The organism is Ramlibacter sp. (assembly GCF_028291745.1).
GTDB lineage: Bacteria > Pseudomonadota > Gammaproteobacteria > Burkholderiales > Burkholderiaceae_C > Ramlibacter.
The window spans coordinates 1-51,579 of record NZ_JAQGNQ010000024.1 but is presented as its reverse complement, the minus strand read 5'-3'; the positions used below and the strand labels follow the sequence as shown (position 1 = coordinate 51,579).

General features: G+C 67.9%; 50 protein-coding genes and 1 pseudogene. 22 read left to right on the top strand and 29 right to left on the bottom strand.

Translation table 11 applies throughout. The features are described from left to right. Positions 1–1,400, bottom strand: a 1,400-nt coding sequence (gene ilvA, locus JWP60_RS03935; RefSeq protein WP_299786586.1) for a threonine ammonia-lyase, biosynthetic, incomplete at its 3' end; no start/stop codon positions are given. Positions 1,401–1,705: 305 nt separating this feature from the next. On the opposite strand from ilvA, the gene JWP60_RS03930 reads away from it, so the two are divergent. Then, a complete protein-coding gene (locus tag JWP60_RS03930) occupies positions 1,706–2,170 on the top strand; it encodes an OsmC family protein (RefSeq protein WP_299786584.1) in 465 nt (154 codons plus the stop codon). Here JWP60_RS03930 and coq7 read toward each other — a convergent pair. Further along, the gene (coq7, locus tag JWP60_RS03925; protein WP_299786582.1) at positions 2,167–2,784 is read right to left on the bottom strand and encodes a 2-polyprenyl-3-methyl-6-methoxy-1,4-benzoquinone monooxygenase; all 618 of its coding nucleotides are present in this window, start codon (positions 2,782–2,784) and stop codon (positions 2,167–2,169) included. The two genes, JWP60_RS03930 and coq7, sit on opposite strands and share 4 nt — an antisense overlap. Before the next feature lie 315 nt (positions 2,785–3,099). Between coq7 and JWP60_RS03920 the strand changes: the two genes are divergently transcribed. The 8 genes from JWP60_RS03920 to JWP60_RS03885 all read left to right on the top strand — a co-directional run bounded on the left by JWP60_RS03920 (position 3,100) and on the right by JWP60_RS03885 (position 12,187). Then, positions 3,100–4,278: a porin gene (locus tag JWP60_RS03920; RefSeq protein WP_299786580.1), complete on the top strand. Its 1,179-nt coding sequence runs from the start codon at positions 3,100–3,102 to the stop codon at positions 4,276–4,278. 84 nt (positions 4,279–4,362) lie between these two features. Beyond that, complete coding sequence (locus JWP60_RS03915; RefSeq protein ID WP_299786578.1) at positions 4,363–5,115, top strand: DUF3047 domain-containing protein; 753 nt, start codon at positions 4,363–4,365, stop codon at positions 5,113–5,115. Between the two features lie 118 nt (positions 5,116–5,233). Further along, on the top strand, positions 5,234–6,214 hold the full coding sequence (locus JWP60_RS03910) for an ABC transporter permease (protein ID WP_299786576.1): 981 nt from the start codon (positions 5,234–5,236) through the stop codon (positions 6,212–6,214). Then, positions 6,214–7,437, top strand: coding sequence for a M20 aminoacylase family protein (locus tag JWP60_RS03905; RefSeq protein WP_299786574.1), 1,224 nt, complete (start codon positions 6,214–6,216; stop codon positions 7,435–7,437). The genes JWP60_RS03910 and JWP60_RS03905 overlap by 1 nt, the downstream gene beginning before the upstream one ends. Positions 7,438–7,488: 51 nt before the next feature. Next, the gene (locus JWP60_RS03900) at positions 7,489–9,072 is read left to right on the top strand and encodes an ABC transporter substrate-binding protein (RefSeq protein ID WP_299786572.1); all 1,584 of its coding nucleotides are present in this window, start codon (positions 7,489–7,491) and stop codon (positions 9,070–9,072) included. A 115-nt stretch (positions 9,073–9,187) separates the two neighbouring features. Next, complete coding sequence (locus tag JWP60_RS03895) at positions 9,188–10,099, top strand: ABC transporter permease (RefSeq protein WP_299786570.1); 912 nt, start codon at positions 9,188–9,190, stop codon at positions 10,097–10,099. A 7-nt stretch (positions 10,100–10,106) separates the two neighbouring features. After that, positions 10,107–11,084 carry an ABC transporter ATP-binding protein gene (locus JWP60_RS03890; protein WP_299786568.1) on the top strand — a complete coding sequence of 326 codons (978 nt, stop codon included), beginning with the start codon at positions 10,107–10,109 and terminating at the stop codon, positions 11,082–11,084. Between the two features lie 122 nt (positions 11,085–11,206). After that, positions 11,207–12,187: a dipeptide ABC transporter ATP-binding protein gene (locus tag JWP60_RS03885; RefSeq protein WP_299786566.1), complete on the top strand. Its 981-nt coding sequence runs from the start codon at positions 11,207–11,209 to the stop codon at positions 12,185–12,187. Positions 12,188–12,320: 133 nt separating this feature from the next. Here the strand turns inward: JWP60_RS03885 and JWP60_RS03880 are convergent, their stop codons facing one another. Further along, positions 12,321–13,169: an SIS domain-containing protein gene (locus tag JWP60_RS03880; protein WP_299786564.1), complete on the bottom strand. Its 849-nt coding sequence runs from the start codon at positions 13,167–13,169 to the stop codon at positions 12,321–12,323. After that, positions 13,163–14,617 carry a glucose-6-phosphate dehydrogenase gene (zwf, locus tag JWP60_RS03875; RefSeq protein ID WP_299786562.1) on the bottom strand — a complete coding sequence of 485 codons (1,455 nt, stop codon included), beginning with the start codon at positions 14,615–14,617 and terminating at the stop codon, positions 13,163–13,165. The genes JWP60_RS03880 and zwf overlap by 7 nt, the downstream gene beginning before the upstream one ends. Positions 14,618–14,825: 208 nt before the next feature. Here zwf and tal point away from each other — a divergent pair, with 208 nt between their 5' ends. Together tal and pgi are read left to right on the top strand one after the other, a co-directional pair. Further along, the gene (gene tal, locus JWP60_RS03870) at positions 14,826–15,773 is read left to right on the top strand and encodes a transaldolase (RefSeq protein WP_299786560.1); all 948 of its coding nucleotides are present in this window, start codon (positions 14,826–14,828) and stop codon (positions 15,771–15,773) included. A gap of 4 nt (positions 15,774–15,777) precedes the next feature. Further along, a complete protein-coding gene (pgi, locus tag JWP60_RS03865; RefSeq protein WP_299786558.1) occupies positions 15,778–17,322 on the top strand; it encodes a glucose-6-phosphate isomerase in 1,545 nt (514 codons plus the stop codon). 136 nt (positions 17,323–17,458) lie between these two features. Here pgi and JWP60_RS03860 read toward each other — a convergent pair whose 3' ends face one another. The 10 genes from JWP60_RS03860 to JWP60_RS03815 all read right to left on the bottom strand — a co-directional run bounded on the left by JWP60_RS03860 (position 17,459) and on the right by JWP60_RS03815 (position 26,125). Continuing rightward, complete coding sequence (locus tag JWP60_RS03860) at positions 17,459–18,793, bottom strand: ATP-binding protein (protein ID WP_299786556.1); 1,335 nt, start codon at positions 18,791–18,793, stop codon at positions 17,459–17,461. Next, entirely contained in the window at positions 18,790–19,461 is a 672-nt protein-coding gene (locus JWP60_RS03855; RefSeq protein ID WP_299786554.1) for a response regulator transcription factor, read from the bottom strand. Before JWP60_RS03855 ends, JWP60_RS03860 begins: the two co-directional genes overlap by 4 nt. Before the next feature lie 19 nt (positions 19,462–19,480). After that, entirely contained in the window at positions 19,481–19,717 is a 237-nt protein-coding gene (locus tag JWP60_RS03850) for a PepSY domain-containing protein (RefSeq protein WP_299786552.1), read from the bottom strand. Between the two features lie 21 nt (positions 19,718–19,738). Continuing rightward, positions 19,739–20,278 carry a glycine zipper 2TM domain-containing protein gene (locus JWP60_RS03845; protein ID WP_299786550.1) on the bottom strand — a complete coding sequence of 180 codons (540 nt, stop codon included), beginning with the start codon at positions 20,276–20,278 and terminating at the stop codon, positions 19,739–19,741. A gap of 107 nt (positions 20,279–20,385) precedes the next feature. After that, positions 20,386–21,117 carry a hypothetical protein gene (locus JWP60_RS03840; RefSeq protein WP_299786548.1) on the bottom strand — a complete coding sequence of 244 codons (732 nt, stop codon included), beginning with the start codon at positions 21,115–21,117 and terminating at the stop codon, positions 20,386–20,388. A 113-nt stretch (positions 21,118–21,230) separates the two neighbouring features. After that, positions 21,231–22,106, bottom strand: coding sequence for a spore coat protein U domain-containing protein (locus tag JWP60_RS03835; protein ID WP_299786546.1), 876 nt, complete (start codon positions 22,104–22,106; stop codon positions 21,231–21,233). After that, positions 22,103–24,400, bottom strand: a complete 2,298-nt coding sequence (locus JWP60_RS03830; protein WP_299786544.1) for a fimbria/pilus outer membrane usher protein — start codon at positions 24,398–24,400, stop codon at positions 22,103–22,105. Before JWP60_RS03830 ends, JWP60_RS03835 begins: the two co-directional genes overlap by 4 nt. A gap of 37 nt (positions 24,401–24,437) precedes the next feature. Beyond that, the gene (locus tag JWP60_RS03825; RefSeq protein ID WP_299786542.1) at positions 24,438–25,187 is read right to left on the bottom strand and encodes a fimbria/pilus periplasmic chaperone; all 750 of its coding nucleotides are present in this window, start codon (positions 25,185–25,187) and stop codon (positions 24,438–24,440) included. A 1-nt stretch (position 25,188) separates the two neighbouring features. Further along, complete coding sequence (locus tag JWP60_RS03820) at positions 25,189–25,587, bottom strand: hypothetical protein (protein WP_299786540.1); 399 nt, start codon at positions 25,585–25,587, stop codon at positions 25,189–25,191. A gap of 40 nt (positions 25,588–25,627) precedes the next feature. Continuing rightward, positions 25,628–26,125, bottom strand: a complete 498-nt coding sequence (locus JWP60_RS03815) for a spore coat protein U domain-containing protein (protein ID WP_299786538.1) — start codon at positions 26,123–26,125, stop codon at positions 25,628–25,630. Between the two features lie 332 nt (positions 26,126–26,457). Here JWP60_RS03815 and JWP60_RS03810 point away from each other — a divergent pair, with 332 nt between their 5' ends. The 3 genes from JWP60_RS03810 to JWP60_RS03800 are packed head-to-tail and all read left to right on the top strand — an operon-like array spanning position 26,458 to position 28,399. After that, the gene (locus JWP60_RS03810) at positions 26,458–26,787 is read left to right on the top strand and encodes a cupredoxin domain-containing protein (RefSeq protein WP_299786536.1); all 330 of its coding nucleotides are present in this window, start codon (positions 26,458–26,460) and stop codon (positions 26,785–26,787) included. 7 nt (positions 26,788–26,794) lie between these two features. Beyond that, positions 26,795–27,610, top strand: a complete 816-nt coding sequence (locus JWP60_RS03805) for an FTR1 family protein (RefSeq protein WP_299786535.1) — start codon at positions 26,795–26,797, stop codon at positions 27,608–27,610. Positions 27,611–27,649: 39 nt separating this feature from the next. Then, positions 27,650–28,399, top strand: coding sequence for a hypothetical protein (locus JWP60_RS03800; RefSeq protein WP_299786533.1), 750 nt, complete (start codon positions 27,650–27,652; stop codon positions 28,397–28,399). Between the two features lie 21 nt (positions 28,400–28,420). Here JWP60_RS03800 and JWP60_RS03795 read toward each other — a convergent pair whose 3' ends face one another. Further along, positions 28,421–28,615: a hypothetical protein gene (locus JWP60_RS03795; RefSeq protein ID WP_299786531.1), complete on the bottom strand. Its 195-nt coding sequence runs from the start codon at positions 28,613–28,615 to the stop codon at positions 28,421–28,423. 161 nt (positions 28,616–28,776) lie between these two features. Between JWP60_RS03795 and htpG the strand changes: the two genes are divergently transcribed. After that, the gene (gene htpG, locus JWP60_RS03790; RefSeq protein WP_299786529.1) at positions 28,777–30,687 is read left to right on the top strand and encodes a molecular chaperone HtpG; all 1,911 of its coding nucleotides are present in this window, start codon (positions 28,777–28,779) and stop codon (positions 30,685–30,687) included. Between the two features lie 157 nt (positions 30,688–30,844). Here htpG and JWP60_RS03785 read toward each other — a convergent pair whose 3' ends face one another. The 3 genes from JWP60_RS03785 to JWP60_RS03775 are packed head-to-tail and all read right to left on the bottom strand — an operon-like array spanning position 30,845 to position 33,501. Continuing rightward, entirely contained in the window at positions 30,845–31,540 is a 696-nt protein-coding gene (locus JWP60_RS03785; protein ID WP_299786527.1) for a substrate-binding domain-containing protein, read from the bottom strand. Further along, positions 31,541–32,521 (bottom strand): tripartite tricarboxylate transporter substrate binding protein, encoded by a 981-nt coding sequence (locus JWP60_RS03780; RefSeq protein WP_299786525.1) that lies wholly within the window; start codon positions 32,519–32,521, stop codon positions 31,541–31,543. Positions 32,522–32,535: 14 nt separating this feature from the next. Then, positions 32,536–33,501 carry a tripartite tricarboxylate transporter substrate binding protein gene (locus JWP60_RS03775; protein ID WP_299786523.1) on the bottom strand — a complete coding sequence of 322 codons (966 nt, stop codon included), beginning with the start codon at positions 33,499–33,501 and terminating at the stop codon, positions 32,536–32,538. A gap of 74 nt (positions 33,502–33,575) precedes the next feature. Here JWP60_RS03775 and JWP60_RS03770 point away from each other — a divergent pair, with 74 nt between their 5' ends. Beyond that, the gene (locus tag JWP60_RS03770; protein ID WP_299786521.1) at positions 33,576–34,451 is read left to right on the top strand and encodes a fumarylacetoacetate hydrolase family protein; all 876 of its coding nucleotides are present in this window, start codon (positions 33,576–33,578) and stop codon (positions 34,449–34,451) included. Between the two features lie 94 nt (positions 34,452–34,545). On the opposite strand, the gene JWP60_RS03765 is transcribed toward JWP60_RS03770, so the two are convergent. Then, complete coding sequence (locus JWP60_RS03765; protein WP_299786519.1) at positions 34,546–35,553, bottom strand: serine/threonine protein kinase; 1,008 nt, start codon at positions 35,551–35,553, stop codon at positions 34,546–34,548. Between the two features lie 21 nt (positions 35,554–35,574). Continuing rightward, on the bottom strand, positions 35,575–35,994 hold the full coding sequence (locus JWP60_RS03760; protein WP_299786517.1) for an organic hydroperoxide resistance protein: 420 nt from the start codon (positions 35,992–35,994) through the stop codon (positions 35,575–35,577). 144 nt (positions 35,995–36,138) lie between these two features. On the opposite strand from JWP60_RS03760, the gene JWP60_RS03755 reads away from it, so the two are divergent. After that, entirely contained in the window at positions 36,139–37,797 is a 1,659-nt protein-coding gene (locus JWP60_RS03755) for a choline dehydrogenase (protein WP_299786515.1), read from the top strand. Here JWP60_RS03755 and JWP60_RS03750 read toward each other — a convergent pair whose 3' ends face one another. Together JWP60_RS03750 and JWP60_RS03745 are read right to left on the bottom strand one after the other, a co-directional pair. Further along, positions 37,798–38,601 carry an ABC transporter permease gene (locus JWP60_RS03750; RefSeq protein WP_299786590.1) on the bottom strand — a complete coding sequence of 268 codons (804 nt, stop codon included), beginning with the start codon at positions 38,599–38,601 and terminating at the stop codon, positions 37,798–37,800. It lies immediately after the preceding gene. Beyond that, entirely contained in the window at positions 38,601–39,527 is a 927-nt protein-coding gene (locus tag JWP60_RS03745) for an ATP-binding cassette domain-containing protein (RefSeq protein ID WP_299786513.1), read from the bottom strand. The genes JWP60_RS03750 and JWP60_RS03745 overlap by 1 nt, the downstream gene beginning before the upstream one ends. Before the next feature lie 94 nt (positions 39,528–39,621). On the opposite strand from JWP60_RS03745, the gene asd reads away from it, so the two are divergent. Beyond that, positions 39,622–40,485: an archaetidylserine decarboxylase gene (gene asd, locus JWP60_RS03740; RefSeq protein ID WP_299786588.1), complete on the top strand. Its 864-nt coding sequence runs from the start codon at positions 39,622–39,624 to the stop codon at positions 40,483–40,485. A 19-nt stretch (positions 40,486–40,504) separates the two neighbouring features. On the opposite strand, the gene JWP60_RS03735 is transcribed toward asd, so the two are convergent. Continuing rightward, complete coding sequence (locus JWP60_RS03735; protein WP_299786511.1) at positions 40,505–41,998, bottom strand: AMP nucleosidase; 1,494 nt, start codon at positions 41,996–41,998, stop codon at positions 40,505–40,507. A 175-nt stretch (positions 41,999–42,173) separates the two neighbouring features. Here JWP60_RS03735 and JWP60_RS03730 point away from each other — a divergent pair, with 175 nt between their 5' ends. Then, positions 42,174–42,428 (top strand): hypothetical protein, encoded by a 255-nt coding sequence (locus tag JWP60_RS03730; RefSeq protein ID WP_299786509.1) that lies wholly within the window; start codon positions 42,174–42,176, stop codon positions 42,426–42,428. Here JWP60_RS03730 and JWP60_RS03725 read toward each other — a convergent pair. Both JWP60_RS03725 and gorA read right to left on the bottom strand, forming a co-directional pair. Continuing rightward, positions 42,421–44,208, bottom strand: coding sequence for a hypothetical protein (locus JWP60_RS03725; protein ID WP_299786507.1), 1,788 nt, complete (start codon positions 44,206–44,208; stop codon positions 42,421–42,423). The two genes, JWP60_RS03730 and JWP60_RS03725, sit on opposite strands and share 8 nt — an antisense overlap. Positions 44,209–44,332: 124 nt before the next feature. Further along, positions 44,333–45,700 carry a glutathione-disulfide reductase gene (gorA, locus tag JWP60_RS03720; protein ID WP_299786505.1) on the bottom strand — a complete coding sequence of 456 codons (1,368 nt, stop codon included), beginning with the start codon at positions 45,698–45,700 and terminating at the stop codon, positions 44,333–44,335. A gap of 126 nt (positions 45,701–45,826) precedes the next feature. Here gorA and JWP60_RS03715 point away from each other — a divergent pair, with 126 nt between their 5' ends. Genes JWP60_RS03715 through JWP60_RS03705 form a run of 3 tightly spaced genes read left to right on the top strand, consistent with a single transcriptional unit; the run spans position 45,827 to position 48,343 of the window. Then, positions 45,827–46,627 (top strand): ABC transporter permease, encoded by an 801-nt coding sequence (locus JWP60_RS03715; RefSeq protein ID WP_299786503.1) that lies wholly within the window; start codon positions 45,827–45,829, stop codon positions 46,625–46,627. 1 nt (position 46,628) lies between these two features. Beyond that, positions 46,629–47,681 (top strand): MlaD family protein, encoded by a 1,053-nt coding sequence (locus JWP60_RS03710; protein ID WP_299786501.1) that lies wholly within the window; start codon positions 46,629–46,631, stop codon positions 47,679–47,681. A 23-nt stretch (positions 47,682–47,704) separates the two neighbouring features. Beyond that, the gene (locus tag JWP60_RS03705) at positions 47,705–48,343 is read left to right on the top strand and encodes a hypothetical protein (RefSeq protein WP_299786499.1); all 639 of its coding nucleotides are present in this window, start codon (positions 47,705–47,707) and stop codon (positions 48,341–48,343) included. Between the two features lie 58 nt (positions 48,344–48,401). Here JWP60_RS03705 and JWP60_RS03700 read toward each other — a convergent pair whose 3' ends face one another. From JWP60_RS03700 to JWP60_RS03685, 4 genes and pseudogenes are all read right to left on the bottom strand, one after another. Continuing rightward, positions 48,402–48,992, bottom strand: a complete 591-nt coding sequence (locus JWP60_RS03700) for an alpha-ketoglutarate-dependent dioxygenase AlkB (protein ID WP_299786497.1) — start codon at positions 48,990–48,992, stop codon at positions 48,402–48,404. A gap of 104 nt (positions 48,993–49,096) precedes the next feature. Then, positions 49,097–49,696 carry a histone H1-like DNA-binding protein gene (locus JWP60_RS03695; protein WP_299786495.1) on the bottom strand — a complete coding sequence of 200 codons (600 nt, stop codon included), beginning with the start codon at positions 49,694–49,696 and terminating at the stop codon, positions 49,097–49,099. Between the two features lie 188 nt (positions 49,697–49,884). Next, positions 49,885–51,114, bottom strand: coding sequence for a ribonucleotide-diphosphate reductase subunit beta (locus JWP60_RS03690; protein ID WP_299786493.1), 1,230 nt, complete (start codon positions 51,112–51,114; stop codon positions 49,885–49,887). Between the two features lie 135 nt (positions 51,115–51,249). Next, positions 51,250–51,579: pseudogene (locus JWP60_RS03685) on the bottom strand (ribonucleoside-diphosphate reductase subunit alpha); the annotation flags it as partial.

The following is a 51,579-nucleotide window of genomic DNA, read 5'->3' as shown; positions in this document are numbered from 1 at the left end:
CCCACGTCCCCGCCCTGGTTCCGGTAATGGAACAGCGAGATATTCCAGTTCGGCGCCATGCTGTCGAGGAAGCGCATCAGCGCGCCGGGCCGCTCGGGAAACTCGAAACGATACAGCAGCTCGTCGTGCGCGAGCGCGCTCTTGCCGCCGACCAGGTGGCGGATGTGCAGCTTGGCCAGCTCGTCGTGGGTCAGGTCGAGGGTTTTGAAATCGTGCTCTTCGAACGCGCGCGCCAGCAGGCCCGACTCGCCGCGGCTGGCGATCTGGATGCCGACGAACACATGCGCTTCGCGCTCGTCGCTGACGCGGTAGTTAAATTCAGTGACGTTGCGCGGGCCGATCAACTGGCAGAAGCGCTTGAAGCTGCCGCGTTGCTCGGGAATCGTCACGGCGAACACCGCCTCGCGCGATTCGCCCAGTTCGGCGCGCTCGGCGACGAAGCGCAGGCGGTCGAAGTTCATGTTGGCGCCGCACAGGATTGCGGCATAGGTGGCGCCCCGGGTCTTGTGCTGCGCGACGTACTGCTTGATCGCGGCGACCGCCAGCGCGCCTGCCGGCTCCACGATGCTGCGGGTGTCGACGAACACGTCCTTGATCGCGGCGCACACGGCGTCGGTGTCGACCAGCATGAATTCGTCGACCAGCTCGCGCGTGATGCGGAAGGTCTCCTCGCCCACCAGCTTCACCGCAGTGCCGTCGGAGAACAGGCCGACGTCGGCCAGGGTCAGGCGCTCCTTGGCGGCGACCGAACGCATCATGGCGTCGGAGTCGCGCATCTGCACGCCGATCACCTTGATCTCGGGGCGCACGGCCTTGATGTAGCTGGCCACGCCGGAGATCAGGCCGCCGCCGCCGATGGCCACGAACACCGCATCGAGCGGCCCCTGGTGCTGGCGCAGGATTTCCATCGCGATCGTGCCCTGGCCGGCGATCACGTCCGGGTCGTCGAAGGGATGCACGAAGGTCAGCCGGTCGCGCTCGCACAGCTCGGTCGCGTGCGTGGCGGCATCGGAATAGCTGTCGCCGTGCAGCACGACCTCACCGCCCAGCGCCTTGACCGCCTCGATCTTCAGCTGCGGCGTGGTCACCGGCATCACGATCACCGCGCGCGCGCCCATCCGGTTCGCAGCCAGGGCGACGCCCTGCGCGTGGTTGCCGGCGGAGGCGCAGATCACGCCGCGCTGCAGCTGCTCGGGCGTGAGGTGCGCCATCTTGTTGTAGGCGCCGCGCAGCTTGAAGCTGAAGACCGCCTGCTGGTCCTCGCGCTTGAGGAGCACCTTGTTGTGCAGCCGCCGGCTGAGGTTGCGCGCGAGCTCGAGCGGCGATTCCACCGCGACGTCGTAGACGCGCGCGGTGAGGATCTTCTTGAGGTAATCCTGGGGCTTCAGCTCTTGGTTCATGACGGGCAAATCATAAGAGCCGCCACGCGCTGTACCCGGCCGCAAGAAAAAAGCCTCCGGACCTTGCGATCCAGAGGCTAAATCCACCAAAGGAGGAGGTGGAGGAGACAACCTTCAGGCCGGTTGGCAGGCGCCGGAAGCGGGCTTCCGGGGGGCTGCTTCGCCAGGCGGGCTTAGCGGAATCGCTATGCTGTGGGGGCAGTATAGCCCGCATTTTGCTGCAATGCACAAGGGGTGCGTTGCGTGCGTGCCGCAAGGGCGTCAATCAGGGGGTGCTGCAAGCCTTCAGCAAGGAAAGACAAACGATGGAATGCACGGTAACGTGGACGGGCGCGACGGACGCCCGCTCGGGAATGGGGTTCCTGGCGGAGACGGGCAGCGGCCACACGCTGATGATGGATGGCGCCCCCGACGAGGCGCGGCCGGAGAACGGCGGCCGCAATCTGGCGCCGCGGCCGATGGAGACGGTGCTGGCGGGCACCGGTGGCTGCACCGCCTACGACGTCGTGCTGATCCTCAGGCGCGGGCGCCACGACGTGCGCGGCTGCTCGGTCAAGCTCAGCGCTGAGCGCGCGCCGACGGATCCCAAGGTGTTTACCAAGATCCACATGCACTTCACCGTGCGCGGCCGCAAGCTGCCGTCGACCGCGGTGGAGCGCGCGATCGCGATGAGCCACGAGAAGTACTGCTCTGCCAGCGCGATGCTCGCGAAGACCGCGGAGATGACGACCAGCTTCGAGCTGCTGGAAGACGAGGCGGCTGGGGTCTAGATGTAGTGCGCGGTGGTGGTCATGACCTTGGCCGCCGCGCGCATGGCGAGCTTCACCGCGGCCGGCAGTTCGGCCGCGCCTGCGCCTTGCGCCTGCAGGGCATGCGCGGCTTCGTCGTCCTTCATCTGGGCGACGATCGCGCGGGAGGCATGGTCGGCCGCCGGCAGTTTCTGCAAGTGGCCCTGCAGGTGGGCCTCGACCTGCCGCTCGGTTTCGACGATGAAGCCGAGGCTCACGCCGTCGCCCGCGCGCCCTGCGATCAGGCCCAGGCCGAAGGCGCCCGCATACCAGAGCGGGTTGAGCAGCGAGGGACGCGCGCCGAGGTCGTCGAGCCGCGCCTGCGTCCACGCCAGGTGGTCGGTTTCTTCGCGCGCTGCGCGTTCCAGTTGCTCGCGCAGCGCGGAGTTGCGCGTGGCCATGGCCTGCGCCGTGTAGAGCGCCTGCGCGCACACCTCGCCCACGTGATTGACGCGCATGAGCGCGGCGGCATGCTTGCGCTCCTGCTCGCCCAGATGCGTGGCGTCGGCCGGCACCATGGGGCAGGGACGGCTGCTGCGCGGCTTGGCAAAGAGGGTGCGCAAGGCCTGGTCGACGGCCCCGAGGAAGCGATCCATGCGGACAAGTGTACGAGCGCAGTGCCCGCGCAGTTGCAGGACGGGTTCTCCATCGAAAATGGGGGATATTTCGGGATGCGGAAGCGGCGTCTTCTCTGTTGCGCGAGGCTCACTCGACCGTTGCCTTCCTGTTGTCGGTCAACAACGAAAGAGGCTCTCGCGGGCTAAATACTTTGCGTGCGAAATGGCCGTCTGGTGGAATAGCAACAACTTCCCAAAAGGAGGTTGGCCCGGGGACCGGTGGGAACGCGAGCGTGCCTGCATTCGAAGACCCATGCGCACCGGTGCCCTATGTTTAACCTTGGAGAAACTTGCATGAAAAAGTCACTGATTGCGCTGGCCGTGATGGCAGCTGCTGGCGCGGCTTCCGCCCAGTCGTCCGTCACGCTGTTCGGTATCGTCGACGCCACCATTTCGCACTACAACGCTGGCGGCCAGCACAACACGATCCTGACCAACTCGGGCTACAACAGTTCGCGTCTGGGCTTCCGTGGCACCGAAGACCTCGGCGGCGGACTGGCTGCTTCGTTCTGGCTGGAAGCGGGCTTGAACAACGACAACGGTTCGAACGGCACCACCAACACCAATAACACCCTGGGCGGTTCCACCGGCGGCGGCGGCCTGACCTTTGGTCGTCGTTCGACGGTCAGCCTGTCCGGCGGCTGGGGTGAAGTGCGCCTGGGCCGTGACTATGTCCCGACCTTCTGGAACACCACCCTGTTCGATCCGTTCGGCACCAACGGTGTCGGCACGACCATCGTCCAGAAGGCCAAGACGACCACGCTGGCCACCACGCTGGTTCCGTTCGCCACGCTGGCTGCCCCGACCCAGATTGCTGCGCAAGACCCGAATGCGGTTCGCGCCAGCAACATGATCCAGTACTTCCTGCCCGCGAACCTGGGTGGCATCTACGGCCAAGCCAGCTACGCTCCCTCCGAAGTGGCGAACGGCGGCAGGGCCGGCCGCTTTGCCGGCGCCCGCCTGGGCTACGGCGCTGGCCCGTTCAACGTGGCGGCCGCCTACGGCCGCACGTCGGGCTCCGGCGCCCTGCTGGCTGGTGCCGCTGCGCTGCAAACCATGCCGGACGTCAGCGACTGGAACATCGGTGGCCAGTGGGACTTCGGCATGGCTCGCCTGATGGCCGAGTATGACCGCACGAAGTTCAGCAACGGCTTCGGCATCACGCCCAATTCCAGCCTGAAGGGCTGGCTGATCGGCGCCTCCGTGCCGGTTGGCCCGGGTGAAATCCGCGCTTCCTACAGCCGCGAGAAGCAAGATGTCGCCGCCTTCTCCCCCCGTTCCAGCCAGTGGGCCGTGGGTTACGTGCACAACCTGTCCAAGCGTACCGCCCTGTACGCCACGTACGCTCGCCTGAACAACCGCGGTGGCGCGGACCTGGCGATCGACGCGTCGCTGCCCCAAGCCACTGCCGTCAACGGTGGCGTGAACGGCAACAGCTCCGGTCTCGACCTGGGCATTCGCCACAGCTTCTGATTTTCGAACCGGCCGCAAGGCCGGCGCAGAGAACAAGAAACTTGAAAAGCCGCCTTCGGGCGGCTTTTTTTCGCCTGGAAGAACATGAACACGTTGGGAATCGGGCGCCTTGCCGCCATCGCCGCTGTCCTCCTGCTGGCTGGCTGCGCCACTGTGCCGCGCGACAGCGACATAGCGGCTTCGCGCTGGGCGCAGCAATCGGGAGCCACGCATGCGGCCTGCCAGCCGTGGGTGCATCGCAGCTTTCCGGGCAAGAAGCCCAATCACTTCGCCTATGCCCGCATTGACGGGCGCGACACCATCGCCGTGCAGGCGGATTCGTCGGTGAGCATGCTGCACCAGGCGCTGCGCATCGAGCCGCGCGAGCTCGGACACGTGCGCTTCTCGTGGAAAGTCCCCGCGCTCATCGCGCAAGCCGACCTCGCGCTGCGCGAGCAGGACGACGCGCCCGTGCGCATCGTGCTCGCCTTCGAAGGCGACCGCTCACGCTTCTCGCCGCGCGACGCCGCGCTGTCGGAACTGGTGCGTGCGCTGACCGGCGAGGAACTGCCGTATGCGACGCTGATGTACGTGTGGGGCAACCGGCGGGCACCGGGTACCGTGCTGAACAGCCCGCGCACTGATCGCATCCGCCGCCTGGTGGTCGAGTCGGGTCCGGCGGGGCTGAACCAGTGGAACGACTATGAACGGGACATCCGCGCCGATTACGAACACGCGTTCGGCGAGCCGCCGGGCGCTCTGGTCGGCATTGCCATCATGACCGACAGCGACAACACACGTTCCCAGGCGCGCGCCTGGTATGGACCGGTTCGCCTGCTGCCGGTTGCGGCGCATTGAACACGGGGCGCTCGCCGGCGGCGCCAGCTGTCCTGAAGGCGCAAGCGTCAAGGAAACCCCGCGTGTCGGCACGCACCTTGCTCTGCTATCCTCGTTTTGCCCTGTCGCGCGACCACGCATGCTTGCCTTCATCCTGCGCCGCATCTTCCAGGCCGCCGTCGTCCTGGTGGCGGTTGCCTATATCGCCTTCCTGCTGTTCCAGTACGTCGGCGATCCCATCGTGTTTCTCCTCGGGCAGGACGCCAGGCCGGACCAGATCCGCGAACTGCGCGGCGCGCTCGGACTCGACCGCCCCTTTTACGTGCAGTTCTGGCACTTCCTGAGCAATGCGGTGCAGGGCGAGTTCGGCCTCAGCCTGCGCCAGGGTGCCAAGGTCTCGCGCCTGATCGGCGAGCGGCTGCCGGCGACGCTGGAACTGTCCTTGGTGGCCGCGATCGTCGCCCTGGCCGTCGGCATCCCCATGGGCGTGTACGCCGCGCTGCGCCGCGGCAGCTTCCTGAGCCAGCTGTTCATGACGCTCTCGCTGCTCGGCGTCTCGCTGCCCGTGTTCCTGATCGGCATCCTCCTGATCCTGGTGTTCTCGGTGACGCTGGGCTGGTTCCCCAGCTTCGGGCGCGGGCAGACGGTGGACCTGGGCTGGTGGACCTCGGGGCTGCTCACGCGCGACGGCTGGCACCACATCGTGCTGCCGGCGCTGACGCTGGCGATCTTCCAGCTCACGCTGATCCTGCGCCTGGTGCGCTCGGAGATGCTGGAAGTGCTGCGCACCGACTACATCAAGTTCGCGCGGGCCCGCGGCCTCTCCAATCGCGCGATCCATTTCGGGCACGCCCTGAAGAACACATTGGTGCCCGTGATGACCATCACCGGCCTGCAACTGGGCAGCTTGATTGCGTTTGCAATCATCACCGAGACCGTGTTCCAGTGGCCCGGCATGGGCCTGCTGTTCATCCAGGCGGTGACCTACGCGGACATCCCGGTGATGGCCGCCTACCTGTGCCTCACCGCACTCATCTTCGTGGCGATCAATCTCGTCGTCGACCTGCTCTATTTCGTGGTCGACCCGCGCCTGCGCGTGGCGCCGGCCGGAGGACACTGATGCTGGCACCCGCTGCCAATCCGCGGCTCGCGCACGCGCGGCCCTTCGCCCACATCGCGCGCTTCCATCCGGAACTCACCGCCCTGCGGCGCGAACTGCACGCGCACCCCGAGCTGGGCTTCGAGGAGGTCTACACCGCCGCCCGCGTGCAGGAGGCCCTGCGCCTGTGTGGCGTCGACGAGGTGCATGCCGGAATCGGCCGCACCGGCGTGGTGGGCGTGATCCATGGGCGCTCCAACACGGGCGGCCGAATGATGGGCCTGCGCGCCGACATGGACGCGCTCACGATGACCGAGGCCAACGACTTCCCGTGGAAGTCCGCGAAGAGCGGGATGATGCACGGCTGCGGCCACGACGGGCATGTGGCGATGCTGGTCGGCGCCGCGCGCTATCTCGCGGAAACGCGCAATTTCGACGGCACCGCGGTGCTGATCTTCCAGCCCGGCGAAGAGGGCTTTGCCGGCGCCAAGGCGATGATCGAAGACGGTCTGTTCCAGCGCTTCCCGGTGGAATCGGTCTACGCCATGCACAACTGGCCGGGCCTGAGCCCTGGCTGCTTCGGCATCCGCCACCACGCCATGATGGCCTCGGCCGACCGCGTGACGATCGAGATCACCGGCAAGGGCGGCCATGGTGCGCACCCCTATCTCGCGGTCGACCCGGTGCTGGTCGCCGCGCACATCATCACCGCGGTGCAAAGCATCGTCTCGCGCAACGTGAAGGCGGTCGACGGCGCCGTCATCAGCCTGTGCGCGATGCAGGCGGGCGACCTGCACGCGATGAGCGTGATCCCCGGCAAGGCAACGCTGGTGGGCACCGTGCGCACCTTCCGCCCCGAGGTGCAGGACCTGGTCGAAAGGCGCCTCAACGAGTTGTGCAGCGCGGTCGCCCTGGGCTTCGGCGCCACCGCGCAGGTGCACTACGAGCGCATCTATCCCGCCACCATCAACACGCCGCGCGAGACCGACTTTGCCGCGGACGTCGCCGAATCGCTGGTCGGGCCCGAGCACGTGGTGCGCGGCATGGAGCCCAGCATGGGCGCCGAGGACTTCTCGTTCATGCTGCAGGTCAGGCCCGGCGCCTACCTGCGCATCGGCCAGGGCGGCGAGGGCAGCTGCATGCTGCACATGACGCGCTACGACTTCAACGACGAGATCCTCCCGCTCGGCTCGGCGATGCACGCCAGCCTGATCGAACAGGGCATGCCGCTCGCGCTCGCCTGAGCACGCGGCTCTGCGCCTATACCAAGACATCATCCAAGAGGAGTTACGCACATGCCATTCAAGACCCGATTGCTGGTCGCCGCCGCCCTGCTGGCCACCGCTGGCCTCGCTCAGGCGCAGACGGTGCGCGTCGCCAACCAGGGCGATTCGCTGTCGATGGATCCGCACTCGCTCAACGAGTCGCTGCAGCTGTCCGTCACCGGCAACGTGTACGAGCCCTTGGTGGGACGTGCCAAGGACCTGAGCGTCGAGCCCGCGCTGGCCACCTCCTGGAAGCAGAGCTCGCCGACGGTGTGGCGCTTCGAGCTGCGCAAGGGCGTGCAATTCCACGACGGCACGCCGTTCACGGCTGACGACGTGGTGTTTTCGTTCGCGCGCGCCGCCGGCGAAGGCTCCGACTTGAAGAGCAACGTCAACGACTTCAAGGCCGTGCGCAAGATCGACGATCACACGATCGAAATCGAGACCAAGGCGCCGTTCCCCATCCTGCCCGAGCAGCTGACCACCACGTACATCCTGAGCAAGAAGTGGTGTGAGCAGAACCAGGCCACCAGGCCGGTGGACCGTCGCAAGGGCATCGAGAACGCGGCCTCCTTCCGCGCCAACGGCACTGGCCCGTTCCGCCTGCGCGAGCGGCAGCCGAACGTGCGCACCACCTTCGTTCGCAACGGCAACTACTGGGGCAGGATCGACGGCAACGTGCAGGAGGTGATCTTCACGCCGATCGGCAACGACGCCACCCGCGTGGCCGCGCTGCTCTCGGGGGAAGTCGACGTGATGGAGCCGGTGCCGGTGCAGGACATCGACCGCATCAACGGCTCGGCCAATGCACGCGTGCTGACCGGCCCCGAGCTGCGCACCATCTTCCTGGGCATGGACCAGAAGCGCGACGAGCTGCTGTACTCCAGCGTGAAGGGCAAGAACCCGTTCAAGGACCGGCGCGTGCGCCAGGCCTTCTACGAGGCGATCGACATCAACGGCATCCAGAAGACGGTGATGCGCGGTGCTTCCAAGCCCACCGGCCTGATGATCGGCGCCGGCGTCAACGGCTTCAGCGAAGAGCAGAACAAGCGCCTGCCCTACGACGCGGAAGCCGCCAAGAAGATGCTGGCCGACGCCGGCTATCCGAACGGCTTCGAAGTGACGATGAACTGCCCGAACGACCGCTACGTCAACGACGCGCGGATTTGCCAGACCGTGGCCGCCAACCTCTCGCGCATCGGCGTCAAGATCAACCTGGCCGCCGAGACCAAGGGCACCTACTTCCCGAAGATCCTGCGCCGCGACACCAGCTTCTATCTCCTGGGCTGGACGCCGAGCACCTACGACGCGCACGACGCGCTCAATTCGCTGATGGCGTGCCCGGATGAAGCCGGCGCCGGCCAGTTCAACCTGGGCGCCTATTGCAATCCGGCGCAGACGAAGTTGATCAAGGCGATCCAGTCGGAGACCGACAAGTCCAGGCGCGACGCGATGATCAAGGAAGCGATGAAGATCCACCAGGACGACATCGGCCACCTGCCGCTGCACCAGCAGGCGCTGGCCTGGGGCATCAGCAAGAAGGTCGACATCACGCAGCGGGCCGACAACTACATGCCTTTCAAGTGGATCAGCATCAAGAAGAGCGGCGCGTGAGCTTCGGATGTCATTGCGGGCTCCCCGGATCAGGTCCGGGGCAGGCTCCGCAATCCACGATCGCGCGCTGGGTGGAATGGATCCCGGGTCAAGCCCGGGATGACATGCCCTCGCCATGAGAGCAGCCATCGCCCGCTGGTTCGACAGCGACCTGGGCTACAGCTTCCGGACTTCGCCGATGGCGATGTTCGCGGCGGCCGTGGCCTTCGTCTGCGTCTTCAGCGTCGTCTTCGCGGCCTTCGTGGCGCCGCACGATCCCTTCGACCTCACCACCCTCGTGCTGAGCGATGCGCGCAAGCCCCCGGCGTGGATGGCCGAAGGCACCCGTACCTATCTGCTGGGCACCGACGACCAGGGCCGCGACATCCTCTCGGCCGTGATCTACGGCGCGCGCATCTCGCTGGTGGTGGGCATCGTGTCGGTGCTGCTGTCGGTGCTTATCGGCGTCACGCTCGGCCTGCTCGCAGGCTTTCGCGGCGGCTGGATCGATGCCTTCATCATGCGGCTGTGCGATGTGATGCTGAGCTTCCCTGCCATCCTCGTGGCGTTGCTGATCGCGGGCGTCGGCCGGGCGCTGTTTCCGAATGCGCAGAACTCGGTCGCCTTCGGCGTGCTGATCCTGTCGATCACGCTCACCGGCTGGGTGCAGTACGCGCGCACGGTGCGTGGCTCCACGCTGGTGGAGCGCAACAAGGAATACGTGCAGGCCGCGCGGGTCACGGGCGTGGCGCCGCTGCGCATCATGCGCCGGCACGTGCTGCCCAACGTGCTCGGGCCGGTGCTGGTGCTGGCGACCATCCATGTGGCCACTGCCATCATCACCGAGGCGACTCTCTCGTTCCTGGGCGTGGGCGCGCCGCCGACGCAGCCTTCGCTGGGCACGCTGATCCGCATCGGCAACGACTATCTGTTCTCGGGGGAATGGTGGATCACCATCTTCCCCGGGACCATGCTGGTGCTGATCGCGCTGTCGGTGAACCTGCTGGGTGACTGGCTGCGCGATGCGCTCAATCCGCGCCTGCAATGAGCGCGCCATGACCCTGCTGCAAGTCCAGGACCTGGTGGTCGAATTTCCCTCGCGCCGCGGCACGCTGCGCGCCTTGGACCACATCAACTTCGACATCGCGCCGGGCGAGATCCTGGGCGTGGTGGGTGAGTCGGGCGCCGGCAAGTCGCTGACCGGTGCGGCCATCATCGGCCTGCTCGAGCCGCCGGGGCGCATCGCCTCGGGCCGCATCCTGCTGGAGCGCGAGCGCATCGACAACCTGCCGTTCGCGCGCATGCGCCACATCCGCGGCCGCAAGATCGGCGCGATCTTCCAGGATCCGCTGACTTCCTTGAACCCCCTGTACACGATCGGTCGGCAACTGACCGAGACCATCCAGGCGCACCTGCCGGTGAGCAACGCCGAGGCGCGCCGGCGCGCGATCGGACTGCTGGAGGACACCGGCATCCCCGGTGCCGCGCAGCGCATCGACCACTATCCGCACCAGTTCTCCGGCGGCATGCGGCAGCGCGTGGTGATCGCGCTGGCCCTGGCGGCGGAACCGAAGCTGATCGTCGCCGACGAGCCGACCACCGCGCTCGACGTGTCGATCCAGGCGCAGATCATCCAGCTGCTCAAGCGCATCTGCCGCGATCGCGGCGCCGCCGTCATGCTGATCACGCACGACATGGGCGTGATCGCCGAAACCTGCGACCGCGTGGCCGTGATGTACGCGGGGCGCGTCGCCGAGATCGGCCCGGTGCACCAGGTGCTGCACCAGCCGGCGCATCCCTACACGCTGGGGCTGATGGCCTCGATCCCCGACATGGAGTCCGAACGCGAGCGCCTGAACCAGATCGACGGCGCCATGCCGCGGCTGAACGCCATCCCGAGCGGCTGTGCGTACAACCCGCGCTGCCCGCGCGCCTTCGAGCGCTGCACGCGGCAGCGGCCCGAGCTGTTGAATGCAGGCGCGACGCATGCCGCCTGCTGGCTGCACGATGCGAATGCGGAGATGGCGGGATGAGTGGCGTGCTCGCTGGCCCTCACCCCAACCCTCTCCCGCCAGCGGGAGAGGGAGTCATTCCGGGATCGGTATCTCTCCCTCTCCCCTCCGGGGAGAGGGCTGGGGTGAGGGCAGCGGCGCTCGTGGAAGCCACCGACCTCGCCAAGACCTTCGACGTCTCCGCCCCCTGGCTCAATCGCGTGCTCGAACGCAAGCCGCGCCAGCTGCTGCATGCCGTGGACGGCGTGAGCTTCTCCATCGAGCAGGGGCAGACCCTGGCGCTGGTCGGTGAGTCCGGCTGCGGCAAGAGCACGGTGGCGCGCCTGCTCGTGGGCTTGTACGAGCCCACCCGTGGCAGCTTCCACTTCGACGGCCAGGATGCGCATGCCGCCTTCCGCGGGGCGCAGGCGCAGCCGCTGCGCCGGCGCATCCAGATGATCTTCCAGGATCCCTACGCAAGCCTGAACCCGCGCTGGAAGGTCGCGGACATCGTCGGCGAGCCGCTGCAGGAACACGGCCTGCTCTCCGGGCGCGGCGAGCTGAGGGACCGCGTCGGCGAACTGCTGCAGTCGGTGGGTCTCAGCCCGCTGGACATGGCGAAGTATCCGCACCAGTTCTCCGGCGGCCAGCGCCAGCGCATCTCGATCGCGCGGGCCTTGGCCACGCATCCCGAATTCCTGGTGTGCGACGAGCCGACGTCAGCCCTCGACGTCAGCGTGCAGGCGCAGGTCCTCAACATCATGAAGGACCTGCAGCGCCAGCGCGGCCTGACCTATCTCTTCATCTCGCACAACCTGGCCGTGGTGCGGCATGTGAGCGACCGGGTCGGCGTGATGTACCTGGGGCGGCTGGTGGAGGTGGCCGACAAGCGGCAACTGTTCGCGCACCCGCGCCATCCCTACACGCGCATGCTGCTGGACGCGATCCCGAAGATCCACGACACCGGCCGCGCGCGCACGCCGGTGCAGGGCGAGGTGCCGAATCCGCTGGATCCGCCCACCGGCTGCGCCTTCAATCCGCGTTGTCCGCATGCGAACGGGCGGTGTCGGGTGGAGCGGCCGGCGTTGCTGGAGATCGGCGGGATGCGCGTGGCGTGCCATGCGGTCGAAGAGGGGCGGATTTAACACCCAATATCCGGACGCAGAAGACGCGGAAGTCACGCAGAAGACGCAGAAGAAAAACTTGAAAGTCTTTTTTGCGTTTTCTGCGCAACTTCTGCGTCTTCTGCGTCCGGATACTGGTTGTTTTTCTCGTCCCTTACGCGTACCGCTTCGTCCTTAAATTGTTCTTCATCTCCTGCAGCAGCGGCTGCAGCTTGCCGCCGCCGATGCGCAGTGCCACCGTCGTGGCCAGCACGTCGATGATCATCAGGTGCAGCAGGCGCGACACCATCGGGCTGTAGCGGTCATAGCCTTCCGGATGGTCGGCGGCCAAGTGGATGTGCCCCGCGGCGGCCAGCGGCGAGGCCGTGGCCGTGATCACGATCGTGGTCGCGCCGTTACGGCGGGCGATGTCGCAGGCGTCCATCAGGTCGCGCGTGCGGCCCGAGTTGGAGACCACCACCACGCAGTCGCCCGGCCCGAGCAGCGTCGCGCTCATCACCTGCATGTGGCCGTCACTGTAGGCAATCGTGTTGATGCCGAGGCGAAAGAACTTGTGCTGCGCGTCGAGCGCCACCACGCCGGAATTGCCGACCCCGTAGAACTCGATCCGGCGGCCGGTCTGGTAGGTCGCGGCCAGCGCCACCGCCGCCTTCTCGACCGCGTAGGTGGAGGCGTCATTGCGGTACTTCAGGAAGGCGGCCACCGCGTTGTCGATCACCTTGACCAGCACGTCGCCGGTCTTGTCGTCCGGGTCGACGCTGCGATGGATGAAGGGAACGCCCTCGCTCACGCTGCCCGCGAGCTTGAGCTTGAAATCCGAGAGGCCGTCATAGCCCATGCTGCGGCAAAAGCGCACCACGGTCGGTTTGCTGACGTGTGCGCGGTCGGCAAGCTGGCTCACCGGCAGGTTGGCAAAGGCGCGCGGGTCGCCCAGCACGAGCTTGGCAACCCGCTGTTCGGCCGGCGCCAGCGAGCTGATCGACGCCTTGATGCGGTCTAGCATTCCTCGGACCAGCAGAGGCCGTCGCGCGCGATCATCGCGCTGGACGCGCTCGGGCCCCAGGTGCCCGCGGCATACGGGCGCGGTCCGCGCTCGTCGGCCGCCCAGTGCTCCATGATCGGCTCGACCCAGCGCCACGCCGCTTCCTGTTCGTCGCTGCGCACGAACAGGTTCAGGCGGCCGGCGATCACGTCGAGCAGCAGGCGTTCGTAGGCGCCCACGCGCTCGGAGCCGAAGCGCTTGTCGAAGTCGAGGTCCAGGTGCACGGGCGCCAGGCTCTGGCCGTTGCGCCGGTTCTCCTGGCCCAGTGCCAGCAGGTGCAGCTGCAGCCCGTCACGCGGCTGCAGGTTGATCACCAGCCGGTTCCAGCTGCCCGCCGGCGCGTTGTAGATCGCGTGCGGCGCCTGCCGGTAGTTGACGACGATCTGCGCCTCGCGCGAGATCAGCCGCTTGCCGGTGCGGATGTAGAAGGGCACGCCGGCCCAGCGCCAGCTCGAGATGCCGGTGCGCAGCGCCACGAAGGTCTCGGTGCGGCTTTCCGGATCCACGCCCGGCTCGTCGCGGTAGCCCCTCACCGATTGCCGGTTGGCGGTGCCCGCACCGTACTGGCCGCGCACGACGTGCTGGTCGATGGTCTCCGGCGTCCAGGGGTGCAGCGAGCGCAGCACCTTGAGCTTCTCGTCGCGGATCGCGTCGGCATGCGCGTTGATGGGCGGCTCCATCGCCAACGCGCACAGCAGTTGCAGCGCGTGGTTCTGCACCATGTCGCGCAGCGCGCCGGTCTTGTCGTAGAAGGCGCCGCGCTTTTCCACGCCCAGGTCTTCGGCAATGGTGATCTGGATGTTGGAGATGTGCTCGCGCCGCCAGACCGGCTCGAACAGCGCATTGCCGAAGCGCATGGCAAAGAGGTTCTGCACCGCCGGCTTGCCCAGGTAGTGGTCGATGCGGAAGATCTGCCGCTCGCTCAGCACGCTGCGCACCGTCTCGTTGATCTCGCGATTCGATTCCAGGTCGTGGCCCAGCGGCTTCTCCAGCACCAGGCGGGTGTTCGGCCGGTTCAGGCCGGCGGCCGCGATCTGCTGGCAGACGGTGGTGAACAGGTCCGGCGCTGTGGCCAGGTACATCACCACCGTTTCGGCATGGCGCTCGCGCAGCATGTCGGCCAGCCGTCGGTAATCCTGCGGCTGCGACAGGTCCAGCCGCAGGAAGTGCAGCAGGCCGGCGAAGCGATCGAACTCCTCGGGGGTCGGGCGCTTGGCAAGCTCGACGTCGTCGAAGCGCGAGCGGATCAATTCGCGGTACTGCGCATCGCCCAGGTCATCGCGTGCGATGCCGATGATGCGTCCACCCTCGGGCAGGGTGCCGTGGCGAAAGGCCTGGAACAGGGCGGGCATCAGCTTGCGCCAGGCGAGGTCGCCGGTGCCGCCGAAAAGAACGAGGTCGAAACTCATGGAGAGGTGTGGGCTGCGGACCGCTTAATGTAAATTGGTTTCAGCGCGGCTTGGTCCGGTCGGCGGGATGCCAAGCCCATCCAGCGGCCGCCTCATGGGCACCGTGCACCACGCACGTGCGCAGCGCAGCGCGCCGTGTAATTTGGTTACCTTTGCGTCCGAGCTCGCCTGCGAACAAGCGCCGCCCACGACGGCCGATAATGACCGCATGAATCAACTGGACGCGCTCAAGCAGTTCACGACCGTCGTTGCCGACACGGGCGACTTCCGCCAGCTGGCGCAGTACAAGCCGCAGGACGCCACCACCAATCCCTCGCTGATCCTCAAGGCGGTGCAGAAGGCGGACTACGCCCATCTGTTGCAGGAAACGGTGGAACGCCACCGCAAGCTGGCGCTGGACGAGATCATCGACCGCCTGCTGGTGCGCTTCGGCAGCGAGATCCTGCAGCACGTGCCGGGGCGCGTCTCCACCGAAGTCGATGCGCGACTGAGCTTCGACACGGAGGCCAGCGTGGCGCGCGCCGAACGCATCATGGCGCTCTACCGCGCCGAAGGCGTGGCGCCCGAGCGCATCCTCATCAAGGTCGCCGCCACCTGGGAGGGCATCCAGGCAGCGGCGCGGCTGCAGCAGCGCGGCATCAACACCAATCTCACCCTGCTGTTCTCCTTTTGCCAGGCCGTGGCCTGCGGCCAAGCGAAGGTGCAGCTGATCTCGCCCTTCGTGGGCCGCATCTACGACTGGTACAAGAAGTCCGCGGGCAGCGCGTGGGACGAGGCCGCGCAGGCCGGCACCAACGACCCGGGCGTGCAGTCGGTGCGCCAGATCTACCAGTACTACAAGCACTTCGGCATCAGCACCGAGGTGATGGGCGCCAGCTTCCGCAACATCGGCCAGATCCTGGCGCTGGCCGGCTGCGACCTGTTGACCATCAGCCCCGAGCTGATGGCGCAACTGCAGCAGTCCGACGCGCCGGTGCAGCGCGCCCTCGACCCCGCACAGGCCAAGTCGGCCGACATCCACCCCGTGCAGTACGACGAGGCACAGTTCCGCTGGGCGCTGAACGAGGATGCGATGGCCAGCGAGAAACTCGGCGAGGGCATCCGCACCTTCGGCGCCGATGCCATCAAGCTCGAACGATTGATCCAGTCGGCCTGAACGCATGACCCGACCCCGTTGCGACCGCACCGCTGCCTGGGCGCAGCTGCAGGGAATCAGCGCGCAGTACGCGCAGGGCTTCGAGCTGCGCGCGGCCTTCGCCCAGGACGCGCAGCGTTTCGCGGCTTTCAGCCAGCAGGCGCCACACGTGTTTGCCGATCTGTCGAAGAATCTCATCGACGCGGCCAGCGAGCAGGCGCTGCTGGCGCTTGCGCGCGAGACGCGCGTCGAGGCGTACCGCGATGCGATGTTCGCCGGCGAGCGCATCAACAACACGGAAAACCGGGCGGTCAAGCACTGGCTGCTGCGCGCGCCGCGCAATGCGGCCGATCCCGATTCCCTGGCGGTGCATGAAACGCTGGACGCGATGCTGGCCTTCGCCGAGCGCGTGCGGGCGGACACCGCCATCACCGACATCGTGAACATCGGCATCGGCGGCTCGGACCTCGGGCCGCAGATGGCGGTGGCGGCACTCGATGCGTTTTCCGTTCCGGGCAAGCGCTGCCACTTCGTCTCCAACATCGACGGCCACGAGCTGGCTGCGGTGCTGCGCGGTGTGCGCCCGGAAAGCACGCTGTTCCTGATCGCCTCCAAGACCTTCACGACGCTGGAGACCATGACCAATGCGCGTTCGGCGCGCCAGTGGTTCGAGCAGCAGGGCGGCCGCGACATTGCGCGGCACTTCGCCGCGCTGACCACCAACGTCGAAGCCGCGCGCGCGTTCGGCATCACCACCACCTTCGGCTTCTGGGACTGGGTGGGCGGGCGTTATTCGCTGTGGTCCGCCATCGGCTTGCCAATCGCGATTGCCATCGGGGCCGAGGGCTTTCGCGAACTGCTCGCCGGCGCCCACGCGATGGACGAACACTTTCGCACCGCGCCGCTGGCGGCGAACCTGCCGGTGCGGCTCGGCCTGCTGGATGTCTGGTACCGCAACTTCCTGGGCTTCACGAGCCGCAGCATTGCGCCGTATCACAGCGCGCTGCGCCGCCTGCCGGCGTACCTGCAGCAGCTGGAAATGGAAAGCAACGGCAAGAGCGTCGACGCGCAGGGGCAGCCGCTGCCCTTCGGGTCTTCACCCGTGCTCTGGGGGGAGCCGGGCACCAATGGCCAGCATGCCTACTTCCAGATGCTGCACCAGGGCACGGACCGCGTGCCCGTGGAGTTCTTCGCCGTGCGCGATCCGGCCCAAGCCTTGCCGGGCCACCACGAGCTGCTGCTGGCCAATGCGCTGGCCCAGGCCCAGGCCTTGATGCAGGGCAAGGCGGATCCCGGCGGGCGCCGCAACTTCGCGGGCAATCGCCCGAGCACCTTCTTCCTGCTCGATGCGCTGCGGCCTGCATCCCTCGGTGCCTTGCTGGCGATGTACGAACACCGCGTGTTCACCAGCGGCGCCGTGTGGGGCATCGACAGCTTCGACCAGTGGGGCGTGGAGTTGGGCAAGGTGCTGGCCAGCGAAATCGCCAAGCGCTTTGACTCCGGCGACGTGGCCGGGCTCGACGCGTCGACGGCCGGCCTCTTGCAGCGACTGCGGCCGGGGCGGGCATGAGCTCTCCCAGGATGTCATCCCGGGCTTGACCCGGGATCCACGACGGCGCTTGCACAAGCGCCGCATGGATTGCGGGTCAAGCCCGCAATGACATCCCTACGCGCCGCTCACGCGCGCACGAATCCCTGCGCGCCGATCACGCCGCCGGCAGCACGATCATCACCAGTGCGCCACCCAGGCTGCCATGGGACAACTGCAGTTCGCCGTGGTGGCTGGCCACCAGCTCGTTGACGACGGTGAGTCCGACGCCGTGGCCCGGCACGCGTTCGTCCAGCCGCACGTGCATCTGCAGGATGGTCTGCGTGTCGGTGAAGCCCGGCCCGTCGTCTTCCACGCGCAGCAGCAGGCGCGCGCCTTCGCGCCAGGCGCGCACCGAGACGCGCCGGACCGCCCACTTGGCGGCGTTGTCCATCACGTTGCCCAGCATCTCGAACAGGTCGCCTTCCTCGATGCGCCAGCTCAGGTCGGGGGTGCAGTCGATCGTGATGGCAACGCCCTTGTCCGCATAGACCTTGGCCAGCGCGTCGCGAATGCGGGCCAGCACCGGCGCCACGGGAATCGGTGGCGCGAACTTCGAGGCACCGCCGGCTGCCGCCCGTGTCAGCTGGTGCTGCACGATGGCATCCATGCGAACGACCTGCTGCTGCACGGTCTGCGGCAGGTCGGCCGGGTCGTGCAGCGCATTGCGCAGCACGGCCAGCGGCGTCTTCAGGCTGTGGGCAAGGAAGCTCAGTGCCTCCTTGTAGCGGCCCTGACGCTCGCGCTCCTGCTGGATCAGCGTGTTCAAGCTGTCGGTCAGGCCGGAGATCTCGCCGGGATAGCGGCCCTCGATGCGCGACTGCTCGCCGGCCTCGATGCGCCGGATCTCGCCGGCCACGCGTTGCAGCGGCGCCAGGCCCCAGCGCAGCAGCAATAGTTGCGCGAGCAACAGCAGGACCCCCGCACCCCCGAGCCACAGCCACAGCGTGCGCGTGAAGGCGGCGATCTCGCGGTCGTATTCGCGGCGATCCTCCATCACCGAGAGAACCAGCGGCGCCTCGGCCTTGCCGGCCGCCCACTTCACGCCATAGCTCACGGCCAGCCAGGAGCCGTCGCGGCCCGCGATGGTTTCGTCGCGCCATTCGCCAGGGGCCACGCCCTCGCGCCGGAACGGCGGGTTCGCGCCGAGGCTGGAGCCCGAGCGCCACTGCTCGTTGCGCTTGAGGTTGACGATGCTGGCGTACAGGCCCGACTCGGGCAGCGACAGCCGTGGCTCGGCGAAGCTGCCGGGCATCACCAGCGCTCCGGTGTCGTCGAGCTCGGCGCGCGCCAGCAGCAGGTAGACGCTGCTTTGCAGCTGTGCGTAGTGCGCGGTCAGCACGCTGTCGGCATGCGCGCGCTGCACCGCGGCGCCGGCCGCCGCCATGAAGGCCAGCAGGACGAGGCCGGCCGCCAGCAAGAGGCGCGCGCGTATCGAGTAGCCGGTGCTCATTCGAGAGTGAAGCGGTAGCCGCGCCCGCGCACGGTTTCGATGGGGGCCAGCTCGCCTTGCGGATCGAGCTTGCGGCGCAGGCGCCCGATCAGCACTTCGAGCACGTTGCTGTCGCGGTCCTCGCCATGCGGGTAGAGGTAATCGGACAGCTCCTGCTTCGTGACCACGCGGGCGCGCTGGCGTACCAGGTATTCGAGCATGCGGTATTCGAAGGTGGTCAGCTCCAGCGCCGCGCCATTCAGTTGCGCCGCCTGGCCGCCGAAGTCGATGGTGAGCGGGCCGAGCGCCAGGACGTCGCTCGCCGCCTGCAGCGAACGGCGCAGCAGCGCCTTCACGCGCGCCGCCAGTTCGGGGTATTCGAAAGGCTTGGTGACGTAGTCGTCGGCGCCGGCTTCGAGGCCCGCCACCTTGTCCTGCCACGAGCCGCGCGCGGTCAGGATCAGCAGCGGCATGGTGCGCCCTTCGGTGCGCAGCCGCTGCACGATCGTGAGGCCGTTGACCTTGGGCAGGCCGAGGTCGACGATCACGAGATCGAAGGGATATTCACGTGCGAGGTAGAGGCCCTCGTCGCCCGCGCCCGCCTGGTCGACGCGGTAGCCCTCGGCTTCCAGTTGCCGCGCCAGCCCTTGCCGCAGCGCGGCGTCGTCTTCGATCAGCAGCAGTCGCATGGATGCCGCGTGGCCGGGACTATTGGATGCGGCCGGTGGCCACGTCGACCAGGATGACCAGCACGTCGCCCCGTTCGGTGACCACCTTGACGCGCCATACCGGTCGGCCGCCGGCATCCGCCTGCTCCACCGACAGCACGCGGCCGCCGGTGGCCTTCTGGGCGGTGGCGGCCGCGTCCTCCCGCGTCACCGCGGCCCAGGCCGGCAGCGTGGCCGCCAGCAGCAAGGCGCAGGTGAGGGTGCGGAAGGTGTTCACGGCGGGCGGCGGCTGTCGGCGTCAGGGCCGATGGTACTCCCGCTCCTCCAGCGGCATGACCGAAACGCGAACCGGCAAGGTGTGTCCGGGTTGCTCGCGCATGACCGTGGTGTACATCTGGCCGTGGTACTCGTAACTCACGCGGTAGCCGGTCACGCGCTGTTGCAGCTCGGTGACCGTGCGGCAGGAGCGAACTTCGCGCTGCGACTGCTCGATGACCTGCGGCTGGTCGTTGGCCAGACGGTCGCCGGTGAGCGCGCCGATCACCGCACCGGCGGCAGTCGCCGCCTCACGGCCATGACCGCGACCGACCTGATTGCCCAGCACGCCCCCGGCCAGACCGCCGACGATCGCACCGGCATAGCTGCCGCTGCTGCCGGCCACCGGGCGCTGCTCGGTGATCACCTGGGTGCCGCACTCCTGGCGCGGCACCTGCACGTTTTCGTACTGCGGCTCGACGCTCTGCACGCGGGCGCGGTCGACGAAGCCGGGGGCCTGGGGCTGCGCGATGGCGGCGCCGGTGGCAAGAAGGCCGATGAGGGCAAGAGGCTTCAGTTTCATGGTTCACTCCTGGGTCGTTGTGGGATGCAGCTTAGGCGTGCTTCGGTGAACGAACGCTGAACGAATGTGAAGTTGCGTTCAGCGTTGCGGGTTTCACCACACTGCACTTAACGGTCGTGGCGATCGTCGTGGCGATGGCTGTCGGCGACGTCGAAGCTCCAGCTGCGCCGCGCCGTATTGCCCGCGCGATCACGCACCACCAGTTCGGCGTTGTGCCGGCCGGACGGCAGGTCTTCGGCGTAACGCACCAGGTCTTCCTCGACGCGCACGCGGGCGCTTACGTCGCGGCCGTCCACCCGCAGCAGCACGGACTGCACGCCCATGCCGTGATCGCCGATGCGCGCGCTGATGCGCGTCCAGCCGCGCTCGCTCACGCGCTCGCCCTGCGCCGGCGTCAGGTCGCTGATCTGCGGCGGGCTCACGTCCCGGCCGGCGCGCTGGTTGTCGCGCTCGCCCACCACCTCGGCGCGCGCGCTCAGGCGCTCGCCATGCAGTTCGAAGGTCGCCACGGCGCGGGCGAACAGGCCCGGATCCCCGTGCCCGCGCAGCGCGTAGCTCGCCTCATAGACACCGGGCCGGCTTTCGACCAGGCGCTCGCGCGGCAGGCCGGGCAGCGCCACCCACGCTTCACCGCCAGGCGTGGCGTGCAGGCGGAAGCGCGCGACGTTGCCGCGCTCCAGCGGGCCCAGCACGACGAAGCGCTCGATCTGCGCGTGCACCGGTGCCGGCACGACGACGACGCGCGACTGCGCCGCGGCGGGCGTCGTGACCATCATGGCGCCGACGGAGGCCAGCAGCACGGACGCCGCGGCAGCAGTGGAACGGACAGTGGATTTCATGAAGTCACCTCGCTGGTTGGTATGGAAGTGAGTCTGCCCGCCGGCGATGAACGCAAGCTGAACGGAATCGGCCGCCGTGCGGGCGGTGACGGTCGCAGCGCCTGCTTGACGCCTCAGTAAGTCACGGTCAGCGTTCGGGTATCGGTGCCGGTGCAGGTCGCCGTGCTGCAGCTTCCCGCCTGCCCGGCGTCGACGCTGATGTTCACCGTATAGGGCTGCGCGAGCGCCGTGCCGGTCGCACTGGTCGTCGCCAGGCTCAGTCCGTAGGCCAGGTTCACTGTGGGTACCACGCTTCGGGCCTGGTCCAGCGTGATCGTGTAGGTGGTGGTCAGGGTGCAGGTGATCGCGAAGTCGCTGGTGGCGGTCACCGGCGTGGCGGAGAAGGCGGGGTAGTTGATGCTGATCGGCGAGGGCGGCGTGCTGAAGCGGCAGCTGCGCGGGATGCTGATGTGCACATCGAGCGTGCTGGTGGTGATGAGAGCGCCGGTGGCGCTGTCCAGCCGCATGGTGATCGCCACCGTGTCCACGTAGACCCCCGCCGGCTTGAACTGCAGCGATTGGATGCTGTAGTAGAAGGGGATGCTCGCGGTGAGCGAACTGCTCGCGTTGCTGCCGAAATCCAGCCGCTGGCGCACCGCACCGTTGGTCGTTGACGTGTTGTTCACACCGTTCCCGGTGTTGGTCCAGAGGCCGCTGGTGGTGCTCGCGTGGAAGATCTCGTAGGTGAGCGTGGAGCCGCCGGTGTCCAGCGTGGCAGTGTTGCCGGCGGTCGTCTGGACCATGCCGATCCACACGGTGGGCTTGCGGTTGTCCCGGGTTGGGTCGCGCGTGCAGGCGATGCCGAGCGTTCCCTGGCCCGTCACCGTGGGGAAGTAGTTGTAGACGACGTTCACGTTGCTGACGGTGATCGAGCAGCTCAGGGTGGCCGACGCAGGCAGGGCGGCCAGCAGGGCGGCGATGGCGAGCAGGAACCGAACGAGGATCTTCATCGTGGGACTCCGGTGCAGCGCAGGGGACCCGCGCGCGTGATCTCGGGCCCGCCCGGGGGCAGTTGCAGGTCCAGGCGGCAGGTTCGGTCGTGCCACTGCAGTCGCAGGCGGTTGCTGTCCTTCAGACCGGTGACGTAGGCTTCGCCGCGCCGGGCGACCAGGAAGTCCTGCGTCTCACCCTCGATCTGCACGGTGGCGCCGGGCGGAGCCGGCTGGCCGTCATCCAGCACGATCGAGACGAGGGCGGCCTTGCCGCCCCGCACCGCGAATTCCACCTTCGAGACCGAGCGCCAGGGCGGCACCACTTCCTGTTCGATCGACTCGATCTCGGCCGAAAGCGGGAGGTCGTTGGGGTTCAGCCGAACGGCGTTGCTCTGGTACGCCTGCAGGCCGTTGAGCAACGCGAGGCCCTGACTGTCGGTCTTCTGGGTGGCCTGCGCGCCCAGGCCGACGCCAATGCCTTCCTGGCCGGGCACCGAGACCAGGACCGCGCTGTTGTCGAACCTGGGCGCCGCGAACACGTGGTTGCCCGCCCAGACCGCGGCACCCACGGCACCGAGGCGGATGTCGGTCTGCTGCGGCCGCACGGCCCCTTCGGCCGTGAACAGGCCGTAGGGCGTGAACCAGTTCAGCCCGCCCTCGACCCGCGGATCGCCTTCCTTGGCGGCCAGTGCGCGCCAGCCCAATCCCGTCAGGCCGGCCGGGCTGTGGTCGACACTGGTGTAGAAGTCGGTGCTCCCGCCGCGGTGCTGCAGCGAGGTCGAGGACACCGTCGTGCGGTCCAGCGGCACCACCAGCGATGCGCCAACGGTGTAGGTATCGGCCGTGCTGAAGCTGCGCGAGAAGAAGACGTTGAACTGCCAGTGATCCCTGAAGGAGAAGCCGTAGTTCACCGAGGCGGTGAGGATCGAATCCGCGTCGTACAGCCGCTGGTACGCCGTCGCGAGCCCCACGCGGCCGGGGCCCAAGGCCCAGCTCGCCTGCGCGGCCACCTGCAGCCGCACGGGCACGGCGTCCTTGTCTTCCCCGAGACTGCGGAACGCGCGGCTGTTGCCCTCCACGCTGACGGACATGTTGGCGTTGTAGCCGCCCCTTTCGGCGCCCAACAGCCAGCGGCTGCCACGACCCAGGCCGTCGACCTGGCTGGCCATCGCGCCGGTGCGAATCAGCACCTCCGAGCCGACGGCTTGCACGCCGGCCAGGCCCAGGGCGCTGCGGCCGCGGGCAACTTCGAGCCGGCCTTCGCCGGTGGTGGTGGTGGTGAAACCGCGGCGCCACGTGCCGGATGCGAAGGGGTCGCCGTAGTGCCAGCTTTGCGAGCCAAGGTCCCTGCGCAGCTTGCCGATTTCCACGCTCCAGTCGTTCAGTCCGGGGGCGAGCAAATCCGCCGTGACGAGGAACGGTTGCGTGATCAAGGTTTCGCGGCCGAGGATGTCGCGCACGCGCACGGTGACATCGCCGTTGCCGGACAGCGTGGGAAGGTTGTCGATCGTGAACGGGCCGGCTGGCACGTTGCTGCTCTGGCGCAGCACATCGTTGACGTACAACTGCACGGTGGACGGAGTGCTGGTCTGCCCCGCGATCAGCGGCACGGGCTGCCGGTTGAGGTACGGGGCCAGGCCGAAGTTGGTGCCGAACTGCAGCCCGCCGAAGTAGGCGCCTCGCCCGAGCAGGCCGGTCCGCAGCGTGCCGTCGCCGGCCGTGAGCGTGTAGCCCTGGTCCGGAAAGTCGCGCCGGTAGGTGGTCTCCAGGCGGGTAAGGGCCCGGCCCTGCGCCAGCAGGTCGGGCGCGGTGAAGGTCTGGGTCAGCACACCCCAGCTGCCGCTGGCACCCACTTCGCCGATCAGGCCGAGGCCTTCCGTGCGCGAACTGCCGTCGCTGCGCGTATAGCTCAGGTCGTAGTTGACGAAGACGGCAGGCACGACCGCCGAGCGGGGCAGCAGGGACCTGAGTTCGCGCGACAGTCGCGTCGCGGTGAAGGCCTCCGGCGGAATGGACAACTGCAGCGTCCCCTTGTCGGCATCGAGCTTCGCCTGGACCCCGGTCACGGCAGCGACCGGCAGGTAGCGGAAGCCGCGGTACTCCACCGTCGGCGTGTCCGGACGAACCTGCAGGCGCCATGCGGTGAAGGCTTCCACCGGTGCGTACAGCACGCCGTCGCGGCTGACGATCGGCCAGATACCGCCGGAGCCGCCATTGACCGTGACTTCGACCGGCAGGACCCGCTCGCCGGTCTCGCTGTCCCGGCTTTGCGCGGCCGCGTGCCGGGCCTGGAGGAGGACGCAGGTCAGCACGGTGATCCGCAGGAAGGCGGAGAGCTTGCGCCGGCGGCTACTCCGGCAGCCGGACGTCGAACACCTGCTTGGAGCCATCATCCTGCGTGATCTGCAGCTTCAGCGGCCCGCCGGGAATGCGGGAGCCTTCGTTGCCGAATTCGAAACTGCGCGTCACGTTGGGCAGGATGTAGCCGCCCTTGATCTCGCTGGTTGCCAGCGTGTTGCCCGAAGGCGTGGTGAGCACCATGCTGGCCGGCTGCGCGTAAGCCTGCCCGCGGTTTTCGCAGGTGGCGCGCAGCGCGGTCGGGCTGCTGCGGGTGGCCGTGCACGTGAGCGCACGCTTGGCCCCCGGCGGCGTGATGAACACCGGCAGAGAGAATGCGAGGGCCACCTGGATCTGCACGCCGGGCTGGCTGGGCGCGAGCGCTTCCGGTACCTCCCGCACGATCAACCGGTAGGTGAGCTGTTCCCCGGGCGCGGGCGCACGCAGGTTGGCCAGCCGCACCACCTGGCGGCCACCCCTGGGCAGCCGCAGGATCGGCGGCGCGAGCACGAGGTCGTCGGTGGGCTGCAGGTCGTCGGTTCCGTCGGGCTTCTGTTTCCACTCGAAAAGCTCCGCCTGCATCACCAGTTCGGTATCGCCCTCGTTGATGATGGTCACGCCGGTGGCGCGCTCGCGCATCTCCATGAAGATGCGCACGGGGCTGACGGAGAAGGACCCCGCCTGCGCGGCCGGGGTGATCACGGCAGCGAGGCAGGCGGCCCGCAGGAGGAAATTCAGGCCGCTCTGGGGGAGTCTGTACATGTCACCACGCGATCGTGAGCTCGAGATAGCGCGCATTATCTAGCTGAACCATACGCCAGCTGGAGATCTTCGTACCGTCGCTGTAGACGGGTAGACGCTCCGTCACCACATCCCCCAGCATGGCCGGATCCAGCAGCTGCGCGGTCGGAACCAGGGTGGCGCGCCGGAAGGGGACTCCACCCGGAACAGGCAGCAGCGGCCCTCCCTCGCGTGTGCACGACACCTGCACTGCGGGTTGGGTCGCGAGCGCGCCGCACACGCCGGACGAAGTCACCAGCTTCACCTTGACGGTGACGCTGGTAGCGGCCTGCTGGCCGGCCAGCGCAACGCCGGCGGCCAGGACAGCTGCCAGGGCGAGCTGGGCGCGGGCCAGAGACTTCAGGACCGAGGCGTTCGTCATTTCGTTCCGGAGCAGCGCCCGGCGCAGCCGAGGGTTGCGATCAGAAGGTGACCGTCAACGTACGGGTCGCCGTGGTGGTGGCGCCGCCGGCACCGGCACCGGCCTGACCCTGGGGCATGGTACCGCTCAGCACGACGGGCACCTCGTCGGCGGAACCGATCGTAGTCGCGCTGGCCGCCGTTCCGGGGAGACGGGTGCCGGGGGTGGCGCTCAAGGTGTACTGGAGGCCGGCGATGACCCCCACGCCAGCGGCCGTCGCGTCGGTGCCGACGTCCCACGCCACGGTCGGGCTGGCGCCGAAGCCGCGGGTGCACTGGAAGGTCACGGTCGAGCCCGTTCCCGTCACATCCGCGGCGGCGAAGGCCTGATAGGTTCCGAAGTCGACCACGTTGGTCTGGCCGGCCTTGATCTGGCACTTGGAAGTCAGGCTCACCTTGACGGTGACGCTCGCGTCGACGCCTGCGGCCGAAGCCGCGGGCGCCAAGGCCGCGAAGAGGACCGCGAGAGCGGCGGTGGAAAGAAGACTAAGACGGTGCATGGCAGCTCCTTGCAGTGGGCAAAAACTGTAAGGGTGTTTAGGCAAATCCCTTAACAAGTGCGACGGACTGTAGAAAATCCTTCGCGGCTGCGCAAGACCGGAAGTCAGAAAAATCAAAGACATAGGGCTGAAACTAGCTCTGCTTGTTGAATTTGCAACGCCCGCGCCCTGCGCGGCCGTGCAACCACAAGATGTAAGACGATCAGCGGCAGGATGCATCGGGCAAACGGTGGCCTTGCCTGCGCGGGGACTTGGCTGTGCGCACTTTCTCCCATAGCTAATGCAAGTGATTCACATTACTATCTCCGCTCTGACATCCTGAAAAAGTTCACATGCCTCGCTTCTTTCCTGTGTTCGTCCTTGCCGCGGCCTTCCTCGGCCGCGTCGCGGCCGCCGATCCACCCGAGTTCGCGCTGGCCATCAAGAACCACCGCTTCGAACCGGTCGAGCTGACCGTGCCTGCCGGGACGCGGATCAAGCTGGTGGTGCACAACCAGGACAGCACGCCGGAGGAATTCGAGAGCCACAGCCTCAACCGCGAGAAGGTGATCCCGGGCGGCGCGAAGGCCACGATCTTCATCGGGCCGCTCAGCCCGGGCCGCTACGAATTCTTCGGCGACTTCAACCAGAAGACGGCGCAAGGCGTCCTCGTGGCGCAATAGGGCCGGCATGTTCGCTGCTGCGCTGATCGTCTTTCGCGAGTCGCTCGAGGCGGCGCTGTTCGTCGGCATCGTGGCGGCGGCCACCCGCCAGCTGGCCGGCCGCGGTCGCTGGCTTGCCGCGGGCGTGGCGGCCGGGTTCCTCGGCGCGCTGCTGCTCGCCGTGCTGGCCGAACGCATCAGCGGCCTGTTCGAGGGCGTCGGCCAGGACGTGATCAACATCGGCGTGCTGGCCGTGGCCCTGACCATGCTGTTGTGGCATTGCATCTGGGTCAGCACCCATTCGCGCGAGATGGTGCAGCAGGCCCGCGCCTTGGGCGTGTCGGTGCAGGACGGCCAGCGCAGGCCCTGGGCGCTCACGGTGGCGGTCGCGCTCGCGGTGCTGCGCGAGGGCGCCGAGACGGTGTTGTTCGTCGGCGGCATCGTCTCGGGATCGCCCCTCTCCCTCGGCGAGGTGGCCGTGTTCTGCACGGTGGGCGTGTTGGCCGGCGCGGGTGCGGGGCTTGCCATCTACGGCGGTCTTGCGCGGCTGCCAGCGCGGCACGTGTTCACGGCCACCAACCTGCTGATCGCGCTGCTTGCCGGTTCGCTCGCGAGCCAGCTCACGAAGTCGCTGGCGCAGGCCGGCTTCATCGAACGCGGAACGGCGCCGTTGTGGGACACCTCTGCGGCAGTGGCACCGGACTCCGCGCTTGGCACCCTGCTGCACGCCCTCGTGGGCTACGACGCGCGGCCATCGGCAGCGCAATTGGGGGCGTACCTGCTGGTGCTCGCCGTGATCTATGCGGGCACGCGCATATTGCGCCCAGCCGTACGCTCGTCGTAGGCTCGGGTCATCCCAACAGTAACAACCGGAGCCGCTTGAATGAGCAACGCTGTACGCCAGATCGTCCTGTCAGCATTCGCCGGCGTTGTGCTGGCCGCCGCGCTGCCAGCGGTGGCCGGACCGGCCGACCAGGTCTTCCCGGCGGTCGTCGAGGCGGGCGAGAAGGAGATCGAGCTCCGCGCCGGATCGTCCAAGCTACGCGACGGAACGCGCGTCAGCGAGGAGATCCTCAGCATAGGGTACGGCGTCAACAGCCACTGGTTCACCGAGCTCGCGGCGGCGTGGCAAAAGCAGCCCGGCGAGCAGCATGGCTTCGACGCCTGGGAATGGGAGAACCGCTTCCAGTTCACCGAGACCGGCAAGTACCCGGTCGACGTCGGCTTCCTGCTGGAGATCGAGCGCCCGCGCGAACGCAGCGCAGGCTACCAGTACCGGTGGGGTCCGCTGTTCCAGGCCGACATCGGCAGCAAGTGGACGGCCAACGTCAACGTGCTGATCGAGAAGCAGACGCGCGCGGTGCCACAGCTACGCGCGGACCTGGGCTACCAGTGGCAGCTGCGCTATCGCTGGCACCCTGAACTGGACTTCGGCGCGCAGGGCTTCGGGGACGTGGGGCGGTGGGACCACTGGGAAAACACTTCGGACCAGTCGCACATCCTGGGTCCGGCGGTGTTCGGCGAGGTCAAGCTCGCAGGGCACGACGTCAAGTACAACGCCGGCGCACTGTTCGGGATCACCCACGGTTCGCCGCGCAACACCCTGCGGCTGCAGGTCGAATACGAGTTCTGAGGCTGGCGCAGGGCGCGGCCCTCAGAGGGTGAGCGTGAGGACCAGCGGCTCGCCCGCGGCCACTTCCACCCGCTGGCTGAGGCCGCAGTTCGCGGACCAGGCGCCGGCAAACCAGTCGAGCGCCGGCTGCGCCGCAGCCATCGTCAGGGTGTGCGCGTCGTCCTCGGCGCGGTGCACCGTGTCGGCCCAGGAAGTGGAAGGCAGCTCGATCCTCATATGTCAGCACTGTAACCAGCGGTTGCACGGCTCCAAGCAGGACCGCAGCCGCAACTGAGCAGGAAACCTCGAATAGTTCACGCGGTGGTGCAGTAGCATCACCCGCCTTGAAATGTTCACGGGCTGCCCCTAGCTCGTGCGCTGCATCCGGACCACACGCCATGAGCCAGAAACAGACTCTCTCCTTCCAGGCCGAGGTTGCACAACTGCTGCACCTCGTCACCCACGCCCTTTACTCCAACAAGGAGATCTTCCTGCGGGAGCTGATCTCCAACGCGTCGGACGCCTGCGACAAGCTGCGCTTCGAGGCGCTGCACAACTCCGCGCTGTACGAGGATGCGCCCAATCTCGAAGTGCGCGTGAGCTTCGACCCCGAGGCCCGCACGCTGACCATTGCCGACAACGGCATCGGCCTGTCGCAGCAGGAGGCCATCGACAACCTGGGCACGATCGCCAAGAGCGGCACGCGCGAGTTCATGAACCGCCTCTCGGGCGACCAGAAGTCCGATGCGCAGTTGATCGGACAGTTCGGCGTCGGCTTCTATTCGGGCTTCATCGTCGCCGACAAGATCGCCGTCGAATCGCGCCGCGCCGGCTTGCCGCCCGCGGAGGGCGTGCGCTGGGTGAGTGGCGGCGCCGGCGACTTCGAGGTCGAGACCATGGTGCGCGCGCAGCGGGGCACCAGCGTGACCCTGCATCTGCGCGAGGACGCGCAGGACTATCTCTCCAGCTGGAAGCTCAAGTCCATCATCGGCAAGTACTCCGACCACATCTCGCTGCCCATCCTGATGCGCAAGGAGGAATGGAAGGAAGGCGAGGAGGGAAAGCCCGGCGAGCACGTGCTGACCGGCGAGTGGGAGACCGTCAACCAGGCGACCGCGCTGTGGACCCGCGCGAAGAAGGACATCACGCCGGAGCAGTACCAGGAGTTCTACAAGGCAATCAGCCACGACTACGAAGACGCGCTTGCCTGGAGCCACAACCGCGTGGAGGGCAGCACCGAGTACACGCAACTGCTGTTCGTGCCGGGGCGCGCGCCCTTCGACCTGTGGAACCGCGAGAAGGCCGCCGGCGTGAAGCTGTACGTCAAGCGCGTGTTCATCATGGACGACGCCGAGGCGCTGCTGCCCGCGTACCTGCGCTTCGTCAAGGGCGTGATCGATTCGGCCGACCTGCCCTTGAACGTCAGCCGCGAACTGCTGCAGGAAAGCCGCGACGTGAAGGCGATCCGCGAAGGCAACACGCGGCGCGTGCTGGCGATGCTCGAAGACCTTGCGAAGTCGGAGAAGGACGAAGCGGCAAGCGCCGAGGACAAGGGCCGCTTCGCGAAGTTCCAGGCCGAATTTGGCGCCGTGCTGAAGGAGGGTTTGGGCGAAGACCCGGCCAACCGCGATCGCATCGCCGGCCTGCTGCGCTTTGCCTCGACCCAGAGCGACACCGCCTCGGTCTCGCTGGCCGACTACAAGGCGCGGATGAAGGAAGGCCAGGACGCGATCTACTACATCACCGGCGAGACCCAAGCCGCGGCGGCGCACAGCCCGCAGCTCGAGATCTTCCGCAAGAAGGGCATCGAGGTGCTGTTCATGACGGACCGGGTCGACGAGTGGGCACTGTCGTACCTGACCGAGTTCGACGGCACGCCGCTGCAATCGGTCGCCAAGGGGCAGGTGGACCTGGGCAAGCTGCAGGACGAGTCGGAGAAGAAGGCGGCGGAAGAAGCCGCCGAGTCCTTCAAGCCGGTCCTGGCGCGGCTGAAGGAGGCGCTGAAGGACAAGGCGCAGGACGTGCGCGTCACCACGCGGCTGGTCGATTCACCCGCCTGCCTGGTGGTCACCGATGGCGGGGTGAGCCTGCAGCTCGCGCGGCTGTTGAAGCAGTCCGGGCAGAAGGCACCGGACGCGAAGCCGGTGCTGGAAGTCAACGCCTCGCACCCGCTGGTGCGCAAGCTCGAAGGCTCGCCGAACTTCAACGACCTGGCGCACATCCTGTTCGACCAGGCGCTGCTCGCCGAAGGCGGCCTGCCGGAGGACCCGGCGGCTTATGTGAAACGGGTGAACGCGCTGCTGGCGTAGATCACCGCGTCCAGGTGGATCATGTCATTGCGGTTCGGCCCGCAACGAAGGATGTCATTGCGGGCTTGACCCGCAATCCACGCGGCGCTGGATTCCGCGCTGTCATGGATCCCGGGTCAAGCCCGGGATGACATCCACCCGCCCGCGCTGACTTCCCTCACTCGAACCCGCACTCCCGCCGAGTGGCCGCAGCCTCGCTCGACGCCAGCGCCGCGACCAGCGCGCGCGCGAGCTCCGGTTCGCTCGCATCGCTGGTCACCGCCGCCGTGTACGTCGTGGTCAATTCATGCGGCGGCGGCAACAGCCCGGTCAGTCGCACGCCCGGCGTGATCAGGATTTCGCTGATCTGCGTGCAGCCCACCGCGTCCGCCTCGGGCGCCTGCGCCAGGGCCGCCATGGCGGTCGCCCCGTTCGGGAACATGCGCAGCTTGCGGGCATCGTCGGCCAGGCCGAGCGCCTGCAGCACCTTCATGAAGTGGATGCCGGCGGTGGCCTTCGCCGGGTCGGGGAAGTAGATGGCGCTTGCGCGTTGCAGCAGCGCCTTCAGCTCCTCGGGGCCGCGGATGTCCACCGCGGGCTGGCCTTCCTTGACGGCGAGGCCGGTCTTCACGCCGCCGAGCGAGCGGGGCGTCGCCGGATCGGCGCGGCCATCCTTGACCAGGCCCGTGATCAGGGCCTCGCTGAGGATCAACACGTCGCACGGATCGCCGGCGATCAGCTTCTCGCGCATCAGTCCCACGGCACCGTAGGTGCCTTGCAGGCGGCAATCGTGCTGTTGTTCGAAGGCGGCTTGCAGCCGGCTCACGAGGCCTTGCGCGGCGCCGCCGCTGAGGAAATGCAGGGTTCTGGACATTCAGTCGGCCTTGATGTTCGCGGTCTTGATCACCTTCGCCCACTTCTGGACGTCGGCGCGCAGGTACTTGTCGAATTCCTGCGGGTTCATCACCAGGGGCACGGCGCCCTGCCTGGCCCAGTTCTGCTGCAGGTCCGGCTCCCTCACGATCTTGCTCACTGCCTCGTTCAGGCGATTGACGATCGCCGGCGGCGTGCCCTTGGGCGCCATCAGTCCGAGCCAGATCGTGGCCTCGTAGCCCTTCACCCCGGACTCGCTGACGGTGGGCACGTCGGGCAACACCGCGGAGCGCTTCGTGCCCGTGGTGGCGATGGCCTTCACCTTGCCGGCCTTGATGTGCTCGGTCATGGTCGTGACCGCATCGAACATCAGGTCGACCTGGCCACCGAGCACGTCGGTGCGCGCAGCCGAACTGCCGCGATACGGGATGTGGAGGATCTTGGTATCCGACATCGCCTTGAACAGTTCGCCGGCCATGTGGTACGGCGTGCCGGTGCCGGAGGACGCGTACGTCAACTTGCCCGGGTGGGCCTTGGCCTTCTGGAGCAGCTCCTGGATGTTGCCGATGCCGGCCGAGGGATGCGCGACCAGCACGAGATCCGAATAGTTGATCGGCGCCACGCCCACGAAGTCGCGCAACAGGTCGTAGGGCTTGTTCTGCAGCAGCGTCTCGTTGACCGTCTGCGTGTTGGACATCAGCAGCAGCGTGTAGCCGTCGGGCGCCGACTTGGCGACCTGGTCGGTGCCGATCACGGCGCCGGCCCCGGGCCTGTTCTCCACCACGAAGGTGCCGCCCACCTGGTCGGGCAGGCGTTGCGCGATGAAGCGGGCGAACACGTCCGCCGGACCACCGACCGCGAACGGCACGATGATCCGCACCGGCCGGTCGGGGTACTTCTGCGCGGCTGCCGGCAGCGCATGCATCAGAGCGCCCGCGCAGGCGATGGCAAGCAGGGAGCGGACGAACTGTTGGCGCTTCATGGAGCCTCCGGGAATCATTCGACCTTGCCGATCTTCTTGACCACATCGCGCATGCGATGCACGTCGCTCTGCACGTACTTCTCGAAGTCGGGCGTGTCCTCGTAGAGCACCGGGCTGCCGGCGGCGAGGATCGCCTCCTTCACCTTCGGGTCGTTGGCGGCGGCGCGCACGGCCGCGCGCAGGCGCTGCACCACCGGCTCGGGCGTGCCGGCCGGCACGAACACCCCGGACCACTGCGCGTATTCGGCGTTGTAGCCGGCCTGCTTGAGCGAGGGCACGTCGGGCAGCGCATCGAGGCGCGTGGTGCCCCAGTGCGCCAGCACGCGCAGCTTGCCGGCCTTGACGTGCTGCAGCACCGTCGCCGGGCCGGAGGCCACCGCGTCAACCTGGCCGCTGAGCAGCGCGACCACGGCCGGGCCGGCGCCCGTGTACGGGATGTGCGTCATGCGCACGTTGGCCACCTGCTTGAGGATCTCCATCGGCACGTGCATGGTTCCGTAGTTACCGGACGAGCCGAAGTTGATGGCGCCCGGGCGCTTGCGGGCGTCCTCGACGAAATCCTTCACTGTCTTCCACGGTGCGTCCGCGCGCACGGCCAGCACCGTCGGGTCGGCCGTGACGCGGGCAATGGGGCGCAGCGAAGCGTACGAGTACATCTGCGGCCGGCCGAGGATTGCGTCGGCCTCCGGCAGCACGCTGTAAGAAGAAAGGGCCATCAGGATCGTGTAGCCGTCCGGTGCGGACTTGGCGACCTGCGCCATGCCGATGCCGCCACCGGCGCCGCCCTTGTTGTCGACCACCACCGGTTGGCCCAGATTGCGCGTCATGGCCTCCGCCATCGGCCGGCCCACGATGTCGGCCAGGCCCCCGGGCGGGAAGGGCACGATCATCGTGATCGGCCTGGTCGGGTACGCGGACTGCGCAACGGCCAGGCCAGCTGCGGAAAGAAAGCCCGCAGCGAGAAAAAATCGACGATACATCCGGGAAACTCCTGAGTGACGTTTTGTTAGCATGCTACTGCGCGCTGATTTTGGCGCAAAAGAGAGTTTTCCCCATGAAAATCGCCGCTTACCGTCACCAGGGCCAACAGGGCGTTGGCCGCGTCACGCAGGATGGCCGCCAGATCGAACCGTTCCAGGTCTCCGCGCAGGAGGCCGCGCTCGGTGCGCTGCCCATCGTGGAAGCGCAGGCCGCGGGCCGTGCACTGCCGGCCACCGGCGCGCCGATCGCCCTCGCTGACGTGCAACTGCTGGCACCGATTCCGCGCCCGCGCCGCAACGTGTTCTGCGTGGGCAAGAACTACCACGCGCACGCCAAGGAATTCGCCGGTAGCGGCTTCGACTCCAGTGCCAAGTCGGGCGGCGACATTCCCAAGGATCCGATCATCTTTTCCAAGGTGCCCGAATCCGTGATCGGCCCGACCGACACCATCCTGTTCCCGGCGGAAGTGTCGACGGCGATCGACTACGAAGCCGAGCTGACGGTCGTGATCGGCCAGGGCGGCAAGGGCATCAAGGCGGCCGACGCAATGAAGCACGTGTGGGGCTACACGATCATCAACGACATGACGGCGCGCGACTGGCAGGGCCGCCATTCGCAGTGGCTGCTGGGCAAGTCCTTCGATACTTTCTGCCCCATGGGCCCGTGGCTGGTGACGGCCGACGAGTGCGACGGCCAGAACACCGACGTGAAGTGCTGGGTGAACGGCGAACTGCGCCAGGACGCCAACACCAAGGACCTCATCTTCGACATCCCGACGCTGATCGAATGCATCTCGGCGGGCATCACGCTGTACCCCGGCGACCTGATCGCCACCGGCACGCCCGCCGGTGTGGGCATCGGCTTCAAGCCGCCCAAGTACCTGAAGTCGGGCGACGTGGTGAGAATCGAGATCGGCGGCATCGGCGTGCTGGAAAATCCGCTGCGTTAAGTCGCGAAGTTCGCACGAGCGGCTTGCTCGCGATTTGCGAAAAGCCACCATAAGAGCGCCGGGTCGGTAGATTGCCGCACCCGGCGTCTTGCTTTCAGGCCACCACCGGCGGTTCTTCCATCGCCTCCATCTGCTCCTCGAGCATCTGCACCTGGCCGCGCCAGTAGTCGGAGCTGCCGAACCAGGGAAAGGCGATCGGAAAGGCCGGGTCGTCCCAGCGGCGGGCCAGCCACGCGCTGTAGTGGATCAGGCGCAGCGTGCGCAGGGGCTCGATCAGGGCCAGCTCGTTGCGGTCGAAGTCACGGAACTGCTCGTAGCCATCGAGCAGCGCGCCCAGCTGGCGCTGCCGTTGCACGCGCTCCCCGGACAGCAGCATCCACAGGTCCTGGACGGCGGGGCCCGTGCGCGCGTCGTCCAGATCGACGAAGTGCGGTCCCGCATCGGGCGTCCAGAGGATGTTGCCCGGGTGGCAGTCGCCGTGCAGGCGCAGCGTTCGCACGTCGGCCGCCTGCGCCGCCGCCAGGGCGGCACGGATCTGCGCCAGTGCCTTCTCGCAGGCGCGCTCCCAGTCGCCCTGCACATCGAGCGGGATCCCGTTGTGGGTCAGCAGCCAGTCGCGTGGTTCCTCGCCGAACGTCGCGACGTCGATGGCGGGCCGGGTGGCGAAGGGACGCCGGGCGCCGACCGTGTGCAGGCGCGCCAGGTAGCGGCCTATCCATTCCAGCACCGCGCCGTCGTCGAGCTCGGGCGCGCGGCCACCGCGGCGCGGCGACACGCTGAAGATGAAGCCGCCATGCCGGTGCAGCGTGCCGCCGGCCGGGGCGAGCGGCGCCACCGCCGGCACTTCGGCCTCCTGCAGTTCGGCGGCGAACGCGTGTTCCTCCGCGATCTGCGCTTCGCTCCAGCGGCCGGGCCGGTAGAACTTGGCGACCACGATGGCGCAGCCCTCGAAGGGATCCTCCAGGTGCACCTGGTACACCCGGTTCTCGTAGGAGCTCAGGGCCAGCAGGCGCCCATCCCCGTAGAGGCCGACCGAGGCGAGTGCGTCGAGCACCGCGTCGGGCGTGAGGGTCTCGTAGGGATGGCGGGCGTCGGCTGTCATGCCGCATTGTCGCCCCCGCGCTCAGGCGACGGTGATCTCCACCGCGATGTTGTTGCGCGTGGCATTGGAGTAGGGGCAGACCTTGTGCGCTTCGGCGACGAGCTGCTCCGCCTTGGCACGCTCCAGACCGGGCACGGTGATCTTCAGCCGCACGGCAATGCCGAAGCCGAGCGACGTGGGGCCGAGGTCGACCTCGGCATCGATCGCGGTTTCCGGCGGCACGGTCACGCCGACCTTGGGCGCGACCGCCTTCATCGCGCCCAGGAAGCAGGCCGAATAGCCGACACCGAACAACTGCTCGGGGTTGGTGCCGTTGCCGGCGCCGCCGGGCGAGGACAGCTTCACGTCGATGCGGCCGTCGTCCGAACGGCCGCTGCCTTCGCGGCCGCCGACGGCGTGGGTGTGGGCGGTGTACAGCACCTTGTCGAGGGATGTGGTCATGGGGGTCCTTGTGGTGTTGCTCGTGCAGTGCGCCGGGGAAAGCGCCCGCGCATCGTGCCACGGCCGGCGCTGCAAGGGCAGGGCCGCACCTCTCGCCCCCGGGCCGGTCTTTGCCTAGACTGCTGGGCACACGAGGAGACGACGATGAGCGCAGCGCTTCCCGAGGCAGTGGACTACGTGATCGTGGGCGGCGGCTCGGCGGGCTGCGTGCTGGCGGCGCGGCTGAGCGAAGACCCGCAGGTGCAGGTGGCCTTGCTCGAGGCCGGCCCGGCGGACAGCAGCGTCCTGCTGCACTGCCCAGCCGGGCTGGCCGTGCTGGCACTGACCGGACAGGCGAACTGGGGCTTCCAGACCGAGCCGCAGCGCGGCCTGAACGGCCGTCGCGGGTACCAGCCCCGCGGCAAGGTGCTGGGCGGGTCCAGCTCGATCAACGCCATGATCTACACGCGCGGCCACCGCAACGACTACGACGCGTGGGCGGCCGAGGGCAATGCGGGCTGGGGCTGGGAGGACGTGCTGCCGTACTTCCGCAAGGCGGAGGGCAACGAGCGCGGTGCCGACGCGTACCACGGGGCCGATGGTCCGCTCCACGTGATGGACCTGGCCAGCCCGCACCGCTTCGGCCCGGTGTTCGTCCAGGCGGCCCGGCAGGCCGGGTACCGCGAGAATCGCGACTTCAACGGGCCCGAGCAGGAAGGTGTGGGCCTGTACCAGGTGACCCACCAGGCCGGCGAGCGCTGCAGCGCGGCCAAGGCGTACCTGGCGCCGCAGCGCGCGCGACCGAATCTGCACGTGATCACCGGCGCCCACGCCACCCGTGTCCTGCTGGATGGCCAGCGTGCGGTGGGCGTGGCCTATCGCCATGGCGGCGCCGAGAAGCTGCTGCACGCCCGGCGCGAGGTGCTGCTCTCGGCGGGCGCGCTGCTGTCGCCGCAGCTGCTGATGCTCTCGGGCATCGGGCCGGCGACGCACCTGCGCGAGCGCGGCGTGGCGGTCGTCCACGACCTGCCGGGAGTCGGGCGCAACCTGCACGATCACATCGACGTGGTGCAGGTGGTCGATGCGCCCCATCTCGGCGACCTGTTCGGTCTGAGCGCGCGCGGCGTCGTCGCCGCGGCGCGCGGCGTGCTCGAATGGCGGCGGCATCGCCGCGGCCTCTTGACCACGAACTTCGCGGAAGCAGGCGGCTTCATCCGCAGCGCGCCGCAGGAACCCATTCCCGACCTGCAACTGCATTTCGTCCTGGCCAAGCTGGTGGACCACGGTCGCAAGCCGGTGTTCGGCCACGGCTATTCCTGCCACGTCTGCCTGCTGCGTCCCAGGAGCCGGGGAACGCTGACGCTGCACAGCGCCGATCCGATGGCCGCGCCGTGCATCGATCCGAACTTCCTGGGCGAGGCCGACGACCTGCGGCGCCTGGTGCGCGGCTTCAAGCTGATGCGGCAGATCCTGCAGCAGCCGGCGCTGGCGGCCTATCGCGGGCGCGAACAGGCAGCGTCGGCGGCGGCGCGCGACGATGCGCAGATCGAAGCCTTCATCCGCGCGCAGGCGGACACCATCTACCACCCGGTGGGCACCTGCCGCATGGGCAGCGGGCCACTCGACGTGGTCGATGCGCAGTTGCGCGTGCACGGCATCGCGGGGCTGCGGGTGGTGGACGCTTCGATCATGCCGCGCATCGTCGGCGGCAACACCAACGCGCCCACGGTCATGATCGGCGAGAAGGCGGCCGACCTGATCAAGCAGGGCGCCCGGGCCACGTCCTCGCTCTGCGTCGGCACGGGTGCGGCGGTCGCCGCGTGATCAGTTCGCGAAGCGCCTGCGGGTGAAGGCCAGCGCCGCCCAGAAGGCGACCAGCGCATAGGCAGCGAGCACCAGCAGGTGGCGCAGCGGATGCGCCGGCCACTGGTCCATGAACATCGGCCGCACCAGTTCCACCGCGCTGGTGAGGGGCAGCCACTCGGAAAACACGCGCAGCAGCGCAGGCAGTTGCTCGCGCGGGAAGAACACGCCGGAGAGGAACATCATCGGCGTGAGGAACAGGGTGAAGTAGTAGGTGAAGAAGTCGTAGCCCTTGGCCAGGGCATTGAAGATCAGCGCGATGCAGGAGAAGGAAACCCCCGCGCCCAGCAACACCAGCCACGCCACCAGCAGCTTGGGGCTGTGCGAGATGCCCAGGCCCAGCATCACCAGCAGGATGGCCGTCACCGTGAAGATGGCCTTGTACGCGGCCCACAGCATCTCGGCCAGCACGATGTCGTCCAGGCTCACGGGCGCGTTGAGGATGCCGTCCCAGGTCTTCTGCACGTGCATGCGCGAGAAGGCGGAATAAAGCGCCTCGAAAGTCGCCGCGTTCATCGCGCTCATGCAGACGGAGCCACTCGCCAGGAACAGGATGTAGGGGACTTCGCCCCCCGGCAGGCGCACGCGCCCGACCAGCGCACCCATGCCGTAGCCGAAGGCCACCAGCCAGATCAGCGGCTCGGCGATGTTGCCGATCAGGCTCGGGATCGCGAGCTTGCGCCACACCAGCAGGTTGCGCCGGAACACCGGCCACCAGCGCCACGAGAGCCGCGGCGCCTGCCAATGCGCGAGTGCCCGGGCCATCATGCCTCCTCGCGGATCTGGCGTCCGGTGAGTTTCAGGAACAGGTCCTCCAGGTTGGCCGGCCGGTGCAGCGTGCGCAGCTTGGGGTGTTCGCGCGCCAGGGCGTCCAGCAGCGGCCGCGCGTCCTCGGTGTAGAAGAACACCGTCTCGCCGCTCACCTCGGTGCGGCCGGCCAGGGCCTTCAGGGGCGACTCCGCCAGCGCCAGGGCGCCGTTGCCATAGGCTTCCACCACGTCCGGCTCCAGGTGTTGCGCGATCAATACGCGCGGTTCGCCCTCGGCGATCTTGCGGCCGTGATCGAGCACCAGCAGCCGGTGGCACAGGCGCTCGGCCTCGTCCATGAAGTGGGTGGTGAGCAGGATCGACTTGCCCTGCTGCAGCAGGACCTGCAGCCGCTCCCACATCAGGTGCCGCGCCTGCGGATCGAGCCCGGTGGTGGGTTCGTCCAGCAGCAGCAGCTTCGGGTCGTTGACCAGCGCCCGCGCGAGCGACAGCCGCCGCCGCATCCCCCCGGACAGCTCCATCGGTTTGGCATCGGCCTTGTGCGAGAGCGCGGCGAACGCCAGCAGGCGCGGAATGCGCGCGGCGATGTCCTGCTCGCGCAGCCCGAAGTAGCGGCCGTAGACCAGCAGGTTTTCCGCGCAGCTGAAGTCCGGGTCGAGCGAATCGAACTGGCTCACCACCCCGAGCTGCGCCTTGATCGCCAGCGCGTCGCGCGGCATGCGCAGCCCCAGCGCGCTGATCTCGCCGGCATCGGGCTCGGTGAGGCCCAGGCACATCCGGATGGTGGTCGTCTTGCCCGCACCGTTCGGACCGATGATGCCCAGGCACTCGCCGGGGGCGATGCGGAAGGAAAGGGCGTCGACCACGGTCGTGCTGCCGTAGCGTCGGGTCAGGGCACGGGCGTCGAAGAGCGGCTCGGTCATGGACCCGCGTGATTGTGTCGCAGAGCGGAGAATGCCCGTCCCCGGCTGCGCCTTAGAATTTTCCTTTTCCCGAACAGGACCGCGCTTGTTCCCTCTGCTCCCACCCCTGGCCATCGCCCGGCAGTACCTCCTGCCCAAGAAGCTGCTGACCGTGTTTGCCGGCCTGGTGGCGAACGCACGCATGGGCGGAGTCACGCAGAGCATCATCCGACGCTTCGTCGCCCACTACCAGGTGGACATGGGCGAGGCGGCCGATCCGCGCATCGAGAACTACGCCACCTTCAACGATTTCTTCACCCGCGCGCTGCGCGAAGGCGTGCGCCCGATCTCGCCGGCGCCCTTCGTCTGCCCGGTCGATGCCGCCATCAGCCAGTTCGGGCCGATCGAGCACGACCAGCTGTTCCAGGCCAAGGGCCACAGCTACTCGACGCGGGCCCTGGTCGGCGGCGACCAGCAGCTCGCGCAGCGCTTCGACCACGGCCACTTCGCCACGCTGTATCTCGCGCCCAAGGACTACCACCGCATCCACATGCCCTGCGAGGGGCGCCTCACGCGGATGATCTATGTGCCGGGCGACCTGTTCTCCGTCAACCCGCTGACCGCCCGCCACGTGCCCAGCCTGTTCGCGCGCAACGAGCGCGTGGTGTGCGTGTTCGATTGCGCCCACGGGCCCATGGTGATGGTGCTGGTCGGCGCAACGATCGTCGGCAGCATGGAGACCGTGTGGCACGGCGTCATCAATCCGCCGCGCACGCGCGAGCCGCGCGAGTGGAACTATGGCAACCAGGACATCGTGCTGTCCAAGGGGGCGGAGATGGGCCGCTTCCTGCTTGGCTCCACGGTCATCCTGCTGTTCCCGCAAAACGTGCTGACCTTCACGCCCGACTGGGCACCCACGCATTCAGTGCGCCTGGGCGAAGCGATGGCCACGCTGATCGAGACCGAGGCCGCGCTGTAGCGTTCGGCGGCGCCCGCCGCTACTGGAACGCGACTTCGTCGAACGCCCGCAGCTTGCGGCTGTGCAGCCGCTGCGGGCCCTGCGAGCGCAGGATCTCGATGGCGCGCATGCCGATGCGCAGGTGCTGGTCGACGCGTTCGCGATAGAACTGGTTGGCCATCCCCGGCAGCTTGATCTCGCCGTGCAGCGGCTTGTCGCTCACGCACAGCAGCGTCCCGTAAGGCACGCGAAAGCGGAAGCCGTTCGCGGCGATCGTGGCGCTTTCCATGTCGAGGGCGACCGCGCGGCTTTGCGAGAAGCGCCGCTGCGGCTCGTTGCCCGGAAGCAGTTCCCAGTTGCGGTTGTCGGTGCTGGCCACGGTACCCGTGCGCATGATGCGTTTCAGGTCGGCGCCCTTGCACTGGGTGATGTCGGCCACCGCCTGCTCCAGGGCCAGCTGGATCTCGGCCAGCGCGGGGATCGGGATCCACAGCGGCAGTTCCTCGTCCAGCACGTGGTCCTCGCGGACGTAGCCGTGGGCCAGCACGTAGTCGCCCAGTTGCTGCGAATTGCGCAGCCCCGCGCAGTGACCGAGCATCATCCAGGCGTGCGGCCGCAGCACCGCCACGTGATCGGTGATGTTCTTGGCGTTGGCCGGGCCGACGCCGATGTTCACCATGGTGATGCCGCTGTGGCCCGGGCGAATCAGGTGATAGGCCGGCATCTGCGGCAAACGCGGCGGCGGCGCACCGAAGCCGTCGTAGGGCTCGCGCGGCAGGCCGGCGCGCCGGGTCACCACGTTGCCCGGTTCGACGAAGGCGATGTATTCGCTGTCGGGGCGGTTCATCTCCTCGTGACCGAGTTTGATGAATTCGTCGATGTAGAACTGGTAGTTCGTGAACAGCACGAAGTTCTGGAACCAGTCCGGCGTGCTGCCCGTGTAGTGGCGCAGGCGATGCAGCGAGTAGTCGACGCGCGAGGCGGTGAACAGCGACAGCGGATGCGGCTGGCCGGGATGGAAGCGGATCGTGCCGTTGGCAATGCCGTCGTCCATGTTCGCGAGGTCCGGCAGGTCGAACAGGTCGCGCATCAGCATGCGCCGCCCGGGAGGCAGGTTGCCCTCGATGTGATCGTGTTCGGCGAACGAGAAGTGCACCGGAATCGGCTCCTCGCTGATCCCCACCTCCAGCGGGGCGCCATGGTTTTGCAGCAGCAGCGCGAACTGATCGAGGTAGTAGCTGGCGTACAGGTCGGGCCGCGTCAGCGTCGTCTCGTAGCGGCCGGCGCTGGCCACGAAGCCATAGGACACGCCGGAATTTTCCAGTGCCGCCTGGGGGACCGTGCTGTCCGTGTGTACGCGCACGTACGGATAGCAGCCCCGCACGCGCGCGGGCATGGCCTCGCCGGCAACGAAGCGTTGCATCGCCTCGCGCAGGTGGTGGATCTGCTGCCCGTAGATCGCCCGCACCTGGTTCAGAGCGCTTTCAGGATGGTCGTGAAGCGTGGGCGCAATGAACGGCGGCATGAAGGGCATGCGCCTATTGTGCAACTCCGATATGCACCCGCTTCAGGGCCGTCCGGCGCTGCGCCACCGTCCTACAAGGTGTAACGCACTCGGCTGACCTTGCCCAAAGGGGTCAGGACCGACAGTCTGCGTCATCCAGAACAAGGTCGCCAAGAGCGCGATTTCAAGCAAGGAGTCCAAGAAAATGACGACAGCGATGGCCAATCCCTTTGCCCTGATGGTCGATCCCGCACAGGTTCGTGCTCATATCGAGCGTTCCGAGGAACTGACCAAACTGAGCCAACGCCAGTGTCATCCTCTCGATCGCGCCGTGATCCGCTGCGCGAGCGCCGAGATCGCCGCCTTCGACGCCAAGATCGACCGCACCACGATCTACCTGCCGCCGGAAGAAGAGAAGGCGGCTCCCGTCACCCGCACCTACACGCGCCGCGTCAACTGACCCGGCGGAAGGGCACGCCCATGGGCACCGGCCGCACCGGCTGGCTGTTCTGCTGCTGGCGTAGCCACACTTCCTCGTCCCGGCGCGCCTGATCGCGCCGCACCTGCTCTGCCAGCGCCCGCTGGCGACGCAGATCGTCCTCGCGGCGGGCCTGCTCTTCGCGGCGGCCCTGATCCTCGCGACGGGCCTGTTCCTCCCGACGCTCGTCATCGGCCCGGCGCGCCAGCTCCGCGCGCCGCAGCACCGCGGACTGTTCATCGCGCCCGGCCTGCGCCTGCAGCCGCGCGAGTTGCTGGCGACGCAATTCCGCGAGCTTCTGCACATCGGCCTTGCGCAGCGCCTCCAGGTGCCTTTCCTCGGCGGCGCGGCGTGCCTGCTGCGCGTGCCGGCGTTCTTCGTCGGCGCGCACGCTGGCGGCAGCATGCTTCTGATCCGCCTCGCGTTTTGCCTGCAGGTGGCGACGATCCTCTTCGGCCCGCCGGGCGGCCACAGCCCGCCGGTGTTCTTCGATGCGGCGCGCTTCGGCGGCACTGGCGGCGCGGCGCGCCTGTTCGGCGCGGGCCACGAGTGCGCGGCGATCCTCTTCGGCGCGTTGCTGCGCCAGGCGGCGTTGCCGCTCCTGCTCGTGTGCCTGAGCGGCCTGCTCCCGTGCCTGAGCCTGCGCCGCGGCATGGGCTTGCGCGTGCGCTGCGGCTTGCGCCTGCAAGGCGGCCTGGGCCTGGGCGATCTGCGCTTGCGCCTGCGCCTGGATCTCCGCGGCGCTCGGGCCGGCCGGTGCGCTCGAGGCCGTGACCTTGAGCGGCGTGGCGGTGGCAGCGGTGGGAATGGGCTTGGCCGAAGCCACAGGCGCCGTGAGCACGGCGACCGGCGCCGCTGCGGCGGGCTGCCGCGTGACCATCACCGCCGGCGTGCTCGCTGTCGCCGTTGCAACGGCCGGTGCTGCGGCTGTCGCCGTTGCGGCTGCGAGCCGCGGGGCGGAGTGCGCGGGGATGCCGGTCTGCGCGGCCACTTCGGCGGCGCTGCCCTTGATGATGATGTCGGGTCCCTTGTTCACCAGGCCGCGGGGCAGTGCCGGCGCCGGTGCGACGCCCTGTGCCACGATCGGCATGCTCACCGTCGGTTCGCCGCGGCGGCGGGCACCGGCCCAGCGATCGAAATCGTCGGTGGCGGCAAACAGCGGCTGCTGCACACGCGCCAGCCGGCGTTCGCGGAAGGTGACGCGCTGCCCCGAGCGCACCTCCATCGCCTCGCCCTGCTCGCCGTACACCACCGCGAGTCCCGAGAGCACGACGACGCGCGTCACGCCCTGCTTGGTATCCACATCGATGCGGTAGTCGCCCATCTGGCGCGCGCGGAAGGCAAGGTTCGGCGTGCCGACCTCGAAACTGTCGCCCGGATTCATGCGGGTGACCGTGGCCACCATGCTGCCTTGCGTGAGACTGAGCTGCGTCGCCGTCTCGCCCACGTTCTCCAGCACCAGCTGGGTCTCGCCGTTCAGGCGCAGGGCATGGCCGCCGGCCTGCACTTCGGCGCGCGAACCGCGATCGGTCCACAGGCGGTCGCCGCGTTTGAGCAGCCGGCGCGGCTGCACGTCGTGCCATTCCTTGTCGCCCTGCGGCGCATAGGCGACCGAGCCTTCGGCGTGATGCAGGTGCGCCGCCGGCACCGAGACCACGTCCTGCGCGAGCGCGTTCCCGCCCCACGCCAGCGCCAGGGCTGCGAAGCTGTGGGTCCACCGGCGGCAGCCCAGCCCACCGGTGATGAAATGACGTGCGCTCATGTCCTTATTGAACGCCTGAGGCAGCCGGCGCGCCAGCCAACCGTGTGTAAAGGAAGTAGTCCCAGTCTGACTTTTTGCGAGCGCCGTGAACTTCTCACAAGCGGTCACATGGGTTTAATCCTGATCAGCTGGACAGTGGCTCGCGCATCGTGACGAACTCCTCGGCCATGGTGGGATGGATGCCGATCGTGCTGTCGAACTGGGCCTTGGTGGCGCCGGCCTTCATCGCGACCGCAAAGCCCTGGACGATCTCGCCGGCATCGGCGCCGACCATGTGCAGACCGACGACGCGGTCGCTCGCGGCATCCACCACCAGCTTCATCAGCGTGCGTTCGGTATTGCCGCTGAGTGTGTGCTTCAGGGCCCGGAACTCGGAGCGGAAGATGCGCACGGCGCCATGGCGTTCGCGCGCCTGCGCCTCGGTCAGTCCTACGGTGCCGATATTCGGATGCGTGAAGACGGCGGTGGGCACCAGCTCGTAGCTCATGTTGCGGCGGCCGTCGCCGAACAGGTGGTCGACCAGCACCATCGCTTCTGCCAGCGCCACCGGCGTGAGCTGCAGGCGCGCCGTGACATCGCCCAGCGCGTGGATCGAAGGCACGGAGGTCTGGAAGCGATCGTCCACCTCGATGGCGCCGTGCGGTGACACCCGCACTCGCACTTGATCGAGCCCGAGCCCTGCCACGTTGGGAATGCGGCCGGTCGCGTACAGCACGGTGTCGGCGGCCAGCACCTCGCCGTCCTGCAGCGTCACGCGCAGCTCGCGCGCAGCGCGCTTGACGTGGGCGACGTCGCTGCGCAGGCGCAGGTCGACGCCGTGCTTGCGCACTTCCTGCGCCAGGAAGTTGCGCACGTCCTCGTCGAAGCCGCGCAGCACCTGCTCGCCGCGATAGAGCTGCGTGACTTCGCTGCCCAGGCCGCGGAAGATCGATGCGAACTCGCAGGCGATGTAGCCGCCGCCCACGATCACCAGCCGTGCGGGAAAGGGATCGAGGTCGAACATGCTGTCGGAAGTGACGACGTGCTCGCGCCCCGGGAAGTGCGGCACCGAGGGCGTGCCGCCGGTGGCGATCAGGATGTGGCGCGCGCGCCAGCGGCGCTCGCCCTCCGCCGTCTCCACCACCACCTCATCGGGCCCGCGCAGCATCGCCCAGCCGCGCACGATCTCGACGCCCGAGCCGCGCAGCAGGTTCTCGTAAATGCCGTTGAGCCGAGCGATCTCGCGGGCGCGATTGTTCTTCAGCCGCTGCCAGTCGAAGGCGGGCGCCGGCACGTCCCAGCCGAAGCCGGCCGCGTCGGCGAAGTCCTGGCCGTAGTGCGCCGCGTAGCTGTATAGCTTCTTCGGGATGCAGCCCACGTTGACGCAGGTGCCGCCCAGGGCCGCCGCCTCGGCCAGCACCACGCGCACGCCGCGCTGCGCCGCCATGCGCGCGGCACGCACGCCGCCGCTGCCGCCGCCCACGACGAACAGATCGCAATCGAAACCGCTCATGACATCCTTTCCCCGTGGATGCGAGTCCATGCCGGGTCGGCGTGGACTCGCCAAAAGGCCGGGCTGGCTCAACTGTAGGCGGTGCCCTACGAGCCTGTCGTGCCGCGGCCATTACCATCGCCCCGTATGCACCTGTCCACCTGGTACCGCAGGGTCAGCCACACCAGCCTTGCGCCAGTGCGCTGGGCCGCGGCCTGGGCGCGCATCACCTTCTTCGGCTCGGTGATGGTGGTGCGCGCGCTCTCGCCCCGCAGCTACGGCCCGCAGACCCGGTACAACCTGGCGCGCCACGTCTACATCGACACGGCCCCCATTCTCGGCTGGTTCACGGTGCTGATCGCGCTGTTCACGATGATCATCACGCGCATCGTGATCGTCACCGCCACCAGCTACGGCCTTTCGCAGTACGCGCTGGAGATGGTGGTGCGCGTGCTGGTGGTGGAACTGATCCCGCTGACGGCGGCCCTGTTCGTCGCCCTGCGCTGCACGATCCCGAGCGGCGCGGCCCTGGTGGAGATGCGGCGCATCGGCCACTTCCGCAACCTGCGCCGCCAGCGGCTGGACCCGATCGCGGTGGAAGTGCTGCCGCGGCTGATCGCCGGCGTGTTCTCGTGCATCACGCTGGCGGCCCTCAGTTGCGTGGTGGCCGGCGTGCTTGCCTATATCGCGGTGTACGGGTTCACCATCGCCGGGGCCGACGCGTACACGCACATGGCCGGGCGTGTGTTCGAGCCGATGTTCACTTTCATTTTCATGCTCAAGACCCTATTCTTCGCGATCGCCGTGTCGGTGATCCCGATGGCCTCCGGCCTGAACAACATCGAGGACGACGGCTCGCGCGAGAGCGCGGCGCTGCAAGGCCTGGTGCGCATGTTCGGGGTGCTGTTGATCCTGGAGGCGCTGTCGCTCGTGGGCAATTACATCTGACATGGCCGATCAACCCAAGCGACCCGGCGCGCCGCCGCCGCCGACAGCACCTCCGCAACCCGAAACGCCGGTGCAGAAATCCGAGCCGGCCGCCAAGAACGTGCAGGTGCGGCACCTGGCATTCAAGGCGACGATGCTGCTGGTGTTCACCGTGGCGCTGATCGTCGGGGCGGCGCTGTTCCTGCTGCGCGCGCGCGGCTTCTTCGAACCCAAGCAGCACCTGGTGCTGGTGGCCGACAACGCCGAGGGCGTGGCCGCCGGCATGGACCTGACCTTCTCGGGCTTCCCGATCGGCACGGTCAAGAAGGTCTCGCTGAACGACCGCGGCGCGGTGCAGATCGACATCGACGTGGTGCAAAAGGATGCCAAGTGGCTGCGCACGTCGAGCGTGTTCACGCTGGTGAAAGGCCTGTTCGGCGGCCCGCAGCTGCGCGCCTACAGCGGCGTGCTGAGCGATCCCCCGCTGCCGGACGGGGCCCAGCGGCCGGTGCTGCGCGGCGACTTCAACGAGGAAGTCGACCGCGTGATCGGCGCCGCGAAGGACGTGCTGGACAACCTGAACCAGATCACCGCGCAGAACTCGGAGCTGAATCGCTCCATGGCCAACCTGCAGGTCTTCACGAACAAGCTGCAAAGCCGGCAGGGCGCGCTGCACGCGATCTTCGGCAACGAGGAGGACGCGCGCAAGCTGGTGGTGGCGGTGGAGCGGGCGAATGCGGCCATGCTGCAGATCCAGCGGCTGGGCGCGAGCGGCCAGCAACTGGTGGCGCATGCCGACACGCGCGTCTTCGGGGCCAACGGCATCGCCGACGATGCCCAGGCCAGCATGCGGCAGCTGCGCACCCTGCTGACGGATGCCCGCGGGAGCCTGCAGCGCGTGGACGCGGTGCTGACGCAGGCGCAGGGCATCGCCGGGAACGTCAACAAGGCGACCGCGGACCTGGGCACGCTGCGCGGCGAGGTGGAAGACAACCTGCGCAAGATCGAGGACCTGATCAACGACCTGAATCGCAAGTGGCCCTTCGCGAAAGAACGGAAGATCGAACTGCCGTGATGGACTGCCCTTCAATCCGTCTGGTGGCCGCCGGACTCCTTGCGTTGCTACTCGTCGCCTGCGGCAGCAAGCCGCGCCAGCCGGATTGGCTGGTCAATGCCGACGGCGCGCAGGACCGCTTCGAGCGGGCCTACCTGTCCGGGGACGACCGCGTCGCCGACGTCGAGTTCACGCGCTTTCGCACCGAGGTGTCGAGTACCGCCCAGCCGGGGCTGCTGGCCCGCGCCGAGCTCACGCGCTGCGCGGTGCACATCGCCAGCCTGGACCTCGCGCCTTGCAGCGGGTTCGAGGCCTTGCGGGCCGATGCGCCGGATGCCGAGCGCGCTTACGCCGATTTCCTGGCCGGACACGCGTCGCCGGAGCAAGCCAGGCTGCTGCCCGAGGAGTACCGGCCGATCGCGACCGGCGAAGGCGGCGGCGCCGCGCTGAAGAAGATCAAGACGCCGCTGTCCCGCGTGATCGCGGCGGCCGTGCTGCTGCGCATGGAGAAGGCGGACCCGGAGGTGCTGCAGGTGGCGACGGACACCGCGTCCGAGCAGGGCTGGCGGCGCGCGGTGCTGGCCTGGCTGGGGGCGCAGGCGATGCGGGCGGAGAAGGCCGGGGCGACCGAGGAGGCGGCGCGCTTGCGGCGGCGCATGCAGGTCGCGGCGGAACAGAAGTAGGGGCCGGATGGCCGCCTTGGGGTGGGATGCCCGCAGGGCACACCACCATTCCCGGCATTCACGGGCGGCGAGCCGACGCCGTCCGCAAGGTGATCGAATACCGCAACGCCTTCGTCGGCGACACCGCATGCTGCCACGCCCAGCGCGCCGCACCGCGCAGCAGGTAGATGGAGCGCGGCGCCAGCGTCATCTTCAGGATGTCCGCGCGCGTGCCGCCTTCCGGCGGGTAAGGGCGAAAGCGCATCACCGCTTCGTCGAGCAAGGAGATCCCGACCACGTCCTCGAAGTCCGGCACGTCGCGATGCCAGCCAAGCGGTGTGCCGGGCTGATATTCGGCGAGCAGCGCCTGCGTGAACTGCTCCGGCGCAATGCCGGCCCAGGCGGCTGCGCGTTGCCGCAGCGGGTCCAGCCACGCCGGCAGCGGCTCGGCCTCGTTCAGCCGCTGCGCGCTGAAGTCGTACTGGCCGCCGTAGCTGACCACGCGCCGGCGCGCCGTGTACTGCTGGTACTTCATGTTGGCCAGCGGCAGTTGCGCGATGCGCGCGACCAGGGCGGACTCCTGCTCGAGGGAAAGGAAGTCCTCCTGGTAGCGCATGCCCTCGGGCATCCGTGGGGCAGGGGAGCCGAAGAGATCGGGTTGGGTGCGCACGGGGAAAGTATCGCCCAATGAAAAACGCCACGGCATGGCCGTGGCGTCTGGTGCGGACCCGGCAGCCACGGGAAAAACGCAGAGCGTTTTTCCCGTGAGCCGACTCAAGGCTTCGCAGCCGTCGGAAAAGGCCAGGCGGCCTGCGGGTTCAAAGTGGTTTGAGCCGCAGGCGCAGCCGGCGCGGAGGCAGTCGCAGCCGGCTGGGCAGCAGGGGCTTTGGTGGCCGCCTTCTTCGCACCGCCGGAGGACTTCTTCGCCGCCTTCTTGGCCGTCGTCTTCTTGGCCGTGGTCTTCGCTGCGGTCTTCGCCGTAGTCTTGGCCGCGGTCTTGGCGCCCGTCTTCTTCGCCGCCGTCTTGCGCGCGCCGCCAGTGGCCGACTTGGCCGCAGTCGACTTGCGGGCGGTGGTGCCCGAGGACTTCTTCGCAGCCGTGGTCTTCTTTGCCGCGGTCTTGCGCGCGCCGCCGGTGGACTTCTTGGCAGCGGTGCCGCTCGACTTCTTCGCAGCCGGGCGCTTCGCCGCGGTCTTCTTCGCAGCCGGGCGCTTGGCGGCAGCCGTCTTCTTGGCCGCCGGAGCCTTCTTGGCAGCGGTCGTCTTCTTGGCGGCGGCCTTCTTCGCGGGGGCCTTCTTCGCCGTCGTCGTCTTCTTCGCAGCGGCCTTCTTGGCCGGGGCCTTCTTCGCGGCCGTTTTCTTCGCAGTTGCCATTTGCTATCTCCTGATTACGTTGATCAAAACATCAACCTAAAGAGCACTTCGCGTTTGTTGGTGACGCGAAGCGATCCGCGAGGTTGGGCCTTCAGGCCCAGCCCCACGAACACCTGCGCCCGCCACGCCCCGGCCTCTTCGTGCCGTGGTGCGTGCGGGCGACCATATCCAACCCGAATCGCAGTTGCCTAATCCCAGGAAAGCGCTCCACCCGTCTGGTATTCGATCACGCGGGTTTCAAAGAAATTGCGCTCCTTCTTCAAGTCAATCATCTCGCTCATCCAGGGGAAGGGGTTTTCCTCGTTCGGGAAAAGTGCTTCCAGGCCGATCTGCGTGGCGCGCCGGTTGGCGATGTAGCGCAGGTAGCCCTTGAACATGGAGGCGTTGAGTCCCAGCACGCCGCGGGGCATGGTGTCCTCGGCGTAGCGGTACTCGAGTTCGACAGCTTTCTGGAACAGGCCCTTGATCTCCGCCTTGAAGTCGGCGGTCCAGAGGTGCGGGTTCTCGAGCTTGATGGTGTTGATCAGGTCGATGCCGAAATTGCAGTGCATCGACTCGTCGCGCAGGATGTACTGGTACTGCTCGGCGGCGCCAGTCATCTTGTTCTGCCGGCCCAGCGCCAGGATCTGGGTGAAGCCGACGTAGAAGAACATGCCTTCCATGAGGCAGGCGAAGACGATCAGGCTCTTGAGAAGCTTCTGGTCGTCGGCCGGCGTGCCGGTGTGGAAGTTGGGGTCCATCACCGCATCGATGAAGGGGATCAGGAACTCGTCCTTGTCCCGGATCGACTGGACCTCGTGGTAGGCATTGAAGATCTCGCTCTCGTCGAGACCCAGCGACTCCACGATGTACTGGTACGCGTGGGTGTGGATCGCTTCCTCGAACGCCTGGCGCAACAGGAACTGCCGGCATTCCGGCGCCGTGATGTGGCGATAGGTGCCCAGCACGATGTTATTGGCGGCCAGCGAATCGGCCGTCACGAAGAAGCCGAGGTTGCGCTTGATGATGCGGCGCTCGTCTTCGGTCAGGCCGTTCGGGTCCTTCCACAAGGCGATGTCGCGGTTCATGTTCACTTCCTGCGGCATCCAGTGGTTGGCGCAGGTGGCGAGGTACTTTTCCCAGGCCCACTTGTACTTGAACGGCACCAGCTGGTTGACGTCGGTCTGGCCGTTGATGATGCGCTTGTCGGCCGCATTGACACGGCGGTGCACGGTGGCTTGCGCTTGCGGCGTGCGCGCAGCGACCGGGGCGGGCCTGGAGGGGAGAACCGCGCCGTCGTCGAGAGTACGCGTTGCGGGAGCGGAAGATTCGGAGGGGGCTTGCGAAAGAGGTGAATGGCTCACCTCGCGGCTCTGAATGAAGCCGCTGTTCAAGGGCGTTGGCGATGAGGGCTTGACTTCTTCGTCCCAGGTCAACATAAGTTTTCCAATGCTCGGATGATATGAGCAGTGATGCGAATTGAAAAGTGTTCGTTCACATCACTGCCAGATTGTGTTGCTCAATTGCATCGGTGTTTTGTCAGAGAACACCGACAGTTTTTTCGCTCGCCGCGATCACTGACAGGCTTCGCAAGTCGGGTCGTCGATCCCGCAGAACCTGATGTCCGTGGCGGGCGTGGCATCCATCTGCGCGCGCGCGGCGGCGGCAACCGCATCGAGCGCGCTCATGCCGCCTTGCGGTTGCCCGCTCGAGGACACCGCGTTCAACCGGCCCGACGTCACCGTCGACTTTTCGGTCTGCGTCGCGCTGATCGTGCGCAGGTAATACGTGGTCTTCAGGCCGCGGATCCATGCCAGCTTGTAGGTGTCGTCGAGCTTCTTGCCGGACACGCCCTACATATACATATTGAGCGACTGAGCCTGGTCGATCCACTTCTGGCGGCG

What these genes read in the sequence shown, in the direction of transcription:
- JWP60_RS03930 (WP_299786584.1), top strand. Translation starts at nt 1,706, where the DNA reads ATGGAATGCACGGTAACGTGGACGGGCGCGACGGACGCCCGCTCGGGA.
- coq7 (WP_299786582.1), bottom strand. Translation starts at nt 2,784, where the DNA reads ATGGATCGCTTCCTCGGGGCCGTCGACCAGGCCTTGCGCACCCTCTTT.
- JWP60_RS03920 (WP_299786580.1), top strand. Translation starts at nt 3,100, where the DNA reads ATGAAAAAGTCACTGATTGCGCTGGCCGTGATGGCAGCTGCTGGCGCG.
- JWP60_RS03915 (WP_299786578.1), top strand. Translation starts at nt 4,363, where the DNA reads ATGAACACGTTGGGAATCGGGCGCCTTGCCGCCATCGCCGCTGTCCTC.
- JWP60_RS03910 (WP_299786576.1), top strand. Translation starts at nt 5,234, where the DNA reads ATGCTTGCCTTCATCCTGCGCCGCATCTTCCAGGCCGCCGTCGTCCTG.
- JWP60_RS03905 (WP_299786574.1), top strand. Translation starts at nt 6,214, where the DNA reads ATGCTGGCACCCGCTGCCAATCCGCGGCTCGCGCACGCGCGGCCCTTC.
- JWP60_RS03900 (WP_299786572.1), top strand. Translation starts at nt 7,489, where the DNA reads ATGCCATTCAAGACCCGATTGCTGGTCGCCGCCGCCCTGCTGGCCACC.
- JWP60_RS03895 (WP_299786570.1), top strand. Translation starts at nt 9,188, where the DNA reads ATGAGAGCAGCCATCGCCCGCTGGTTCGACAGCGACCTGGGCTACAGC.
- JWP60_RS03890 (WP_299786568.1), top strand. Translation starts at nt 10,107, where the DNA reads ATGACCCTGCTGCAAGTCCAGGACCTGGTGGTCGAATTTCCCTCGCGC.
- JWP60_RS03880 (WP_299786564.1), bottom strand. Translation starts at nt 13,169, where the DNA reads ATGCTAGACCGCATCAAGGCGTCGATCAGCTCGCTGGCGCCGGCCGAA.
- zwf (WP_299786562.1), bottom strand. Translation starts at nt 14,617, where the DNA reads ATGAGTTTCGACCTCGTTCTTTTCGGCGGCACCGGCGACCTCGCCTGG.
- tal (WP_299786560.1), top strand. Translation starts at nt 14,826, where the DNA reads ATGAATCAACTGGACGCGCTCAAGCAGTTCACGACCGTCGTTGCCGAC.
- pgi (WP_299786558.1), top strand. Translation starts at nt 15,778, where the DNA reads ATGACCCGACCCCGTTGCGACCGCACCGCTGCCTGGGCGCAGCTGCAG.
- JWP60_RS03860 (WP_299786556.1), bottom strand. Translation starts at nt 18,793, where the DNA reads ATGAGCACCGGCTACTCGATACGCGCGCGCCTCTTGCTGGCGGCCGGC.
- JWP60_RS03855 (WP_299786554.1), bottom strand. Translation starts at nt 19,461, where the DNA reads ATGCGACTGCTGCTGATCGAAGACGACGCCGCGCTGCGGCAAGGGCTG.
- JWP60_RS03845 (WP_299786550.1), bottom strand. Translation starts at nt 20,278, where the DNA reads ATGAAACTGAAGCCTCTTGCCCTCATCGGCCTTCTTGCCACCGGCGCC.
- JWP60_RS03840 (WP_299786548.1), bottom strand. Translation starts at nt 21,117, where the DNA reads ATGAAATCCACTGTCCGTTCCACTGCTGCCGCGGCGTCCGTGCTGCTG.
- JWP60_RS03835 (WP_299786546.1), bottom strand. Translation starts at nt 22,106, where the DNA reads ATGAAGATCCTCGTTCGGTTCCTGCTCGCCATCGCCGCCCTGCTGGCC.
- JWP60_RS03825 (WP_299786542.1), bottom strand. Translation starts at nt 25,187, where the DNA reads ATGTACAGACTCCCCCAGAGCGGCCTGAATTTCCTCCTGCGGGCCGCC.
- JWP60_RS03820 (WP_299786540.1), bottom strand. Translation starts at nt 25,587, where the DNA reads ATGACGAACGCCTCGGTCCTGAAGTCTCTGGCCCGCGCCCAGCTCGCC.
- JWP60_RS03815 (WP_299786538.1), bottom strand. Translation starts at nt 26,125, where the DNA reads ATGCACCGTCTTAGTCTTCTTTCCACCGCCGCTCTCGCGGTCCTCTTC.
- JWP60_RS03810 (WP_299786536.1), top strand. Translation starts at nt 26,458, where the DNA reads ATGCCTCGCTTCTTTCCTGTGTTCGTCCTTGCCGCGGCCTTCCTCGGC.
- JWP60_RS03805 (WP_299786535.1), top strand. Translation starts at nt 26,795, where the DNA reads ATGTTCGCTGCTGCGCTGATCGTCTTTCGCGAGTCGCTCGAGGCGGCG.
- JWP60_RS03800 (WP_299786533.1), top strand. Translation starts at nt 27,650, where the DNA reads ATGAGCAACGCTGTACGCCAGATCGTCCTGTCAGCATTCGCCGGCGTT.
- JWP60_RS03795 (WP_299786531.1), bottom strand. Translation starts at nt 28,615, where the DNA reads ATGAGGATCGAGCTGCCTTCCACTTCCTGGGCCGACACGGTGCACCGC.
- htpG (WP_299786529.1), top strand. Translation starts at nt 28,777, where the DNA reads ATGAGCCAGAAACAGACTCTCTCCTTCCAGGCCGAGGTTGCACAACTG.
- JWP60_RS03785 (WP_299786527.1), bottom strand. Translation starts at nt 31,540, where the DNA reads ATGTCCAGAACCCTGCATTTCCTCAGCGGCGGCGCCGCGCAAGGCCTC.
- JWP60_RS03780 (WP_299786525.1), bottom strand. Translation starts at nt 32,521, where the DNA reads ATGAAGCGCCAACAGTTCGTCCGCTCCCTGCTTGCCATCGCCTGCGCG.
- JWP60_RS03775 (WP_299786523.1), bottom strand. Translation starts at nt 33,501, where the DNA reads ATGTATCGTCGATTTTTTCTCGCTGCGGGCTTTCTTTCCGCAGCTGGC.
- JWP60_RS03770 (WP_299786521.1), top strand. Translation starts at nt 33,576, where the DNA reads ATGAAAATCGCCGCTTACCGTCACCAGGGCCAACAGGGCGTTGGCCGC.
- JWP60_RS03765 (WP_299786519.1), bottom strand. Translation starts at nt 35,553, where the DNA reads ATGACAGCCGACGCCCGCCATCCCTACGAGACCCTCACGCCCGACGCG.
- JWP60_RS03760 (WP_299786517.1), bottom strand. Translation starts at nt 35,994, where the DNA reads ATGACCACATCCCTCGACAAGGTGCTGTACACCGCCCACACCCACGCC.
- JWP60_RS03755 (WP_299786515.1), top strand. Translation starts at nt 36,139, where the DNA reads ATGAGCGCAGCGCTTCCCGAGGCAGTGGACTACGTGATCGTGGGCGGC.
- JWP60_RS03750 (WP_299786590.1), bottom strand. Translation starts at nt 38,601, where the DNA reads ATGGCCCGGGCACTCGCGCATTGGCAGGCGCCGCGGCTCTCGTGGCGC.
- JWP60_RS03745 (WP_299786513.1), bottom strand. Translation starts at nt 39,527, where the DNA reads ATGACCGAGCCGCTCTTCGACGCCCGTGCCCTGACCCGACGCTACGGC.
- JWP60_RS03735 (WP_299786511.1), bottom strand. Translation starts at nt 41,998, where the DNA reads ATGCCCTTCATGCCGCCGTTCATTGCGCCCACGCTTCACGACCATCCT.
- JWP60_RS03730 (WP_299786509.1), top strand. Translation starts at nt 42,174, where the DNA reads ATGACGACAGCGATGGCCAATCCCTTTGCCCTGATGGTCGATCCCGCA.
- JWP60_RS03725 (WP_299786507.1), bottom strand. Translation starts at nt 44,208, where the DNA reads ATGAGCGCACGTCATTTCATCACCGGTGGGCTGGGCTGCCGCCGGTGG.
- gorA (WP_299786505.1), bottom strand. Translation starts at nt 45,700, where the DNA reads ATGAGCGGTTTCGATTGCGATCTGTTCGTCGTGGGCGGCGGCAGCGGC.
- JWP60_RS03715 (WP_299786503.1), top strand. Translation starts at nt 45,827, where the DNA reads ATGCACCTGTCCACCTGGTACCGCAGGGTCAGCCACACCAGCCTTGCG.
- JWP60_RS03710 (WP_299786501.1), top strand. Translation starts at nt 46,629, where the DNA reads ATGGCCGATCAACCCAAGCGACCCGGCGCGCCGCCGCCGCCGACAGCA.
- JWP60_RS03695 (WP_299786495.1), bottom strand. Translation starts at nt 49,696, where the DNA reads ATGGCAACTGCGAAGAAAACGGCCGCGAAGAAGGCCCCGGCCAAGAAG.
- JWP60_RS03690 (WP_299786493.1), bottom strand. Translation starts at nt 51,114, where the DNA reads ATGTTGACCTGGGACGAAGAAGTCAAGCCCTCATCGCCAACGCCCTTG.